At 36.3% G+C, this 55,790-nt stretch carries 70 protein-coding genes and 6 pseudogenes (2 of these 76 running past the window's edge); 41 read left to right on the top strand and 35 right to left on the bottom strand.

Annotated features, from left to right (window positions below; translation table 11 throughout):
* The 5 genes from FGL31_RS07970 to FGL31_RS07990 form a co-directional block, all read left to right on the top strand.
* A protein-coding gene (locus FGL31_RS07970; protein ID WP_138090395.1) for a hypothetical protein crosses the window boundary here: on the top strand, window positions 1–79 show its final stretch. It extends 1,448 nt beyond the left edge of the window; the window shows 79 of its 1,527 coding nt (coding positions 1,449–1,527); its start codon lies beyond the left edge, outside the window; it ends in the stop codon at window positions 77–79.
* Between the two features lies 1 nt (window position 80).
* Window positions 81–497: a DUF1320 family protein gene (locus FGL31_RS07975; RefSeq protein ID WP_138090397.1), complete on the top strand. Its 417-nt coding sequence runs from the start codon at window positions 81–83 to the stop codon at window positions 495–497.
* Between the two features lie 2 nt (window positions 498–499).
* Window positions 500–3,175 carry a phage portal protein family protein gene (locus FGL31_RS07980; protein WP_138090400.1) on the top strand — a complete coding sequence of 892 codons (2,676 nt, stop codon included), beginning with the start codon at window positions 500–502 and terminating at the stop codon, window positions 3,173–3,175.
* A gap of 142 nt (window positions 3,176–3,317) precedes the next feature.
* Complete coding sequence (locus tag FGL31_RS07985) at window positions 3,318–3,857, top strand: phage virion morphogenesis family protein (RefSeq protein WP_138090403.1); 540 nt, start codon at window positions 3,318–3,320, stop codon at window positions 3,855–3,857.
* 3 nt (window positions 3,858–3,860) lie between these two features.
* The gene (locus FGL31_RS07990; RefSeq protein ID WP_138090406.1) at window positions 3,861–4,289 is read left to right on the top strand and encodes a hypothetical protein; all 429 of its coding nucleotides are present in this window, start codon (window positions 3,861–3,863) and stop codon (window positions 4,287–4,289) included.
* Here FGL31_RS07990 and FGL31_RS07995 read toward each other — a convergent pair.
* The 15 genes from FGL31_RS07995 to FGL31_RS08075 all read right to left on the bottom strand — a co-directional run bounded on the left by FGL31_RS07995 (window position 4,286) and on the right by FGL31_RS08075 (window position 13,677).
* Window positions 4,286–4,600, bottom strand: a complete 315-nt coding sequence (locus FGL31_RS07995; protein WP_138090408.1) for a hypothetical protein — start codon at window positions 4,598–4,600, stop codon at window positions 4,286–4,288. The two genes, FGL31_RS07990 and FGL31_RS07995, sit on opposite strands and share 4 nt — an antisense overlap.
* 273 nt (window positions 4,601–4,873) lie before the next feature.
* Window positions 4,874–5,674 carry an SGNH/GDSL hydrolase family protein gene (locus FGL31_RS08000; protein ID WP_138090411.1) on the bottom strand — a complete coding sequence of 267 codons (801 nt, stop codon included), beginning with the start codon at window positions 5,672–5,674 and terminating at the stop codon, window positions 4,874–4,876.
* Window positions 5,675–5,694: 20 nt separating this feature from the next.
* Window positions 5,695–6,111, bottom strand: coding sequence for a hypothetical protein (locus FGL31_RS08005; protein ID WP_138090414.1), 417 nt, complete (start codon window positions 6,109–6,111; stop codon window positions 5,695–5,697).
* Entirely contained in the window at window positions 6,111–6,545 is a 435-nt protein-coding gene (locus tag FGL31_RS08010; RefSeq protein WP_138090416.1) for an LvrA C-terminal domain-related protein, read from the bottom strand. The genes FGL31_RS08005 and FGL31_RS08010 overlap by 1 nt, the downstream gene beginning before the upstream one ends.
* Before the next feature lie 5 nt (window positions 6,546–6,550).
* On the bottom strand, window positions 6,551–7,348 hold the full coding sequence (locus FGL31_RS08015) for a hypothetical protein (protein ID WP_138090418.1): 798 nt from the start codon (window positions 7,346–7,348) through the stop codon (window positions 6,551–6,553).
* 1 nt (window position 7,349) lies between these two features.
* Complete coding sequence (locus tag FGL31_RS08020) at window positions 7,350–7,748, bottom strand: ASCH domain-containing protein (RefSeq protein WP_138090420.1); 399 nt, start codon at window positions 7,746–7,748, stop codon at window positions 7,350–7,352.
* Window positions 7,745–8,131 (bottom strand): hypothetical protein, encoded by a 387-nt coding sequence (locus FGL31_RS08025; RefSeq protein ID WP_232046396.1) that lies wholly within the window; start codon window positions 8,129–8,131, stop codon window positions 7,745–7,747. The genes FGL31_RS08020 and FGL31_RS08025 overlap by 4 nt, the downstream gene beginning before the upstream one ends.
* A 90-nt stretch (window positions 8,132–8,221) precedes the next feature.
* A complete protein-coding gene (locus FGL31_RS08035; RefSeq protein ID WP_138090426.1) occupies window positions 8,222–8,533 on the bottom strand; it encodes a hypothetical protein in 312 nt (103 codons plus the stop codon).
* A 52-nt stretch (window positions 8,534–8,585) separates the two neighbouring features.
* Entirely contained in the window at window positions 8,586–9,236 is a 651-nt protein-coding gene (locus tag FGL31_RS08040) for a DUF3164 family protein (RefSeq protein WP_138090428.1), read from the bottom strand.
* 150 nt (window positions 9,237–9,386) lie between these two features.
* The gene (locus FGL31_RS08050) at window positions 9,387–9,731 is read right to left on the bottom strand and encodes a hypothetical protein (RefSeq protein WP_138090432.1); all 345 of its coding nucleotides are present in this window, start codon (window positions 9,729–9,731) and stop codon (window positions 9,387–9,389) included.
* Window positions 9,712–10,032, bottom strand: a complete 321-nt coding sequence (locus tag FGL31_RS08055) for a helix-turn-helix domain-containing protein (RefSeq protein ID WP_138090434.1) — start codon at window positions 10,030–10,032, stop codon at window positions 9,712–9,714. The genes FGL31_RS08050 and FGL31_RS08055 overlap by 20 nt, the downstream gene beginning before the upstream one ends.
* Window positions 10,019–10,429, bottom strand: coding sequence for a hypothetical protein (locus tag FGL31_RS08060; protein WP_138090436.1), 411 nt, complete (start codon window positions 10,427–10,429; stop codon window positions 10,019–10,021). The genes FGL31_RS08055 and FGL31_RS08060 overlap by 14 nt, the downstream gene beginning before the upstream one ends.
* Complete coding sequence (locus tag FGL31_RS08065) at window positions 10,429–11,283, bottom strand: AAA family ATPase (RefSeq protein ID WP_138090438.1); 855 nt, start codon at window positions 11,281–11,283, stop codon at window positions 10,429–10,431. Before FGL31_RS08065 ends, FGL31_RS08060 begins: the two co-directional genes overlap by 1 nt.
* A gap of 60 nt (window positions 11,284–11,343) precedes the next feature.
* Entirely contained in the window at window positions 11,344–13,425 is a 2,082-nt protein-coding gene (locus tag FGL31_RS08070; protein ID WP_138090440.1) for a hypothetical protein, read from the bottom strand.
* Window positions 13,426–13,431: 6 nt separating this feature from the next.
* On the bottom strand, window positions 13,432–13,677 hold the full coding sequence (locus FGL31_RS08075; RefSeq protein WP_138090442.1) for a hypothetical protein: 246 nt from the start codon (window positions 13,675–13,677) through the stop codon (window positions 13,432–13,434).
* Between the two features lie 84 nt (window positions 13,678–13,761).
* Between FGL31_RS08075 and FGL31_RS08080 the strand changes: the two genes are divergently transcribed.
* Window positions 13,762–14,337, top strand: coding sequence for a hypothetical protein (locus tag FGL31_RS08080; RefSeq protein ID WP_138090444.1), 576 nt, complete (start codon window positions 13,762–13,764; stop codon window positions 14,335–14,337).
* Window positions 14,294–14,668, top strand: a complete 375-nt coding sequence (locus tag FGL31_RS08085; protein WP_138090446.1) for a S24/S26 family peptidase — start codon at window positions 14,294–14,296, stop codon at window positions 14,666–14,668. The genes FGL31_RS08080 and FGL31_RS08085 overlap by 44 nt, the downstream gene beginning before the upstream one ends.
* Window positions 14,669–14,836: 168 nt before the next feature.
* Here FGL31_RS08085 and FGL31_RS08090 read toward each other — a convergent pair whose 3' ends face one another.
* The 10 genes from FGL31_RS08090 to FGL31_RS08110 all read right to left on the bottom strand — a co-directional run bounded on the left by FGL31_RS08090 (window position 14,837) and on the right by FGL31_RS08110 (window position 22,785).
* Window positions 14,837–15,199, bottom strand: a complete 363-nt coding sequence (locus FGL31_RS08090; protein WP_138090448.1) for an RNA polymerase sigma factor — start codon at window positions 15,197–15,199, stop codon at window positions 14,837–14,839.
* Between the two features lie 175 nt (window positions 15,200–15,374).
* Window positions 15,375–16,208 (bottom strand): hypothetical protein, encoded by an 834-nt coding sequence (locus FGL31_RS08095; RefSeq protein WP_138090450.1) that lies wholly within the window; start codon window positions 16,206–16,208, stop codon window positions 15,375–15,377.
* 17 nt (window positions 16,209–16,225) lie between these two features.
* The gene (locus FGL31_RS23235) at window positions 16,226–16,771 is read right to left on the bottom strand and encodes a RagB/SusD family nutrient uptake outer membrane protein (protein WP_197734132.1); all 546 of its coding nucleotides are present in this window, start codon (window positions 16,769–16,771) and stop codon (window positions 16,226–16,228) included.
* Entirely contained in the window at window positions 16,719–17,924 is a 1,206-nt protein-coding gene (locus FGL31_RS08100; protein WP_197734133.1) for a RagB/SusD family nutrient uptake outer membrane protein, read from the bottom strand. The genes FGL31_RS23235 and FGL31_RS08100 overlap by 53 nt, the downstream gene beginning before the upstream one ends.
* Window positions 17,925–17,931: 7 nt before the next feature.
* On the bottom strand, window positions 17,932–18,522 hold the full coding sequence (locus FGL31_RS23240; protein WP_197734134.1) for a hypothetical protein: 591 nt from the start codon (window positions 18,520–18,522) through the stop codon (window positions 17,932–17,934).
* Window positions 18,482–19,276: a SusC/RagA family TonB-linked outer membrane protein gene (locus FGL31_RS23245; protein ID WP_197734135.1), complete on the bottom strand. Its 795-nt coding sequence runs from the start codon at window positions 19,274–19,276 to the stop codon at window positions 18,482–18,484. Before FGL31_RS23245 ends, FGL31_RS23240 begins: the two co-directional genes overlap by 41 nt.
* Window positions 19,179–20,132 carry a SusC/RagA family TonB-linked outer membrane protein gene (locus FGL31_RS23250; RefSeq protein ID WP_197734136.1) on the bottom strand — a complete coding sequence of 318 codons (954 nt, stop codon included), beginning with the start codon at window positions 20,130–20,132 and terminating at the stop codon, window positions 19,179–19,181. The genes FGL31_RS23245 and FGL31_RS23250 overlap by 98 nt, the downstream gene beginning before the upstream one ends.
* A complete protein-coding gene (locus FGL31_RS23255; RefSeq protein WP_197734137.1) occupies window positions 20,119–20,994 on the bottom strand; it encodes a TonB-dependent receptor plug domain-containing protein in 876 nt (291 codons plus the stop codon). The genes FGL31_RS23250 and FGL31_RS23255 overlap by 14 nt, the downstream gene beginning before the upstream one ends.
* Window positions 20,940–21,422 (bottom strand): STN domain-containing protein, encoded by a 483-nt coding sequence (locus tag FGL31_RS23260; RefSeq protein ID WP_197734138.1) that lies wholly within the window; start codon window positions 21,420–21,422, stop codon window positions 20,940–20,942. Before FGL31_RS23260 ends, FGL31_RS23255 begins: the two co-directional genes overlap by 55 nt.
* A gap of 190 nt (window positions 21,423–21,612) precedes the next feature.
* Window positions 21,613–22,785, bottom strand: coding sequence for a FecR family protein (locus FGL31_RS08110; RefSeq protein WP_138090452.1), 1,173 nt, complete (start codon window positions 22,783–22,785; stop codon window positions 21,613–21,615).
* 107 nt (window positions 22,786–22,892) lie between these two features.
* Between FGL31_RS08110 and FGL31_RS08115 the strand changes: the two genes are divergently transcribed.
* The 11 genes from FGL31_RS08115 to FGL31_RS08150 all read left to right on the top strand — a co-directional run bounded on the left by FGL31_RS08115 (window position 22,893) and on the right by FGL31_RS08150 (window position 31,805).
* A complete protein-coding gene (locus tag FGL31_RS08115) occupies window positions 22,893–23,294 on the top strand; it encodes a hypothetical protein (RefSeq protein WP_138090454.1) in 402 nt (133 codons plus the stop codon).
* A gap of 119 nt (window positions 23,295–23,413) precedes the next feature.
* On the top strand, window positions 23,414–23,866 hold the full coding sequence (locus FGL31_RS08120) for a hypothetical protein (RefSeq protein WP_138090456.1): 453 nt from the start codon (window positions 23,414–23,416) through the stop codon (window positions 23,864–23,866).
* A complete protein-coding gene (locus FGL31_RS08125; RefSeq protein WP_138090458.1) occupies window positions 23,863–24,762 on the top strand; it encodes a TolC family protein in 900 nt (299 codons plus the stop codon). The genes FGL31_RS08120 and FGL31_RS08125 overlap by 4 nt, the downstream gene beginning before the upstream one ends.
* A 10-nt stretch (window positions 24,763–24,772) precedes the next feature.
* Window positions 24,773–24,994: an efflux RND transporter permease subunit gene (locus FGL31_RS24995; RefSeq protein WP_232046398.1), complete on the top strand. Its 222-nt coding sequence runs from the start codon at window positions 24,773–24,775 to the stop codon at window positions 24,992–24,994.
* A gap of 47 nt (window positions 24,995–25,041) precedes the next feature.
* Complete coding sequence (locus FGL31_RS08130; protein WP_232046399.1) at window positions 25,042–27,927, top strand: efflux RND transporter permease subunit; 2,886 nt, start codon at window positions 25,042–25,044, stop codon at window positions 27,925–27,927.
* 3 nt (window positions 27,928–27,930) lie between these two features.
* Window positions 27,931–29,019, top strand: a complete 1,089-nt coding sequence (locus tag FGL31_RS08135) for an efflux RND transporter periplasmic adaptor subunit (protein ID WP_138090460.1) — start codon at window positions 27,931–27,933, stop codon at window positions 29,017–29,019.
* Between the two features lie 16 nt (window positions 29,020–29,035).
* On the top strand, window positions 29,036–29,206 hold the full coding sequence (locus tag FGL31_RS22590; RefSeq protein ID WP_171017583.1) for a hypothetical protein: 171 nt from the start codon (window positions 29,036–29,038) through the stop codon (window positions 29,204–29,206).
* The gene (locus FGL31_RS08140) at window positions 29,203–29,598 is read left to right on the top strand and encodes a TlpA family protein disulfide reductase (protein ID WP_138090462.1); all 396 of its coding nucleotides are present in this window, start codon (window positions 29,203–29,205) and stop codon (window positions 29,596–29,598) included. The genes FGL31_RS22590 and FGL31_RS08140 overlap by 4 nt, the downstream gene beginning before the upstream one ends.
* Window positions 29,599–29,618: 20 nt before the next feature.
* Window positions 29,619–29,786 carry a hypothetical protein gene (locus tag FGL31_RS25000; RefSeq protein ID WP_232046402.1) on the top strand — a complete coding sequence of 56 codons (168 nt, stop codon included), beginning with the start codon at window positions 29,619–29,621 and terminating at the stop codon, window positions 29,784–29,786.
* A 16-nt stretch (window positions 29,787–29,802) separates the two neighbouring features.
* The gene (locus tag FGL31_RS25005; protein ID WP_232046404.1) at window positions 29,803–30,069 is read left to right on the top strand and encodes a DsrE family protein; all 267 of its coding nucleotides are present in this window, start codon (window positions 29,803–29,805) and stop codon (window positions 30,067–30,069) included.
* A 554-nt stretch (window positions 30,070–30,623) separates the two neighbouring features.
* Window positions 30,624–31,805 (top strand): Sb-PDE family phosphodiesterase, encoded by a 1,182-nt coding sequence (locus FGL31_RS08150; protein ID WP_138090464.1) that lies wholly within the window; start codon window positions 30,624–30,626, stop codon window positions 31,803–31,805.
* A gap of 102 nt (window positions 31,806–31,907) precedes the next feature.
* On the opposite strand, the gene FGL31_RS25010 is transcribed toward FGL31_RS08150, so the two are convergent.
* From FGL31_RS25010 to FGL31_RS29765, 3 genes and pseudogenes are all read right to left on the bottom strand, one after another.
* A complete protein-coding gene (locus tag FGL31_RS25010; RefSeq protein WP_232046406.1) occupies window positions 31,908–32,306 on the bottom strand; it encodes a hypothetical protein in 399 nt (132 codons plus the stop codon).
* A gap of 43 nt (window positions 32,307–32,349) precedes the next feature.
* Complete coding sequence (locus tag FGL31_RS08155; RefSeq protein ID WP_232046408.1) at window positions 32,350–32,640, bottom strand: hypothetical protein; 291 nt, start codon at window positions 32,638–32,640, stop codon at window positions 32,350–32,352.
* 72 nt (window positions 32,641–32,712) lie between these two features.
* Window positions 32,713–32,778: pseudogene (locus FGL31_RS29765) on the bottom strand (DUF3667 domain-containing protein); the annotation flags it as partial.
* A 497-nt stretch (window positions 32,779–33,275) separates the two neighbouring features.
* Between FGL31_RS29765 and FGL31_RS08160 the strand changes: the two are divergent.
* From FGL31_RS08160 to FGL31_RS08180, 5 genes and pseudogenes are all read left to right on the top strand, one after another.
* Complete coding sequence (locus tag FGL31_RS08160; protein ID WP_232046409.1) at window positions 33,276–33,992, top strand: substrate-binding domain-containing protein; 717 nt, start codon at window positions 33,276–33,278, stop codon at window positions 33,990–33,992.
* A gap of 174 nt (window positions 33,993–34,166) precedes the next feature.
* Window positions 34,167–35,033, top strand: coding sequence for a phosphate ABC transporter permease subunit PstC (gene pstC / locus FGL31_RS08165; protein ID WP_232046411.1), 867 nt, complete (start codon window positions 34,167–34,169; stop codon window positions 35,031–35,033).
* A complete protein-coding gene (pstA, locus tag FGL31_RS08170) occupies window positions 35,023–35,880 on the top strand; it encodes a phosphate ABC transporter permease PstA (RefSeq protein ID WP_099372599.1) in 858 nt (285 codons plus the stop codon). The genes pstC and pstA overlap by 11 nt, the downstream gene beginning before the upstream one ends.
* Window positions 35,870–36,618, top strand: a pseudogene (gene pstB, locus FGL31_RS08175) (phosphate ABC transporter ATP-binding protein PstB). The gene pstA and the pseudogene pstB overlap by 11 nt, the downstream one beginning before the upstream one ends.
* Before the next feature lie 321 nt (window positions 36,619–36,939).
* Window positions 36,940–37,353, top strand: coding sequence for a hypothetical protein (locus FGL31_RS08180; protein WP_138090468.1), 414 nt, complete (start codon window positions 36,940–36,942; stop codon window positions 37,351–37,353).
* A gap of 70 nt (window positions 37,354–37,423) precedes the next feature.
* Here the strand turns inward: FGL31_RS08180 and FGL31_RS08185 are convergent, their stop codons facing one another.
* The gene (locus tag FGL31_RS08185; protein ID WP_197734140.1) at window positions 37,424–38,077 is read right to left on the bottom strand and encodes an arylesterase; all 654 of its coding nucleotides are present in this window, start codon (window positions 38,075–38,077) and stop codon (window positions 37,424–37,426) included.
* A gap of 76 nt (window positions 38,078–38,153) precedes the next feature.
* Here FGL31_RS08185 and FGL31_RS30330 point away from each other — a divergent pair, with 76 nt between their 5' ends.
* From FGL31_RS30330 to FGL31_RS25020, 12 genes and pseudogenes are all read left to right on the top strand, one after another.
* Entirely contained in the window at window positions 38,154–38,417 is a 264-nt protein-coding gene (locus FGL31_RS30330) for an ATP-binding cassette domain-containing protein (protein ID WP_262709064.1), read from the top strand.
* Window positions 38,418–38,451: 34 nt separating this feature from the next.
* Window positions 38,452–38,826 carry an ABC transporter ATP-binding protein gene (locus FGL31_RS30335; protein ID WP_262709065.1) on the top strand — a complete coding sequence of 125 codons (375 nt, stop codon included), beginning with the start codon at window positions 38,452–38,454 and terminating at the stop codon, window positions 38,824–38,826.
* A 122-nt stretch (window positions 38,827–38,948) separates the two neighbouring features.
* Window positions 38,949–39,143, top strand: a complete 195-nt coding sequence (locus FGL31_RS23270) for a hypothetical protein (RefSeq protein WP_197734141.1) — start codon at window positions 38,949–38,951, stop codon at window positions 39,141–39,143.
* Window positions 39,144–39,318: 175 nt separating this feature from the next.
* Window positions 39,319–40,254 carry an ABC transporter permease gene (locus FGL31_RS23275; protein WP_197734142.1) on the top strand — a complete coding sequence of 312 codons (936 nt, stop codon included), beginning with the start codon at window positions 39,319–39,321 and terminating at the stop codon, window positions 40,252–40,254.
* A complete protein-coding gene (locus tag FGL31_RS23280) occupies window positions 40,206–41,408 on the top strand; it encodes an ABC transporter permease (RefSeq protein ID WP_197734143.1) in 1,203 nt (400 codons plus the stop codon). The genes FGL31_RS23275 and FGL31_RS23280 overlap by 49 nt, the downstream gene beginning before the upstream one ends.
* 65 nt (window positions 41,409–41,473) lie before the next feature.
* Window positions 41,474–41,656 (top strand): hypothetical protein, encoded by a 183-nt coding sequence (locus FGL31_RS08200; protein WP_138090470.1) that lies wholly within the window; start codon window positions 41,474–41,476, stop codon window positions 41,654–41,656.
* Window positions 41,622–41,912, top strand: coding sequence for an NAD(P)H-hydrate epimerase (locus FGL31_RS27660; protein ID WP_138090472.1), 291 nt, complete (start codon window positions 41,622–41,624; stop codon window positions 41,910–41,912). The genes FGL31_RS08200 and FGL31_RS27660 overlap by 35 nt, the downstream gene beginning before the upstream one ends.
* Window positions 41,905–42,255: an NAD(P)H-hydrate epimerase gene (locus FGL31_RS27665; protein WP_138090474.1), complete on the top strand. Its 351-nt coding sequence runs from the start codon at window positions 41,905–41,907 to the stop codon at window positions 42,253–42,255. The genes FGL31_RS27660 and FGL31_RS27665 overlap by 8 nt, the downstream gene beginning before the upstream one ends.
* Window positions 42,240–42,983 carry an NAD(P)H-hydrate dehydratase gene (locus FGL31_RS08215; RefSeq protein ID WP_138090476.1) on the top strand — a complete coding sequence of 248 codons (744 nt, stop codon included), beginning with the start codon at window positions 42,240–42,242 and terminating at the stop codon, window positions 42,981–42,983. Before FGL31_RS27665 ends, FGL31_RS08215 begins: the two co-directional genes overlap by 16 nt.
* Window positions 42,984–43,340: 357 nt before the next feature.
* Window positions 43,341–43,574: pseudogene (locus FGL31_RS08220) on the top strand (helix-turn-helix domain-containing protein); the annotation flags it as partial.
* Window positions 43,575–43,677: 103 nt separating this feature from the next.
* On the top strand, window positions 43,678–44,046 hold the full coding sequence (locus FGL31_RS08225; protein WP_232046412.1) for an NAD(P)H-dependent oxidoreductase: 369 nt from the start codon (window positions 43,678–43,680) through the stop codon (window positions 44,044–44,046).
* Window positions 44,024–44,209 (top strand): NADPH-dependent FMN reductase family protein, encoded by a 186-nt coding sequence (locus tag FGL31_RS25020; RefSeq protein WP_232046413.1) that lies wholly within the window; start codon window positions 44,024–44,026, stop codon window positions 44,207–44,209. Before FGL31_RS08225 ends, FGL31_RS25020 begins: the two co-directional genes overlap by 23 nt.
* Window positions 44,210–44,291: 82 nt before the next feature.
* On the opposite strand, the gene FGL31_RS25025 is transcribed toward FGL31_RS25020, so the two are convergent.
* A complete protein-coding gene (locus FGL31_RS25025; protein WP_232046414.1) occupies window positions 44,292–44,609 on the bottom strand; it encodes a hypothetical protein in 318 nt (105 codons plus the stop codon).
* A gap of 44 nt (window positions 44,610–44,653) precedes the next feature.
* Window positions 44,654–45,052 (bottom strand): hypothetical protein, encoded by a 399-nt coding sequence (locus FGL31_RS25030; RefSeq protein WP_232046415.1) that lies wholly within the window; start codon window positions 45,050–45,052, stop codon window positions 44,654–44,656.
* Between the two features lie 235 nt (window positions 45,053–45,287).
* Here FGL31_RS25030 and lon point away from each other — a divergent pair.
* The 3 genes and pseudogenes from lon to FGL31_RS08245 all read left to right on the top strand — a co-directional run bounded on the left by lon (window position 45,288) and on the right by FGL31_RS08245 (window position 48,964).
* Window positions 45,288–47,749: pseudogene (gene lon / locus FGL31_RS08235) on the top strand (endopeptidase La).
* Between the two features lie 123 nt (window positions 47,750–47,872).
* Window positions 47,873–48,406 (top strand): FUSC family protein, encoded by a 534-nt coding sequence (locus tag FGL31_RS29775; RefSeq protein WP_138090480.1) that lies wholly within the window; start codon window positions 47,873–47,875, stop codon window positions 48,404–48,406.
* A 51-nt stretch (window positions 48,407–48,457) separates the two neighbouring features.
* Window positions 48,458–48,964, top strand: a complete 507-nt coding sequence (locus FGL31_RS08245; protein ID WP_138090482.1) for a ribonuclease H family protein — start codon at window positions 48,458–48,460, stop codon at window positions 48,962–48,964.
* Window positions 48,965–48,995: 31 nt separating this feature from the next.
* On the opposite strand, the gene FGL31_RS08250 is transcribed toward FGL31_RS08245, so the two are convergent.
* Window positions 48,996–51,023 (bottom strand): M3 family metallopeptidase, encoded by a 2,028-nt coding sequence (locus FGL31_RS08250; RefSeq protein ID WP_138090484.1) that lies wholly within the window; start codon window positions 51,021–51,023, stop codon window positions 48,996–48,998.
* 118 nt (window positions 51,024–51,141) lie between these two features.
* Between FGL31_RS08250 and FGL31_RS08255 the strand changes: the two genes are divergently transcribed.
* Window positions 51,142–51,609, top strand: a complete 468-nt coding sequence (locus FGL31_RS08255) for a hypothetical protein (protein ID WP_138090486.1) — start codon at window positions 51,142–51,144, stop codon at window positions 51,607–51,609.
* On the opposite strand, the gene FGL31_RS25035 is transcribed toward FGL31_RS08255, so the two are convergent.
* Together FGL31_RS25035 and FGL31_RS25040 are read right to left on the bottom strand one after the other, a co-directional pair.
* A complete protein-coding gene (locus FGL31_RS25035; RefSeq protein WP_232046417.1) occupies window positions 51,610–52,287 on the bottom strand; it encodes an MBL fold metallo-hydrolase in 678 nt (225 codons plus the stop codon).
* A gap of 43 nt (window positions 52,288–52,330) precedes the next feature.
* Window positions 52,331–52,726 carry a hypothetical protein gene (locus tag FGL31_RS25040; RefSeq protein WP_232046418.1) on the bottom strand — a complete coding sequence of 132 codons (396 nt, stop codon included), beginning with the start codon at window positions 52,724–52,726 and terminating at the stop codon, window positions 52,331–52,333.
* A 185-nt stretch (window positions 52,727–52,911) separates the two neighbouring features.
* Here FGL31_RS25040 and FGL31_RS08265 point away from each other — a divergent pair, with 185 nt between their 5' ends.
* A complete protein-coding gene (locus FGL31_RS08265; protein WP_138090488.1) occupies window positions 52,912–53,139 on the top strand; it encodes a hypothetical protein in 228 nt (75 codons plus the stop codon).
* Between the two features lie 78 nt (window positions 53,140–53,217).
* On the opposite strand, the pseudogene FGL31_RS08270 reads toward FGL31_RS08265, so the two are convergent.
* Window positions 53,218–54,613: pseudogene (locus tag FGL31_RS08270) on the bottom strand (arginine decarboxylase).
* 110 nt (window positions 54,614–54,723) lie between these two features.
* On the opposite strand from FGL31_RS08270, the pseudogene argS reads away from it, so the two are divergent.
* Window positions 54,724–55,790: pseudogene (gene argS / locus FGL31_RS08275) on the top strand (arginine--tRNA ligase) (it continues 717 nt past the right edge of the window).

Raw genomic sequence — 55,790 nt, forward strand, 5'->3', positions numbered from 1 at the left:
CAATAACAAAAGCATTCACAACGCAGATAACATTCAAACTATATCAACCAGCCAAAACGGCTCTAAACGTATCGCATAATATGGGACTAATAACACCTGAAGATTTTTACACGCACATGTACAGCGGAACTATCGAAGCTATTTCCGATGGTAACGAAGAAAGCTTAGCTGAAGCGATTGACACGGCAATAAGTGAAGCATTTGGCTATCTATCAAGATTTGACCTTGATTCAATCATGACCAGTGATGACCGAAAGACATACGCCAACCTTAGGACATGGCTAAAAGATATTGCCAAATGGCATTTTATAAACATCTGTAATGTTGCTACTGATTTGGAATTAGCAAAAGAGCGTTACGATGATGCCATTGCAAGACTGAAGGACATTCAAAAAGGAATAGTAACGCCTAAAGGCTGGCCATTGCCTCAGGATGAGAATGACCAGTCAGGAGCTTTCACCGTATCCAGTAGACCTAAACGAGAAAACTATTATTAACAATGGCAAAGAACAACAGACAAAGACCTAAACAGAAAATTGTTGCTGGAAAGAATATTTCAGCACCGATTATCCAAAATATTTCCGTTCAGCCTTTTGCAAGGCAAAATCAGGATATATCCAGCTGGAGAAATGCAACCCGATCAGCGGAATCACATATTCCAAGACGTGTTTACCTGTACGATCTGTATCACGACATCTCCACAACGGACGGACAGATCATAGCGGTATGGGGCAAACGTCAAGATGCAATTACTACAGCAAATTGGGAATTCACCGATAAAGACGGCAATCCAGTCGATGAAATAAACGAGCTTATTGACTGTATTGGCTTTGAAGATTTATTAAAGGAAATAATTGATTCCAAAGCATGGGGTTATTCGATGTGTGAACCTACCTTTTTCATTAATGAAAACGGTCAGAATGAATTTGAACTTTATTCAGTTCCAAAGAAACACATGAGACCCGAAAAGGGGATCATTGTAAAGCACCAAACAGATGATGAAGGAATAAATATCAACGATGGTATTTATAACAAAACCATCATGAAATTTGGTAAGGCAAATGATTTAGGGCTATTGCTTTCTGCTGCTATGTACTCAATCTATAAAAGAGGCAGTACATCCGATTGGGCTGAATTCATTGAAATTTTTGGACGTGGTATCATTGATGCTGAATGGGACGGATTTGATGAAGGACAACGCCAGCAACTTGCAAAAGCAATCCGTGAAATGGGATCAGGAGGAATCATGATCCGACCTTCAGGAACTAAGGTTGACATTAAGAATAATACAGGAAATGCGAACGGTCAGCTTCAGGATACTTTTGTAAGTAAAATGGATGCGTATATTTCAAAGGTTCTTTTGGGATCAACTGAAACAACAGATTCCAGCACAAGAAGCGGTTACGCACAAGCCGAAATACACCAAAAAGAGGATCAGAAAAAAAATGAATCCGATCTTCAATTTGTAAGACGGTCATTGAACTCGCAGTTCATCAAAATTTTGAAGTCTGCTGGATTTGATACCAAAGGAGGAACGTTTGTCATTAAAAAAGATAAGAACCTTGATAAGACCTCCTATGATATACACAAGTCCATGCGTAAAGATTTGGGAATACCCATTGACGATGATTTCTATTACGAAGAATATGGAGTAAGAAAGCCTGATAACTACGATGAACTAAAAAACGAGCTTGGAGATAGCAAACACAAAGAATTTGAAGCTAAATCCGAAAACAAAAACGCAGATACCCCCCAACTTTCAGAGGAAGAAAACACCGACACCCCTACAGAAAACAAGGAGGATAAACGCAAGAAGCTATCTTGGTTCAGAAGGTTGTTACAGCTTTTTCACCCAGCCCCGATAGCACAAAACAGACAGCTAGTCGGGGCGTTTGGAGATCACCACACGAGTAATATACAGTTAGCAAAATTCACCGCTTCCAAAGCTTTTGACACCATTAAAGATGATGTTATCCAAAGAGCTTGGATTGCAAAAGGGACATTGAATTTTGACACTCAGCTGTATGAATTCACGGCTACGACTTTAATGATGGGTTTTGTTCAGGGATGGAAAACAAAGCCAACGAAGTTAATGGATTTGGGCTTTTCGTATGGTGTAGACGATCCAGCAACATTAACAGCCTACGAGATGAATCTCTTTAGGTTCGCTGGTGCTAAGACACTATATGAAGCCCAACAGTTAAATGAGTTGTTCCGTAAAGCAAAATCATTCCGTGAGTTCTATGATACGGCTAGCTCAATGCTGGACGTTCACAATAAAGCTTGGTTGGAAACCGAATATAACACGGCTATTGCAGCTGGTGAAATGGCTTCGACTTACAATAGGCTGATGAAGCAAACGGATAATTTCCCTTACTGGCAGTATAAGACTGTTGCGGATGAGAGGGTACGTCATTCACATGCTTTATTGCACGATATTATATTACCGTGGAATCACCCAGCGTGGAAGTATATATTACCTCCTAACGATTGGAATTGTCGTTGTTGGATTGTGCCAAGAACTGCAGCTGAGGTTACGGATGAAGAATTGAAAGCTTCAGAAGAAAAGGTTAAAATGTATTTGGATAGTTCAGAGTTTAAGAAAGCAGCTAAAGGGGGATGGGGTATAAACAGAGCTGACAAAGGTCAGGTATTTACGGAAAACCAACATTACACAACGGATTATCTTGATGTAACCAAACGGATGAATAATCTAGGCTACAAGGATTGGGGGCTAAAACCACTGGATCAAAATTTCAATTCAAAACAGTTCAGTTCCAAATTTGGTGAAGATCAGATTGAAGATGCAATTGAAGATTTTACAGGCAAACTCAAAAAGGTTACATCCAAGAAGTTTGGCATTACCGACTACAACAATAGGATCATTACCATTGATAAAGCTACTTTAAAATCTCATACAAATACACAGTATCAAAAGTACAGGACTAGGCATCTGTATTTGTCAGAAGTAGAAAACATTTTAACTGCTCCTGATGAAGTATGGCTACAGAATTACCGAAACCAAAAGTATCAATCGTTTATATACCTGAAGTATTATAACGATCAAGCTGTTGTAGTGGTTTGTACGCTAACGGATAGCTTAGAGCTGAAAATCGAAACATGGCACAAGCTGGATGATACAAGGCTTAGAAGGGGATTGCTTATTAAGAATTAAAGCCATTAGCGTTAACTAATGGCTTTAATTAAGGTTGTGTAAAGTACCACGTTGGAAAACCAGTCATGAGCCACTGCTCAACCTATTTTAACAGTCTCTCATTTACACGAGGTAGTATTACAATACAAATATAGCAAATAGTATGGATAAGTTTGATAAACAGCTTGAAGCATTATTTAAAAAGATTAACACAAAGATAGAATTAGCACCTCAGCTGGTTGCTGAAACCGCTTTGCAACATTTTCAAAATGCCTTGCTAAAGAAAGAATGGGACGGAAAGCCTTACCAGCCATATAAGGACAAAAAAAGAGAGCCGTCAAGAGGATCACTGATGTACCGTACTGGAAATTTATTTAGGACACTTAGGATCAATTACGTTTATCATGATAGGGCTGGTCTATCTGCTGGCTCATCAAGAGTGCCATACGCTAAAGCTCACAACGAAGGTGAAACCATCCAGCACAAAGGAGCAGTAAAACACATTACATTCAAGAAGCACACAAGAGGGAAATTTAAAGGAAAAACCCTGTTCTCCAAAAACAATAAACGTGCATCCTTCAGCCAAAAAGCTTCAGTCGGTGCATATTCCGTTACACTTCCTAAACGTCAATTTATGGGCAAAAGTCAAAGCCTAATAACGGATATTAAAACAAGATTTAAAACTAATTTTAAAACCATTTAAAAGATGAAAGAAATATTTAAAAACACATTGTTAAAATTGGACACACTGGATAGTATAGCGTTTATTGACAGAGATCGGGGGCAACTCGAAGGCTACAATCAAAGACCTGAAGTAAAATTCCCATGTGCATTGATTAAGGTAAATATTCCAAGACGTGAAAATTTGAATGCTATGATCCAACGAGCAACCTGTCAAATTCAAATCCGTGTAGCATTTGAAAAGCTTATCGACCAAAACAATTTAAACGCCTCACAACGGCTCGAAAAAGCTTTAGAGTATTACGACACCATTGAGGAGATTGAAAGCTTGTTTCAGGGCTTAAAATTAGGTAAAACGGAAAAATGGGAATGCACCAGCATAATTGATGAAGATAGAGCGGATTTTGATGTAGTGCGAATTACTTTTGCGACTGGTTTTGTCAAGGAATACTAATTCCAAACAAATTGAGGGTATTTTTCTCTAAGCTCTTTTTTTGAAGGCTTGTTGTAGACTATATCTTTTAATAAATCGGCATAATCAACAAGTCTGGTCATGATGGTAGAAGCGGAAACAAAAAATTCTTTTTCCATAGTAGCAACGGCATCATCCATGCGTACACGAAGAATTTCATAATGGTAGTAGTAGCGGTAACACATACAAATGTCACGATCCTGCGTATAAACTCCTTTGATGCTTTTACGGCTAGATTCGGATTTTATAGCAGTCGGAAAAATTTGCGTAATGGTTTGGCTTCCTCTTATCATTAATACAAAAATATATCAAATTCCAACACCAAGTTAACCGAGTTTTAAAGCATAAAAAAAGAGCCAGTCTCATAATTAAAACTCAATTAGCGAAAACAGAATTTAATTTTGAAGAGTAGATATTGTCTCTCCATTATAATAAAAAAACAGCCAAATTTCATTAAAAATTTGGCTGTTTTGTGTTTTAAAAACTGAAAGGACAAAATATTACTTGGCATCATTTAGCCAAAACTGCTTTATGAGACAGAGCCTTTAATAATTATTTGATTTCTGTTACATATCACCCATTATATTACATAAATACATCCCCATTTTATTATATAATAAGTTTGTTGGATGAAGTTGATAAGGAATATTAATTTTATCCCCAAATAAATAATCTTTATCATTTTGTACTTCAATATTATTATACCAGTCACAAACTTTTAAATTATATTTATGCCCAAGATCAATAATTGCTTTTGAATAATCTTCAGAAATATAATTTAAATTTTTATATGGCCCAGGCACATCTTTTGTCCCTGTTTCTTTAAAAAATCCGTTAATGGGTGTAATTAAATATAGATCTACACTTTTGTTTTGATTAAGAATATGTTCAATCGCTATTTGCATAGCTCCAATAAAAGTAGACCGATCAAAATCACCTCCAATATCTTTAATTTTACCTAAATTTATTCCTTTCCTTGCGTCATTTGCGCCACTTGTAAGTGTTACAAAGCTAACATTATTGTAATATTTGTATCTGATGACTTCGTTCAGTATTTGTGTCATATCCAGGGAACTAATTCCTTTATTATCAATTTGACAGTCAAAATATTGCCTTACGTACTCTTGGTAACCAACTGCCTTATAGGGGTATTCTTTATGAGTTTTAAAAAATGATTTTCCATCATACCAAGTTATTGAATCGCCAAATGTGACTCCTTTTTTTCCTTTGTATCGACCGGACTGAGCATTTTCAAAAATTGTTGGTATGTAGAACTTATAATAATAAATGTAAGTTGACACTCCGACAAATAATAAGGCGCTAATAATTAAAATTAAAATGCGATATTTTTTCAACAATTGTTTCATAATGAACAAATATATAACTTTTAAATCCCTTTTAAATGCTTTAAATACATGTTTTCAAATGCAGACACCAAAGCTGGAAGCTCGTTTTCCGTATATTGGTCTAAACGCTTGCTCAGGTATCCATAATTGATGCACCAATTGTTAACCCTATTCATATCTATTTTACCACTTATTAGCTCCCAGCTCATTTCATGAGCCATAGATAATATTTTACGTCTCATCTTATTTGCTGGTGACTGAAATTGCACATGACCACTAGTTAAAGCTTTAATTACCTCTTTGGCTTCTTCAAATTGTAATTCCCGAATACTGGTAGTTCTACCATCGGTATAGCTGTAAATGATTTCTTCTTTGGTATCATCATCCAGCTTTAATCGGCTAACTAAGTAGCCGATCATTGCATTCTGTTTTTTAGTACTTGATATTTGTTTCATCATTAAACCCTTTCCGCTTTCCAGTCAACATTCCAATAACCCTTTTTAAAATAGTTTTCAGGGTCACACTTACCTCTATAGCCAGTACGCTCTAAATATTCCTCATACGGCTTTATATTGCGAATAGCCAATAGCTTTTCAGCATCCTTTAATTTCTTGAAAATAGGTTCACACCTGATCTTATTTATTTTTTTTCCATACCTATTCCAAAATGCATCAAAGCTGATATCTTCAGGTAGTTCCTCCAAGTATCCTTTAACCTTTCTTTTGTATTCTGACAATTGGCTTTCATGGATTGGAAGGAAGTCCCAAAACCAAGAAAATTGTTTTTCGGTCATTATAGCATCATTCTCCACAAGTGACAATAAACCATCTTCGTTATAGCCTAAAACCACTTGACCTTTAAAACTGTCTGATGTTAACACGAATCTTTTCATTGCATTTACCCCACTACTTTTAATTTATTGTTTGCATCTACCCCCTTACTTTTAACAGGAACTTTTTTCGATACCCCTTGCTTTTCGTTCTCCGATTCTTCAAACAGCTCCGTCTGTTGATTTTTGCCTTTTACCTTACTCTTTGGATCAAAGAAAAGTGGGTTTAGCTCCCTCGCTTTTTTCTCCCAAATTACAAATGGATCAAAGCCCCCAAAGCGATTTTTTAAGGGAGTAGCTATATACTTTGAAACGAAAATGAACATACCACCATCAAAGATGATATCACGTGCAATGGACTTTCTTGGATTGCCTGAAGGATCAGTATGGCAAATGAAAATAAACGTCTTTTTCCCTTCGTATTTCTCTTTTAAGTATAGATAATCTTCCTTCTTCCAGTTGGTGTAATCAATACTATCAATGAACACATATTCAGAGCTTCCACGCTTTTCAAGATATGCGTCTAAATCTTCCAAAAAGCTAACCCCCTGAGGTAAATTAGCTATAGGATCAATTGGGATAAACAAGCCTGAAACTTCTTCCATGTTATTGCGCATGGTCGCTGTTTGCAAGTCAAACCCATGTCGTTGCTCGTATGACCACCAAGAAGCCTTTACCCCAAAACGCTCACAAAACATCTTAGCCAATCGGATGCAAAACTCTGTCTTACCGTTACCGCTAAAACCGCCTATGACACAAGTAAAGAACTTTGGTATATTACCCAGTGTAGGTTTAAATTGAGAACCTTCTAAATCCAGTAATTTGAATGTTTTCTGATGAAACTGTTTTATTCCTAATGCTTTCATATTAATATTTAAAGTCTGTCCAATGGATTATTTTACCTGAAAAGCAATGTTCAGGACTGCTTTCAATTAGCGGTATAAACCACTTTTGGAAATCTTCAAGAGATTTAAAGCCATCATTTATGGCTATTTTTTCAATATCATTAGGATATAAGTACTTATCGCAATAATGTGTATCTCCGATTGAAACCTCAAATGTCCAGCGATGATTAGTCATAAAAATGTACTGCACACCTTTGACATCTACTTCATTAAAACAACTGTAAGATTTCGTCCGTACACCAGTAGCCATATGTATATGGCTGCCTGTCTTCCATCTATCCTTACTATCCTCTCGAATAGTATGAATCTTATTCCCTTTTAATATGGGTTCAACAAACTGTTGCTTAAATCCTAATATCATACGGCTACCTCCTTTGATCTTAAATAAACAACCTTAGTTTCTTTACGAATAGGCTTTACATAAGCAGCCTTAAAAGTTTCAGAACCTCTACCATCAGACACGCTTGCAGGAATGCACCAATTAGAATAGGTTTGGTAGTTTGTGACTTTTTTTTCATGTTCTACCATTTCCCAAACCACCTTGTTTTTGTCATTCAGGAAATAGAAACGGTCGCCAATTTGCAGATTGTCAGCCGTTGTTACTTCATTCTTTTTCATATTTATTCGCTTTAGTTTACTTGTCAATATCACGTCTACAGGCTGGACATGTTTTCTGATGCCATCTAGCGTCATACACCTCACCGCAATGGGGACATGTCCACCATATTTCGTGATTAAATTCAATCCCAATGTTTTCAAATCCCCAATGCTCTAGTAGAATTGGAGGTAACTGCCAAATCGTATTTGGGCTATCGATTTTATTTAAGTACATAGTTATTCCTCCAACCAATCTTTAGCGTTTATTGCGAATTTTGACGTTACAGGGGTTATCTTACTTGCTATTGCAAAAACATCGGAACCACTTTTGATAAATTCCTTTTGCATGAAGTTTACCGCTGCTTTTCCAGCTTGCTCTATGCTACTGGCAGTAACAATACCTGTCATCGATGCAGGAGATAATTTTACATTTGGGCGTTTCGATTTGAAATTTACCCTAACTGAATAGATTCGATTTTTGACACTCATATTATTTCGCTTTATTAATGTTTGAACCCAACAGCGGTAACGATCCGCTGTACGTTCCATACTTGGGTTTATCATTCGTTTTAATGATATTCAGGATTATCACTTGTTTTGATTATAATTTTGCGAACTCCAATACAATAGGTAGCCATTCCATATCGTCTGATCTGTAAAAGAACTGAGCGTAATACTTGGTATGATCGGGAACAATTGATTCCTGAAGTAAGTCAATACCTTTACGCCAGTTCTCGTTATCAAAGTCATCTTTCATTTTGAAAAGCTTTAGGACATTATTCTTGTCCAATTGCCCTGTTTTACGTTCTAGGAGAATGCGAATGGCTTTGTTTGTTGGACTGCCTTCAGGATATTCAGCGGTTAAAAAATCCAAGATATGAGCTTCAGCCTGTGTGCTTCGTTCATCGAATCGGGTTGCATCGTGTCTCCTGAACATGATACGATAGTTACCACATGAGCTGTCTAACGTAACATTACCCTTACCGTTCGCATGCCTATCCGAATGTTCCTGAAGCATTTCATATAAAGCGCCTATAGATGCATAGGATTTACTTTTGAACTTGGAAAGCATATCGTTTAACGCTTTTGCCCCTTCAACCAATTCCTTTACCGTTTCATCTCGAAGTGTTTCATAGGCTTTTCTTTTTTCATTCTTTTCAGCGACTTCATTAGCCTGTCTTTGGGCTAAAAGTGCTGACAATTCATCTGTTGTTAATTCGCTCGCTGGCTTGCTTAAAACTGTAGTTTCCATATTTATAATCTGTGTTTTAGTGGGCTTAGCCCTTTGTTTAATAAATTCAATCCGTTTTCTATTTTTTGTTTGTTGATAGCATTCAGCTCATCATTGTATTCTCTAAGACGGCTAACCATTTCCCATCTAGCTTCTTTGTCTGCATGTGGGTTATTGCGCAACCAATCTTCTACATCCTTTATCTTGGTGTGTATGTCCTCCATATTCCTTGTCTATTTGGTTAAAAATTGAGTTGATTTGTATCCTTTCATAGTCGTATCCTTCAGGAATAACCATGTTTTGAATAAATACATAAAGTGCTAAAGCTTCCTGCTCTGAAAGGCTTAATCCCCAACCGTTCTTTGTGGAATCAATTCGTTCACACCTAGTCCTGATGCGAGCAAAAAGCTTGTAAACAAAGCCGTAAACCAAACGTTCAGCAGGGTTCATAGGAGGGTTGTTTTCCAACATCACACGAAGGATTAACCCGACAGCTTCAAGCTGATTTCTGGTCATTTTCATCTTCATAATCGCTATCCTCCACGGCTTTCACCGCCTTTAAATACATGTCCTTAAATTTTCTATTGTAGGAAAGAAGATCATTGAATACTTCCACACAATGGTTGGCAATGTTATTACGTGACCATTCGGTAAATAGAGATGCTATTTCATTGGTGCTATAGCCTTCCTCCCTTAGAATGGCAATCGTTATATAGCGAGCATACAACACGTCCGTTTTCTTTCCTTTGGTTAAAATGTCCTCGACACTATAGCCCAGCTCCTGAGCTATTAGCTTTAAAATGTTACGCCTTTTCATATTGTCCTTTAGTCATTGGGATCACAACTTCTTTATGGAAGATATCTTCCAGCACAACAGCATGAGGTTTAAAGTCTGCGTGTAATGGATCATGAACATCATCATAGAGCTTAGCCCACTGGTCTTTTGGAACTTCTTTAGTGTATTCCAAGAAACGAGCATCCCATCGTTGCCAATGGTTCAACCACCACTTCCAAAAGATGCGAGCATTCATGAATTCGGGCTTCCATTCTCCAACTTCAATGACATCCGTTAAATAATGGATTCCAGCATCTAACCACATGTCGTGATAATCTTCCTCTGAAATACCCAGCTTACGCATTACCAGCTCACGGTTCACTTGCTGGATGGTTTTAACTTTATTGATCCAGCTTGTTTTAGTGTTTGTCATTTCCATTATGCAGCTCCTTTCTTACGTTTATAAGCCAATACAAGACGTTTAACCCTTCTGATATCCCTTTCGCTATCATTTACTATTCTAATGGCTTCAAGCTCATCATTTACACCGTTCATCATGGCTATTCGCTTTAGTTCCTCATCAGTATTGTGAGGCAACTCAATGAACTTCCTGCCTATACGGCTTAATATCTCCTTAAATCCCTTCTTATTGATTGCAACACCCTTTTGTATTCTCTTTTTAAGGTGATCCGTTGCCTGAAGAACCAATCCACATTTACCCTCAGTTTCATTGTAGATTGTAATGAAGAAGTAAAGAACCTGATCACTGATCTTATCCGCTTCATCCAATATGATTAGAGGTGATTCAGCCCTCAATATGGCTTCTAGTACCACGGTCATCATTTCATAGACCGTATATCCTCCGCTATCTTTACCCATAGCCTGTAGCAATTCGCTCAAAAAGGTTTTGCGATTCAAATGCTCTTTACATTTTAGGATATACACGTTTTCATTGTTGGAAAAAATCTTTGCTGGCTCTGTCTTTCCGCTTCCTTCAGGAGCGACAATACAGAAAACCTCACTGAAACGCTTAGCGTCCATATACAGCTGGTGCATCATGCTCATACGTCTTGTATCGGTCAATACTTTCCACTCGTTGCCGTTCGTGGAAACTTGTTTCTGAATGCTTATCCACATACTATCACCTATGTTATCCCACTTTCCAGCAAGAATATTGGAGATAGTAGCATTACTTACATTCGTCAATTGCTTAGATGCAGCGTTTTGACTTCCGACTTTCTGTACAAATTGGTACAAGTCGTTTTTAATTTGTTCTTTTGTGGTTGTATTCATTTTTATTCGCTTTATTAATGTGTACACTTTGCACTCTCACGGTTGCAGCCGTGGGAGTTTTTACATTAGATTATAAATGTCAAATCCTTCATCGTTATCCTCATCTTTCTGAGGTTCAACAGATACTTTAAATTCTTCTTTTGGCATTGGTAACGCTTCTTTTTTACCGTACAGCTGTTGCAGATATCCAGCTTCAGCACCATTTTTCAAATCCTTTAAAAGGACACCAGCCTGAAGCAAGCTTTCAGGATTGATGTTTGAACCGTCTAAAGCTTTTAGCTTATCCTGAAGCACGGAGGTAAGGCGTGTTGATATTTCTTCCTTATTATCCCAATCCTGTTGTATCCGTTTTCTATCTCCTTCCTGATAATCAGCTATTGCAGATGGACGTTCGTCATATTGTCCAGCGACAAACCGCAAACCGCTACCATCCGTGATCAATACTTCATTTAGGTTAGAAGGATCATAGAATACATCTACCTTTGCACCGTTGTATTTCCATATCACTTCATTTGGAAGATCGAAACGTAATTTTTGCCCTGAAACAGTCCATTCAATACCTTTGGAAGATATCTTTAAAGGCTCACCAGCACGTTTTTTACCAACAATGGAAAGCTTTGTAGCTGTATCAATATGATTTTTACGGCTCTTATCGCTATTTCTGAATGCTTCCAGCCATTCAGATTGACGGCTGATTCCTGTTTTTGGATTAGCCTTTGTTCGCATCAAATTGATAAAGCCCTCGATGATAGTTGGCATTTCAGTTATTGAAGGATGGTTTTTGGCATTTTGTGCAACAAATTCGGGGTTTAAGCTCTCTTTAGCCTTTACGTTATAACCAGCATAATTGTTGAATGGAAGTGCTTTTAATACCTGATGCCATTCTTTACCAAATGACCGCTCTATGTATTTACCCTGAGGTACTTTGTGGGCTTGTGGCGTGAATTTGCCCCCAACTTTGCGATAAAATTCACCAAGTTCATTTTTCATTTTCACATCCAGCCCCCAGCGGTCAGTTTGCAATTGGTGTGATAGGTAGTAACCGCCAGTTAACTCGTAAATATGATTTATGGCATTTCGGAATGCTTCATAAATCAGCTCATGCGTTGAGTTATCCCCATACGCATAGCCTAATATATAATCATTGAAGGTATCAATGACAACATATAATACAGGACGGTAATAGTGGTTTTTCTTTGTAGCACCAGCGTTGTCCTTATACTCTACAGTAAAGAAAAGGTCAAGGTTGTTATCATCACTGTTTAGCAATAGCAATGGAGCTGAAGCCCGTTTACGTTTGATTTCTTTGGTATATTGGTTATACGCTGCTTTAGCACCGTCACGTGTGGCTTTTATAATATGCTCATTTTGCCTACGTATATAGCCAACAGCCCCAGCCGTAATGGTTTCTTTTCCATTGTCAACAGCATATTTATTATATGCAGCAGCTATAACAGTATCATCGTGCTTTCTTGGATCGCTTAGGAGTTTTAATAACAAAGCTTCACCTTCCTCATCCGTTTTCTTTGCGTTTGAGTTGCCGAAACGATGCTTTTCAATAAGCATTTCATATTTGTCACTTGCATCAACATAAGAGTTGAACTCCTTAAGCTTCTCCTTTAACCTTTTTGGATTGGCAGGAAGCGCAATCTTTTCTTTTACTACCAATTCACCTACAACATCCCAAAACTCCATTACAGATATATTTAAAGCTTGTTTTAAAGCCCTTTTATCTGTTGTGAATTTACCCAGCATATTAAGCCAGTTAACAGCTTTAGTATATCGGTCAACATAGTTTATTTGTGCTTTACCCATAGCATCTAAATCACTTGCAGGTAACTTAGTGCCATTAGGAAGAACATAATCAGTGTAGAATTTTTGCGCTTGGTAATCCCAATCTATTAAGTCTAATATTGGCTGTTTGGCTAAATAATCATAGGGATTGCCATAATGTTTTACTATGGCTTCTTTTCGGTTTGGTTTCAGGGATTCAAATTCAATAAACACTTTGCGACCATTACCACCAATACCGTGAACAACGATATTATTACGTTTCTTGTCGGATTTATATATTTCTATACCGAACAAGCTAACGTATTCGTCATATGTCAAACACAGGATATTATTGTTAATGTATTGCATAATTGATTACTTGGTAGATTGGACTACCTTTTGAACTTCTTTCACTCCCATATCAACAGCTTGTATTAAAAGCTGATCTACTAAAACCACCTGCTGGCAGGTCTTACCCCTGCCACTTTTCCCTATTACTCCAGTGCGAACCTTTTTAACTGTCGATTCCGAACACCCCACTATACGTGCAGTGACAACCGCTGGAATAATGATTCCATCCGAAATCGCAGAAAATTGGCACAACTCGTTTTTGTTTTTCATATATTCGCTTTATTAATGTTCCTTTGCGTTCACAATTATACAGACAATATTCTGTATAAACAAAAATAATTGAGACTTTTTTCTGTGGAAAATAAAACTGTAAATAGAATCAAACATTACCTTGATAGTAAGTCAATCAGCTTAAATGCATTTGATAAGGCTATTGGTGTGGGTAATGGCTATTTCGGTAAACAAATAAAGAGACAGGCTTCTGTAGGAAGCGATATATTAGAGAAAATTGTCTGTGTTTACCCTGATATTAATCCTGTATGGTTGCTAACAGGAGAGGGGCAAATGTTACTCAGCCCTGAAGCTGATGGAACAAAAATTGTAAATACCCCTAATGCTCGCAATCAAAATACTATACTTTCAAATGAAAATATTACAAGTATTGCCCCCCCAACTAACGATAAAAACGCCCCCCCAAATGCCCCTGCAACTACTACTTTAGGACTACCAAAGGTTATAACAGTAGCCGAAAATGATAGAGAGGTTATAAGCTTAGTTAGTGCCAAATCTGCTGCTGGTTATCTAAATGGTTATGCTGATCCTGAATACATAGAACAGCTACCAACGCTTAGGATTCCAAACATTGGACATGGTACATTTAGGGCTTTTGAGATTAAAGGACAATCAATGTCACCCCACACTTCACAATAGCAGTCTTGGTATAGGTCAATGGATAGAAAGCTTTGAAGATATCCGTGACAGGCGTATTTACACGATTGTAACGAGGTCTGAAGGAATTGTGACCAAACGTGTTTTAAATAGGATTGACGATACAGGAAGGCTTATTTTGATAAGTGACAACCAAAATAAACGTGAATATCCTAACATCCTTCTTGATCCTGAAGAAGTATTGGAAATGTGGTATCTGAGAGCTAACCTAGCGTTTGAGTTCCCTGAACCTGATGCCATTTATAATAGGGTGAATGACCTAGAAGCAAAGGTCACTGTAATAATGGATCAGCTTCAACACCGTTTAAAATAGAAGCGGATTTGAACGGTTATCGAACTTATTTTAATAACCATTTAAAAACGCTTTAAAAAAATTATAGTAAAATTGCACTAAATTATAGAGGATTGCACAAGTGGTTTTTTATCCTCTTTGACTAAAAACCGCCCTAACACTATCAAAAAACACATTTTTTGCACTTTTTTATATTATTGAATTGGTACAAGTGGTTTTACCCCCCTTAATATTTTCATCATTTGACTCTAAATCAGATAATAATTCCTCATTATGTTGAAAACGCACTCTACTAGATTTCAAATGGTCCAAACATAAATTTCTTACAACAAGATAAAGAAATGATTTAATGCTTTCTGAGGCTTGGAAATTTTCTTTTTTCTCCCAAAGTTTAACAAATGCGTCCGAAACCATTTCTCGTGCAATATCCTGGTTTTTAATGATTTTATAGGCATAGAAGTGCAGAGCATGGCTGTATTGATCCATGAAGAAACATAAAGCTGATTCTTTACCTTCTTGTAAACTGATGACTTCCCTGTCAAAATCCATCATGTGAGTGCCTAATAGGTTATAAAAATGGTTAACATAAATTTAATGTTAATTAGACAAATAAAGAAAGATTTTATGCATTTTTTGACCATAAAATTGATTAAACGTAAAAAGTCAGAGATTACTCCCTGACTTTCTGTTTTTAATATTAATCCGTATTCTCCTTATGGAAATAGAATTATTTTGCTTTAAAATTCCAAAACCATGCAGTACCCCAAGCGCCAACACCAGGTTCAGGATAACTTAATACAATTTCATTATCATTTATAATTAAAATATCGTATTCATAGACCGGAGCCCCACCTTCATTTGGAGACTTTCCACAGAGTACGGTAACTCCTTTTGTTGTAAGTTTACCTTTTGCCCAAACGGTTCCATTTTCCAAAGTGATCTTTTTGGTCATATCAAACGAGAAGCTGCCAGTTTCAGTCTTTCCATCAGACATGACTTTGCTGAGTTTTGCTCCTCGAAGTGAAAATATCATTTTTGCTCCTGTTCCTTCTCCTGGAGCTTGACCATTAATATCAGACTCTTTTAATGTCCACCATGCTGGACCATCGTTTCCCATATAACCGCCATTTCCCCACACTGCTGGTTTGGTAGTGTCCCAAACCCACTCTTTATCTTTACCGCCTGTTAGCATTCCCCATTCCAATGGAACAGGAAAGGTCAATTCATCAACATTCACCATTAAGGATTTATTGATTTTTGTGCCATCGGCATTTAAACCAGTGAAAATAATCTCATTTTCCCCTTTGGCAACTAATAGGACTGTATCTGTCTTCTTTTGTGTCAATCCAGTACCATAATCCCATGTTGAAAGAACTGGACTATTGTTGTTTACTATCACTTTATTGCTATTTTTCCCATTGACTACAAGTAGGGTAGCAGAGATATCCAATTGATCAGCAGTAATCGCTGACCCTAATTCCATCCGGTCTTCAATCGGTTCACAAGATTGTAGAATAAGAATGGATATGGAAAATATGATGATATAAATTAAATTTCTCATAAATGTTATTTTTAAAATTACCAACCTGGAAATTCATTGCTAGGGTCACCCCAACCTTTATTTTGGATCAAAACCCCTTCAGACAAAGCTATTTGAGAACTCGGAATTGGCCAAAAACCTCCTGTAGCATCAAATCTAGCTTTGTAACCACCACCAAAACCTCTCATTTTGGTGTCAATTCCTTTGTTTTTAATGTCTACACCTTCTTGATTAGCTAAGGCTGCCCCAGCATCTTGCCATCTCATTAAGTCAAAATAGCGCAATCCTTCAAACGCCAATTCCCAACGACGCTCCTTTTTTAAAGCTGCCAAAGAATAACTGATAGCAGGTAGCTTTGCCCTTGCTCGAACTCTATTAAGATTGGTTGCGGTTTCACTTAATTCTGAATGCATCAATAAAACATCAGCAAAACGAATTAATACTAAATCTTGAGTATGTCCGAGTTGCATATCAGCTTGTGCTGCATTTGCTAGGATGGCATAGGATGGTAATAATGCTTTTGTTTCTGGATCATAAGCTGTAATGGAAATGTACTTCTTCTGCCAAAAACCCGTTTCTTCCATTTGGTTGTCTGCACCAAAAAATATAAGATTCTACATCCGTAGCAACGTTTATAATAGAGCCAGTCCTTCGTATATCATTCGGCTCGGCCTGTCTCCATTCATTCCATAAATTAGTATTAACTGGACCAGCACCCCAGCCTTGGCCAAATGGAAATGTTCCAGCTAAACCATTGTTTGACCTTAATCCAAAATGTAAATTATACTGATTGGTGTAACCCAACATATAGGTATCACCCCAATCGGCAAGCGTACCAAATTTCACAGCAAACACTGCTTCTTTATTTCCCTCACCTTCGTAATTCAGGTTGTTGTCCTTAGCATATTTATAGTCAGCCTTGGTGAATTCATTCGAATATGGCCAAAGGTTTCGAAAGTCACTAGCTAAATCGTGACCGCTGTTTTTTATGCAATCGTCCAACCATTGAACTACTTGTGCTTTCGACACTGTTCCTCCAGAAGCTAAAGGGAGATCTGCTTTTTTATAATACCCGGTATAGAATAAAAACACCCTAGCCATCAATGCTTCAGCAGCCCATTTAGTTGCGTGACCAGATGCGACTGTACTATATGGGGTGGATGGCATTAAAGAAATAGCATTTTTTAAATCTTCTGCTATTTGGGCGTAGGTTTCATCTGCAGGGTTTTTTGGGATATTTGTGACCTCAGTACTTAAAACCAACGGTACTTCACCAAACATTTGAGATAATTCAAAATAGTATAATGCTCTTAAGAAATACACTTCACCCAAAACTTGGTTCTTTTGAGCTTCATTTGTCCAACCTTGAACTTGGTCTAATGTTTCAATTGCAGTATTTGCTCTGAAAATCCCTTGATAGCGGGCAGTCCAAAATGTTAAAAACCTATCCGGTTGAGTGTTCATTAAATGATCTAATCCTTGCATATCCTTATCATTTTCACCACCACCTCCAAAACGATCATCAGAAGCTAATTCAGCCATATAAAAATGGGTGTTCTGCACGTTGGATATGGCTGCGCTCAAACTGGAATAAATGCCTGTAAGCATAGAATTTGCATCCGCAACATTTACCGGGAAATTCCCCGTATTCTTCTTGTCGAAACTTTCGGTGTCTAGAAACTTTTCACATGAACTAAACAATCCTACAGTTATTAATAATATTATCGCCTTTTTCATGAGTCAATTAAAATTTAAGATTTAAACCAAACATTACAGTTCTAGGTTGTGGGTAAAACCCTAGGTCAATTCCTGTAACCCAACTTTTGTCATATCCATATCCAATCTCAGGATCCATACCGCTATAGTTCGTTATAGTGAAAAGATTCTGAACAGTACCATACACACGGATTTGACTGAAAGGAGATTTTGCCCATAATCTTGAAAAATCATAACCTAAAGTTATATTCTGGATTTTCACGAAATCAGCATCTTCAATATAGATGTCAGAAATATATTGGTTGTTTGTATGACTACCACTTGTTATTCTTGGGATCTTATTGGAAGTCCCTTCACCATGCCAACGCTCAAAAATATCTGTGGTATAATTTTGAAGTGGACTATCCGCAAAGGAACGATAAGATTTGGCAATTTGGTGTCCAAAAGAACCATGTGCTGTTATACCAAGATCCACGCCTTTATAGCCAAAGGTAAGATTAAATCCACCGCTAAAGTCAGGGTGAGGATTACCGATCATTACTTTGTCGGCATCCGTAATTGCGCCATCCTCATTGGTGTCAACAAAGGCAACATCTCCAGGCTGAGCATTGGCCAACACCCCTTTGCCGTCTGCTCGCCAAGCATTGATTTGTTCCTGGTTTTGAAAAAATGCCATCTGTCTTGAATCCGTAAAAATAACCAATCGGGAAACCTACCTGTGCTCTATACATTTCCTTAGTTCCTTGACTCAATACATTCTCCTCACCATGGATAATGCCTTCTGCATTTGCAATTCTTACAACTTCATTTTTGTTATAAGCACCATTTATCCCTATTCCATAACTGAATTCGCCACGGGTATCATTCCAGTTCAACCCTAATTCATAACCCTTGTTCTCAATATCACCGCCATTAATAAAAGGTGCTGACGTTCCATAAATTGCCAATACTGGAGCCTGAACCAACCAATTAAACGTTGATTTCTTGTACCAATCGAAAACTACTGATAATTTATTGTTAATGAATCTTGAGTCAAATCCAATATTTAATTGTTCAGATGTTTCCCACGTTACATCAGGGTTTGCCAAAATATCAGGATATGCACCTCTAAGAAGTGTATTCATGTTGTTTCCAAAATAATATCCATTTTTATTATTGATGGCAATAGTTGCTAAATATTGAAATGGATTTATAGAAGCATTACCATTTTGTCCCCAACTTGCTCTCAATTTCAAGAAATTCAAATTGTCATTTCCTTTAAGAAATTCTTCGTTGCTAACAACCCATCCTACTGATGCAGAAGGGAAATATCCCCAACGATTTCCTCGAGCAAAGTTTGAAGATCCATCCGCTCTCAACGTAAATGTTGCCATGTAAGTCTCTTTTGTAATTGTAATTTACACGACCAAATACTGACGAAATGGCAAATACTGGCCAATGAACTCCATTCACCGTAGGTATAAATCCATCATATCCTTGACCATTGCTAACCCAAGCTTTATCCCATTGCCCAGGGAAAGATGAATTAGAAGTAACAACACTCAAGTCTTCACCTAATCCGCTTTTTTCCATAGATTGCCCAACTACTACATCAAACTGATGGTCCGTTGCAGGTTCGAAACCATAACTTAATGTGTTCTCCAATACCCAATTATATCCAACAGATTGATTCTGGTTAATATCATCTATTGGATTTGCTGTCGTGGTAGATAAGTTATAAACTCCAGTATATTGTCTGTAAGTAGAAGCACTCATCCTATATCCAAAGCTTGATTTGAAGATCAATCCCATTATTGGCTGCACTTCTAAATAAGCATTGGCAAATAAGTTGTGACTTTTAGCCATATTTTGACCACGGCGGAATACCATTTCTGCCATTGGATTAGAAGTTGCTCCATCAAAAGCCCATTGATCTGCAACTTTGCTAGGTTGATCATAGTATTCACCAAATTCATTATATGCAGGTAGGAGAGGATTCCCAACCATCATATTATGAACATCATTCCAATAAATATTTCCAATACCAATCCCAGATCGATTGTTATAACCATAACTAATGTTTTCACCAAATTTGATGATATTGAATTCATCATTCTTTAGCAGAACATGATCTGAGTTTAATCGAACAGTATGTCTTTGGAAATCAGGCTGAACAGGTTTTCCAATAATACCTTCGCGATTGGTAATACTGTAACCCATAGAAAATTTTGACTGTTCATTTCCTCCCATAAGGTTTTAGAGAAGTATTCTGTAGGATAGCATTGTCATTATGAATCTCTTTAATCCAATTAGTACCGTTCCAAGTTCCATCTTGTATTTGCTGATATTGTTTTGGAATTAATGTCGCCCAATCATAAGGGTCAGATCCTTCATTGAATCTTCGTTCATCTTGTATGGTCATATATTCCTTAGCGTTCAACAAAGAAGGGAGTTTGTATGCGTTTTGAAAACCTAGGTAATTATCAATATGTAGAGATAATTTTCCATCTTTTCCTTGTTTTGTTGTTACTAATACAACCCCATTGGCAGCTCTAGAACCATAAATGGCTGCAGATGCAGCGTCTTTTAAGACGTCAACACGCTCAATGTCCGATGGATTCAACATATTGATGTCACCACCTGGAACTCCGTCGATTACATAAAGAGGACTAGAATTCCCAATGGTTCCAAGTCCACGAATGGTAACTTTAAAGCTCTCCCCAGGCATCCCTGAGCTTTGCGTGATTTGGACTCCGGGAGATTGACTTTGCAATGCCTCCAAAATATTTGGAGTACTCAATTTTTCTAAATCTTCACCCTTTACCTCGATGGTTGCACCAGTGGTAAGTTTCTTCTTTTGAGTACCATATCCCACAACAACAATCTCATCTAGGTCGCCTAAACTTTCTTGAAGTACAATATTTAGGTTTTGTTGATTACCTACGGTTACTTCGGATTTTAAATAACCTATATAAGTCACAGAAACCACAGGATTACTGCCGCTAACCTCCAAGGAGAAGTTTCCGTTTGCATCAGTAGTAGTACCGTTATTTGTTCCTACAATAAAAAACTGATGCCCCTTGGATAGGAACTCCGTTTGAATCTTTGACATTTCCTGTCACTGTCCGTTGTTGATTTGAAGAATTTCTCAACCCCTGTAGGTCGTGTGTTTTTTTCTGTTGATTTCCGTAAGATTATTGTGCCATCCACAATTTCCCAGGAGATAGGCTTGTCCTCAAAAATATTTGATAGAGCTTCACTGAGTTCTTCATTTTTGATGTCTGCATTGATCTTGGTATTTGCAATGTCTTTCCCGTTCAGTAGAAATGGGATTCCACTTTGTTTCTGAATGGATTGCATTACCTGAATTAATGGAGAGTTATTGGCCTTAATGCTTACATGCTGTGCATAACTGCTTGCATAAACATTCACAATACTCAGAACAGTTAATAAAAAGGTTAATTTCATGGTCAATACCCAGTATTTTAATTTAGGTATGGCAGACCTGCTGCCATAATCAATTTGTTGTATAAAAATCATATTTTTGTACAATTAGGATTATTAATGATTAAGGGTTTATTATCAGTTTACTTTTTTTCAATAGGATCCTCATATTTGCCGAACTTGGTGGTGAGAGACCTCGTTCGGTTTTTTTTATGTCAATCCTTAAGCTGGTAGAATTTTTGTTTTTCGAGTCATAATTTAGTTTTATTATTGGATTACTATTAGTTTATTTGTTTTTCCTGTTTATATTAATTTGAATTTTTACGCCACTTTTTTCTATCATCCTCAAAACCTCTGAAAGATTCTTCTCTCTACCGATTTCCCCATAAAAATAAGTGGGCTCTATATGGCCTTGATAACTAACTTCGATGTCATACCAACGGCTCAATCCTTTCATGACATCTCTTAATTCCGTTTCATAGAATAAAAACTTATTTTCCTTCCATGCTATATAGCTAGAGACATCCACATCTTTTTTAACAAGCTTTCCAGCATGGTTAATAGATTGCTGATTAGGCTTCAAACTTATTTTAGATGATCCAACATGCACATTAATCGAGCCTTCTACCAATGTTGATACTTCATGATCATCTTCCGGGTATGCAGAAATATTGAATTGTGTTCCTGTCACCTCGATAGTTTGCATGGAACTCTCTACTTCAAAAGGTAATCTTTTATTATCCATTGAGATTTTTGATACCTGAAAATATCCCTCACCTTCCAGTTTCACCTTCCTACTTTCTTTTTTAAAGGCTAATGGATATTCCAGTTTTGACAAGGAGTTTAGCCATACTCTACTTCCGTCAGGTAAAGTAACCTGGTATTTGCCTCCTTTGGGAACTTGAATAGTAGCAGTCATATTAGTCAAATCTTCGTTCTCTAAACTCAAGACATGAGTGCCATCGGAATATTCAAGATTATTGTCGATTACTATTCCATCCTTATCGCTTCTTAAGGTCAGTTTTTTTCCATTCGATAAAATGAGTTCTGCTTTGTTCGTCCCAGGATTTATGTCAGAAAGTTCGATGTCAATTTCTTCAACATTAGTTTGTTGAAATCTTTTTATTCCTAAAAATAACCCAAACAAAAGCATGGCAGCAGCAGCATAGTAAATCCATTTAAATGACTTTGGCTTTTCGTCTGAATCATTCTTTTTGTGAATTCTAACTAGTGTGTCTTTTTTCAAATCATCCAACCACTGGTTTTCATTTTTCTGCTTAAGATCAATCCATAGAAATGCATCTTCAAAGACTTCATCTTCTGAAAGAACGCTCTTAAAAAATTCCGCATGTTCAGGTTTCTCTTTGATCCAGTTATTCAATTGAATACTTTCTTCGGAACTGATGTTACCTTCAATATATTTTTTTATTAATTCAGCTACTTCTTTTGAAGATTTCATTTTTGTTTATAATGGTTGTTGATACCTAAAACGAATGATTGGATAAAACCTTAGTAACTTTTTTAAAAAAATTTTTATTTCTTAACAATAGCTATAACTTTGTTAATATGTTTAACAAAACAATCAGGTTCAATCAACAATTTCCTCAATTCTTGAGGATTATGGGGATTTTATTGCTGTTTGTTTTGACCTCATGTCCCATTAAGGCTTCAATTAAACATAATCTGTATGAAATTAGTAATACTGAAAATCGAAGCAATAAAGTTGCTAAAGGTGATTTTCAGTATGCTCGCGAAACAATTGATTGTAATGCTGTCGATCAGCAAATTACTAGTCAGGATTTCGTGGTTAAGGAATTTCAATTTCAGCCAGCTATATTATCATTAATTAGCCTAACACTAATTCTATTTAATTTCCTGCAAAGGAAAGATGAAAAACAGGTTGATCGGATCCCACCCGGTTATTCTTGCAACAACTTATTCCTTCAATTTAGTAGATTGAATTTATAGTAGTTTCTACCAATAGGATTGCATCAATTATGATGTGTCATTTTAAGGATATTCGTACCGATATCCTATCGGTTTTTACCTTTTCAGGTATTTAACATTTCAAAATTTAAATTTTTAATATGGTTTTTAGATTGAAAATCCTATTGATTGTAGTTGGTATGTGCATTTCCATAAATAGCTATGCCCAACACCTTCAGGATCTATGGGAAAAAACTAAAGAATATTATAGCGGATTTGATGTTCAAAAGCAACAGATCCTTTTGGCAAAACAAGATAGTATTGCCCAACAAATTAAATATAAACCACAGGTTCAAGCTCAGTTCCAACAAAGCTTGAGCTCGCTAAATGGTGCTTCAGGTTCTTTTATGCCACTGCCTGGCATTTTAAATATGTCAGGTCCCAATGATCCTATAGGTGGTTCTTCAACTTTTAACCATTTTATTTCCGGAACCTTAAATTGGGATCTAGTGAATTTTGGTAGAAAAGGATTGGATAAGGATATCTCAAGTTCAAAATTGAATATTCAAAACTTCAAGAACAAAACTTTATATACCATATCCAGCAAAGATTGACCCAGCGATATATTGAGTTTATATACTTAAATGTACTCAATGAATGGTTTGAAAAACATGCTGAAAGATACACGTCTATTTTAGAGATAACTAAAGGATTGGCAGAAGCAGGAATTGTACCAGGTGCTGATACCTTATTAGCAAGTTCTTCTTTGAAAAATGTAGAAAGCAATTTGTTGCAAATCAAAGGAAAAGTCGCGGGCTCAAGGGAACTCTTAAAAGAATTTACCAAGGATTTCAATCCAGCTGACACGAAGATCACTCCATTTTTGGAGGTTATTGATACCAAGACTGTAGTTCAACAAGAGCATCCATTATTCTTGATGAAAAGGAATGAAGCAGAATCATTGCAGCTAATGGAGAAGAAGAATCAAAGAGACCATTTCCCAAGAGTAATGCTTTTAGGAGGATTAACAAATCGAAGTTCGGGAATAACATCCGATGGTTATGTAAATCCTAATTATTCGGCACTTTACAATGATTTTGCTAACAATTATTTTGTAGGGGTTGGGGTTACTTGGAATTTACAGGACTTGTTCAACTCTAGGTCTCAAAGGAGTTCGTTAGGTCTGTTGAGACAGAATAACGAATATGAGCAAGAGGTTATTCAAAACGAAATCCATAGTCATATTGCACAACTTGAAGCAGAAATAATTGCAGCAGATGCTGGAATCAAGGAATCTAACCTGAGTAGGACTAAAGCTGAAGAAGCATATCTATTATATAAAGCTAGGTATGAGGGTGGATTGATCAATCTGTCAGATTTATTGCAGGTACAGGAGATTCTTCTTCAAACGGAAAGACAAAATTTAATGGCCTATTTAAATTATTGGAATCTGATGATCAGCAAAAGCTATCAACAAGCAGATTTCAGCCAATTATTCGCTCATTTTTAAGAAAAAAACTATGAATTTAATACGTTTTGCTTTAAGGAGACCGATAGCCATTATTATGGTCATTTTTGCGATTGCTTACTTCTCATGGCCGGTCATCAAAAAGATTAAAGTAGATATATTTCCCGAAATAGAATCCCCGGCCATGTATATAGCTATGCCCTATGGAGGTTTGTCACCTGCGTATATGGATGGTTTTATGGCTAATGAATTTCAAAAGTATTGGTATTTGTAAATGGTGTTAAGGAGATTGATTTTAAGAGTGTCCAGGGACTCACATTAATGAAATTATCTTTCTATCCAGGTACAGATATGGCTCAAGCATCGGCAGAAATCAGTATGCAGGTTTCTAGAGCGATGGGATTCTTGCCAACTGGTGCTGTTCCACCGATGGTTGTGAGATTTGATGGTAGTAGTCTTCCTGTAGGTCAGTTGGTTTTCGATTCAGACCAATATACTGTTGTAGAATTACAGACCATGGCAACTACGAAAGTAAGGCCTATGTTCGTCAATATTCCAGGAATTACAGCTCCAGCACCTTTTGGAGGGAACATGAGAAGTCTGGTTGTCAATATTGACCCCCGGAAAATGAAAGCCCATGGACTTAGCCCGGAAGAAGTAACCATAGCAGTAACAAAAAATTCAGTCCCTTCTCCAGCAGGAAATGTTAGGATCGGAGACCAAAACCTGATGGCCCCAGTCAATTCGATATCCTCAGGAGTAGATGAATTCCTCCAAACGCCCATTAAATCAATCAATGGAAGAACTGTATTGATAGGAGATGTAGCCTCTGTAACGGATGCTGCAGATCAAACGGTAGGTTATGCTATTATTAATGGAAAAAGATCGGTTTATTTACCCATTATCAAAAAGCCTGATGCATCAACAATAGATGCAGTAGAAAATTTAACCAATGCTTTACCGATGCTGGAAAGTCTACTGCCAGAAGGTGTCAAAATCGGCTATGTGTTTGACCAATCGGTCTATATTAGCAGGTCACTTCATAACTTGATTTTCGAAGGTGCTCTCGGTGCAATTTTAACGGGTTTAATGGTATTTCTTTTTCTACGGGACCCACGTGGTGCATTGATCGTAATTCTCACCATTCCAATTGCAATTATTACAGCAGTGATCACTTTAAGCATGTTTGGACAAACGATAAACATTATGACCTTGTCTGGATTAGCATTATCAATAGGTATTCTGGTTGATGAAGCCACAGTTACGATTGAGAACATCCATCAACATATGGAGTTTGGGAAAAAGAAATCGCGCGCTATCCTCGATGCTTTATTGGAAATATCAGCTCCAAAACTGTTGATTCTCCTCAGTATTCTAGCTGTTTTGACCCCTGCCCTGATGATGGAAGGTATCCCAAGAGATATGTTTATGCCACTTTCGATGGCTGTTGCCTTCGCCATGATAGCATCATTTATTGCCTCTCAAACATTCGTTCCGATTATGGCGAATTGGATTATGAAAATCAAAAAACATCCAAAGAAGAAAAAGAAGAAATCATTTATTGATAAAGTATCTGTTAAATATGCTTATACTTTAAAATCATCTTTTAAAAGATCTAAAATAATTACCATACTTTATGTTGTTGCAGCATTTACTGTTGGATTTATTGCTGTCAGTTTTTTAGGAACTGATATTATGCCAAAATCGGAAGGTTCTGATTTTCAGATTAGGGTCCGGATGCCTGATGGCACACGATTGGAAAGAACCGAAGAAACTATTAAATCATTAACCAATTCTTTAATAGCTGATCTTCCGGATAATAGTTTAAAAATATCCTCGGCATTTGTTGGAATGCATCCTTCTGCAAATCCTATCAATTCCATTTTTTTATTTAACAAGACAACTGCTGAAGCAACGTTGCAATTGTCCTTGGACAAATCTAAATTAGGGATGCAAAGGGATGAGTTTAAAGAATTTGTTCGGAATCATATCAAAGAAAAATACCCAAATGTTTCCATCAACTTTGAACCGATGGAGTTGATGGAAAAAATTCTCGGACAAGGCTCAATGACCCCGGTTGAAGTAAAGGTGAGTGCTCCACAAGTGAAGCAAGCTGAAGGATTTGCAGAAAAGATCAAAAAAGAATTGGCTACTTATCCATTTTTGAAGGATGTTCAAATATCAGAACCTCTTCATTATCCTACAATCGATATCAAGATTGATCGCAGAAGATTAGCGGAATTTGGACTTACGGTGCAGGAAGTTTCTCGGAACATATCTGCTACGACTTCTTCAACGCGGTTTACGGATAAAAATTTATGGGTAGATCCAAAATCAGGTTTAGTTTTCCAGGTCCAGGTCCAGGTTCCTGAAAATATGGTCCAAACCCTTCAGGATTTACGTTCAATTCCAGTTAAACAAGGCGCCTCAACCCCCATTTTAGAAGATATAGCTACTATTACAGCTAATGAAGTACCCGCTCAAGTAAATAGAAGAGGGCCTAACCGTTATGTCAGTGTAATTGCGGATATCCATCAAAAAGATTTAGGTTCTGCTAATGCTGCGGTGGATCAAGCACTCAAAAATGTAGGTGAGCCACCAAAAGGAATAAGGATATGGAAAGAAGGTACACTGACCCTGCTCGAAGAAACCTTAGTCGGTTTGTTGTCAGGGTTGTCTATTGCCATTGTTGTCATATTTTTTATGATGTCGGCCTATTATCAATCGATTCGGGTAAGTGTAGTGATTCTATCTGTAGTTCCGGCTGTCATTGCTGGATCTGCCATAATGATTTGGATTTGTGGAAGTAGCCTCAATTTGCAGTCTTATATGGGAATTATTATGTCTATAGGTGTATCGGTTTCCAATGCTGTATTATTGGTTAATCAGGCAGAATGGAATCGTAAAAGGCTTAATCTCCCGGCATCAAGTGCTGCTATGGTAGCTGCAAAATCACGATTTAGACCGATCTTAATGACTGCATTAGCAATGTTAGCAGGTATGACTCCGATGGCTTTGGGAATTGGAGATGGAGGTGAACAAATTGCTCCATTAGGACAAGCAGTGATTGGTGGATTGTTGAGCTCAACATTCACTATTCTATTGGTTGTACCTCTGATATTCGGCTTAATTATGAAAAAAGCGTCCTATGGATCACCTTCAATGGACCCCGATGATAAAGAAAGTAAATTCTATTTAGAACAATAAAATATGAAAGCATTTAGCATATTGGGACTCGTTTTTTTGTTGGGTGCATGTCAGGCAACCAGCAAAGATTCCAATTCAAAAAAAGATATTCACTCAGAGAATAGAATATCGGTAAAAGTTGTTCATCCTATTGAGCAGCAACCAACCTATTCTTTAAAATTACCGGCAGAATTACATCCATATGAATCTGTAGATGTCTATGCAAAGATCAAGGGTTTTGTACGCAGAATTAATGTTGATGTTGGCGATCGAGTAAAAGAGGGTCAAATACTGGCTGTTTTGGAAGCACCAGAAATAGACATACAATCAACGGCTGATAGAGCCAAATCCCAACAATTAAAAGCTAATTTTGAAGTCAGCAAAAGTAGATATGACCGATTGGAAAGAGTGAGAAACCAAAATCGAGGCGCTGTTTCAGATTTAGAATTTGAACAGGCTTATGGGTCAATGCTACGGGATAGTGCAGCATTGGAAGAAAGTAATTTCTCCTACAAAAAATCCAATCAAATGAGGGAGTATTTGGTGGTCAGAGCTCCTTTTTCAGGTGTGATTACACAAAGGAATTTCTCCAAAGGCGCACTAATAGGGGATTTAGGTCTTCCATTTTTTAGATTAGTGGATAACAATCGGTTGAAGCTAAAGGTCGTGGTGCCTGAATTACATGCACAATCCGTTTCTGAAGAGACAGTTGCCAAATTCAAAGTATTGAGCAAACCAGATACAACATTTACAGCGAAATTAAAACGTAATTCCTTAGTTATTGATCCTGTATCTAGAGCATTAGCACTTGAGTTTGATGTGCCAAATCATAATAGAGAACTGAATGGTGGGGACTATACGGATGTAGACCTTCAGTTGATGCGTAAAAGTCCAACTTTATATGTGCCAAAAAATAGTGTGGTTAATTCGCAGTCAGGCATATTTGTTCTTAAGGTAATTGATAACAATAAAATTGAAAAAATTCCAGTTACATTAGGTGGAAGTCAGGATAAAATGGTTGAGATCTTTGGTGATCTATCAACTTCAGACCGCATTGTTGAAAATGCCTCTGAAGAAATTAATTCTAATACTTTAATTCAAATTGAAAAATAATTCAAGAAAATCAGATATGAAAAATATAATATTAGCTGCAACAACATTGTTATTATTGGTCTCAGGCTGTCAAAGTAACAATAAATCGCATTCTCAAAATGATTCAACAACTCTTGAGGACAATGAAGTTCAAGAAGTAAGAAATGTTGAAGAACAAAATACCTTTAATGCTAGTTTTAAAATATAAATGGTGAAACCGTTTCTGTCAGTGACTTAAAAGGGAAAGTTGTAATCATGAACTTTTGGGCAACATGGTGCCCTCCATGTATTGCTGAAATGCCTTCGCTACAAAAATTACACGAAGATTTACAGTCTGAAAAAGATATCGTTTTCATGGCTATTGAAGTTGATCAGAATATTGAAAAAGCAGCAAAATTTATGGCTAAAAATAAATATTCACTTCCGCTCTATACTGTAGATTCAGATCTGCCTGAAGAACTGCACACAAATTCAATCCCGATGACGGTCATCCTCGCTAAAAATGGTGATATTGTAGGTAAACAAGTAGGAATGATGGACTTTAAATCTGAAAAACTAAAGCAAGGATTGATAGATTTAACTAAAGAAAACGAAAGATAGAAATGAAATATATAATAATTATGGTACTACTTGCTGGATTACACACAGATGATGCCTTGTCGCAAAGCAGAGATGAACTGCTAACGAAAAATCAACAATATACAGGGACCGAGCCTCAAAAAGATAATTATAAAGCAGTTTATCAATTGGACACAGATAATCCTGATATTGTTAAAAAGGCTTTTTAGGAACATAAACAATCTATTGAAAGATCCTCGACTAGCAGGTAAATTGGAGGTTGAGCTAGTTACCTTTTCGGGAGGAACTGAAGTAATGAGGAAAGATCATGATTATAAAGAACAACTTCTTGATCTGATAGAGAAAGGTGTTCGAGTTGTACAATGTCTCAATTCTTTAGAAGAAAGAGGGTATAACAAAGATCAGCTGTTTGATTTTATTGGCTATACTCCAAGTGGCAACGGTGAATTGGTGATTTTAGGCAATGAAGGTTGGACAATAGTAAAACCATAGATATTTACTCTATTGTATCAGAAATAAAAATTTAGAATTGAAGAAGGGCGTGTTTACACGCTCTTTTTTATGCCCATCCTTTTGTGATTAATCCATTTTGCCTACTTAAATAAAATTCCGCTTCAAACATACCTTTACAATTTCATAATCTTAAATTCACAATGGCTTAACAACATACGAGTTAAAGTGTGAATTGTTTCATTACTTTAAATATTTCTTAATGAGTTTTAATTTTTCTAATGTTTTAAAATTTGTATAGAGTTTTTTAATCGTTTTCTTTTTAGAATTGCTTTTAGAAAATAAAATTAAATGAATTTATTAACAGGCCAAAATATGGGAATCAATGTATTATATCAGTTAAAATGTTGATTATTAATGCTTTGTTTTTGGTTTTTATTCTAAAATTATTTGGTTTTCATATATGCAAGCGTTTATTTTTGTGAAAAATAAAAGTTTAAAAATCTTTATTTTTATTAATTAATTTAAAATAAAGGCTTAATATTATTTTAATAAACCTTAATTAATTTTGTTACCATAACTTAACCTGTTACTACATGAAAAATAAACTAACCCTATTAGGTTCATTGTTTTTAATGTCAATGTCCCTACAAGCACAGACCGATGATGGCATAATTCGCCTAACCGAATTTGCTTATCCTGTAAAGCGTCAAAATCTAAACATTCCCGATGTAAATGGATTTAAAGTATTGAAATGTGATTTTCACATGCATACAGTATTTACAGATGGACATGTATGGCCAAATGTTCGTGTTCAAGAAGCTTGGAGGGAGGGATTGGATGCCATATCTTATACTGAACATATGGAATATAATCCACATAGTGCAGATGTTAAAGTTGACCATAATCGTTCCCATGATTTAGCTGTAGAACTTGCAAAAGAGAATAATATAGTTTTAGTGAAAGGAACAGAAGTGACCCGTCAAACGCCTCCAGGTCATTTCAACGCTTTGTTTATTCAGGATGCCAATGTTTTGGTTGCAGACAATAATTCTAATTTGGACCAAGAAGCAATCGATAAAGCATATGCACAAAAAGCTTTTATCTTATGGAATCACCCCGGATGGAAAGCAACTGCTATCCCTGGCTCTTATGAATGGATCGATTTCGTAGAAAAAATGTACCAAGAGAAAAAACTTCACGGAATTGAAGTAGTAAACGGTCTAGGCTTCCATAAAAAAGCATTGGACTGGGCTTTAGACCGCAATTTGACAATCATAGGAAACACGGATATTCACAATCTTATAGCTCATGACTATAATATTGAGGCACCTGGTGTTCACAGAACAATGACCCTGGTGATGGCAAAAGACCGTTCCGCAAGCGGTATTCGCGAAGCATTAGAAGCAGGAAGAACAGTGGCTTGGTCAAGTAATTACTTGTTTGGAAAAGAAGAAAATGTCCGCAACCTTGTGAATGCTTCAATTTCTGTATCGCCATCTTACCATGAGAAAACCAACTCCAAAACTAAAGTCTCAACAAAATATTATGAAATAACGAACAATAGCGATCTCTATTTCGAATTGGAAATCAAAGAAGGAAAGGGTACCAAAAGAATTGTTCTTTATCCTGAATCTACCCAGATCTTAACAGCTGAAGCTGGTCAATCCAAATTGTCCTATGAATTGTTTCGACATATATCAGAAGCGATAAACATTTATTATTTGATATCAATCTCAAATAATAAACCTAGGAAAGCAATGGATTTAAAATTTTAAACACAACCCTTATTTAGGCCAAAACCCTGGATGGTAATAACATAAACCCTTTAATTTCTAATAGAAGCGTCCCAGATTTTTGGGACGCTTTTTTAATTTTATTTAATGAATCAGTAATAAACTGATAGAAGCTAATATCAATAATAAGAAAGTAAATGCGATTGAATTGAAGAAAAATATCAACATACCTAAGAGTATGCTGCTTCTTTTTTTGGTAGCATAGAAACGATGATGAGCTATGAAAAAATAAAGCACAACATAAATAAAACCTATACCATATATCCAGGTACTCAGCGTCTTAAACCAATCATAATGGATCAATGACGGTTCGATGAGGTTGAGAATCAGAAAAAATGCAGTTACAAAAAGTAAGAATGAAAAATAATGTAGGGTAAATACCCCGTGATCATAATACCACCATTTCTTTTTATTATGGAATATATATAGTATAAATGCAAATACCGGTAGATAGAAGAATAGTGCTTTGGGGAAAGTATGCATAAAAACCGTTACGAAACTCTGAACAATTTCTTCAACAGGAGTTTTATTTTCTTTCAGTTCGTAATATTTCTTTGCAAAGGGCCTTAATATTTTTCTGAGTGTGGAATTTTTTGGCTGTTGTTATCGAGTCATAATCAGCTAAGGATTCGACTTTCGAGATACTTGCTGTATTTTCCGACAAATATGAGTTATCGTCAGTAAGGGAATCTTGGATTTGCTTATCTCCAGGAATTAGTCTCATTGCCTCTCTTAATTCAATGGAGTCTTCTTCGCTTAGGTTAGGATTGTTAAATAGTTCTTGAATAGCTTTCTGCTCAGATATTTCATTTTGCAAAGAGTCAATTGAAACTTCATCCTGGTTGCTATGATTATTAATGGTGATAAAGGAGGCAATAAAAAATGTTACAAACGAAATAAATATATAAAGCTTTACTGGAGGTACATATTGCTGTCGTTTACCTGATAAATATATTTTTTGTCAGTTTCCCTGGGTAGAAGAGTAAGTATTTAATTGTCTTCCAGAATTGACCATCATAGTGCGTAAAATCCTCAAAGAAATGAGTAAATAAATAATGGAATGGTTGTCTATTTTCTGTGTTTTCTTGACCACAATGTGGGCAATAGCGTTCTTCTACAATGTGCCCGCAATTGAGGCAATTTTTCTCAGCTCGTAATTTTCCGTGACTCATGGATTGGTTAGTTTTAATGCAAATTAAAATTTTTCTAAATCATTTGAAATGCATCTTGTAAATAAAAAAATAGAAATTGGTTTTTATTCAACAAACCTTGGGATTGGGGCTAATTTTGTAGTAGATTTTTAACCATTTGAAAAATAATTGGCAGAAAAAATTAAAACATAACATTTGCTTAATTAATTTCTTACAATTTCTTTACACAAAAAGTTGGATATGCTAATTCGTTAATATTGACTTAACAATTTGTTAATTCTTAATCTTCAATTTTGTGGAGATGAGAAAAAGTATTAACCGCATTTTTCCGATTATACCTCTAATTGGAGCTGCACTTTTCTATTCATGTAGTAACAATGCCAACTCAATTAAGATGAAGGGCTCAGATACGGAAGTTAATCTTGCCGTTAATTTAGCTGAGAAATTTACTATGCTCGATCCTACATTTAGCATAGCCATTTCTGGAGGTGGTTCAGGTTTGGGAATTACATCCCTGATGAATGGACAAGCAGATATCGCAAATTCTTCCCGTCCACTATCGGCGGAGGAAGTCCAACAGTTCAAAGATAAAAACATTGAAATCAAGACCGTTGTGTTCGCCGAGGATGCTACTGCATTTATTGTCCACAAAGATCTTCCAATAGATTCAATTGATGTTGAATCTTTGGCAAAAATCATGGACGGCACCATTAAAAACTGGTCTGAGGTGTCGGGTCTTTCTTATCCAATTAATATATATGGTCGTCAGAGCAGTTCCGGGACTCATTCTTTTGTTAAGAAGAAACTCAAAATCGAGTTTACAAATACAGCTAAAGAGATGACTGGAAACGCGCAAATTATCGAAGGGGTGAAAGCAGATAAAACAGGGATTGGATATGTTGGGGCAGGATATGTAGGGCATGATCCTTCTGCTTCTCATGGAATCAAAATTTTAAAGATCAAGGACAGTAAAGAATCTATAGCTGTTTTCTCCTTTGGACCAAACGGCAATAAATAATGGCACTTACTTTTTTCAGAGACCATTGTATCAATTTATTCTTGCAGAATCTTGGGATAAAGTTCGTCCTTTTATAAATTTTGAAAGAAGTCCGTCAGGAAGGTTATTGATTGAAGACCACGGTTATTACATCTTAGAAAGTCAAAAAAATGAAATATAAAGCTAGACTATCTCTTGACGTTTTTTTTCAAATTCGTCTTTAAAGCAACAGGCTTTCTTGTTCTGGCATTGTTGGGAGGGATCCTTGCCATGCTGATCTATAATTCCTTTTCATTCTTTATGAATGTGAGGCCGTTGGATTTTATAACTGGAATGGAATGGAACCCTACGGCAAAAATTCCAAAATATGGGATGCTACCGTTGATCATCAGTACTACGATTGTCACTTTTGGGGCCATGATTATTGCGATTCCATTAGGAATTGGGACTGCAGCTTTTATTGCTGAATATGCTAGCCCCAGACTAAAGAATATATTAAAACCAACCATTGAGATGCTGGCTGCAATACCTTCTGTGGTGATTGGTTTCTTAGGGATTGTCGTAGTGAGTCCAGGGATTGCAAGTCTGGCAGACCTATCTAATGGATTAAATGCTTTAAACGGAGCGATCCTTTTGGCTGTTATGGCATTACCAACTATTATTACCGTTGCTGAAGATGCTATTCATGCTGTTCCTAAAACATACAAAGAAGCGAGCTATGGAGTCGGTGCAACAAAATGGCAAACCTTATGTAAGGTAGTTATCCCTGCTGCGGCACCCGGAATTATTGCTGCGGTGATGCTAGGAGTAGGGCGTGCTATTGGTGAAACCATGACTGTTCTGATGGCTACAGGAAATGCCTCAATATTGCCAACTAGCATGTTTGATTCCGTGAAGACCATGACGGCGACTATTGCTATAGAAATGGGTGAGGTGCCATACCAGACTACGCATTATTTTGCCTTGTATGCCATAGCAACCGTACTTTTCATAATGACCTTGGCGGCAAATATGTTGGGAGAATATTTTATTAACCGTTTCAGAAAATATCATGCAGCTTAGAAATAATAAATTATCGAGTGTCATCGAGTGGGGTACCCTTTTGATAAGTACCACTTTGGTATGTTTCTTCTTAGTTGTTGTTATTTGGGAAATTGTTTCTAAAGGAGCAAGTCAAATATCCTGGGAATTTGTAAGTCAAGTTCCAACAGATGGCATGACAAAGGGAGGGATTCTGACTCCAATAATCGGTACAGTTTTATTAACCTTGATAACTGCTTTGTTCTCCATTCCTTTTGGTGTGGCTTGTGCGATTTATTTACAAGAATATGCAGAAGATAATTGGTTGACCAGAACTATTCGTGCGTCTATTCGTAACCTCTCAGGTGTTCCTTCCATTATATATGGTCTTTTCGGATTAGCCCTGTTTGTTCAGGCTCTTCAATTTGGGACATCCTTGATTGCTGCTGGATTAACATTGGGGCTTTTGTCATTACCTTACATTATCACAACAACAGAAGAAGCGTTGATGCGAATTCCAAATAGTACAAGGGAAGCTGCCTTGGCAGTCGGTGCTACTAAGTTTGAAACCATTAAAGATGTGGTCATTCCATCGGCTATGTCAGGAATACTTACTGGGGTTGTATTGACTTTGTCACGCGCCGCAGGTGAAACTGCTCCGATATTATTCACAGGTGCTGCCTTTTATATTAACGGTACCAGTGGATTTGTGAATCAAGAATTTATGGCATTGCCATACCATTTATATATGCTTTCAACACAGCATCAGTCCATCGATGAGGTTCGACCGATCGCTTATGGAACAGCTTTAGTGTTGATTGTTGTTGTGTTCTTATTGAACTTGACAGCATTTTATATTCGTTATAAGTACAGAAAAAATGAAAACTAAGTTATCTGCAGAAAATTTAAATATCAGTTTTGGAACAAAGCATGTTCTTAAAAATGTTAATGTGGAGTTCGCTGAAAATGAAATCACGGCATTGATAGGTCCATCAGGATGCGGGAAGAGTACATTATTGAGATCTTTCAATAGAATGCATGATCTATCGCCAGATGCAAAAATTACAGGTTCTCTAAAATTAGAAGACTTAGACCTTTATTCTAGAACAGTTCCAGTAACTGAAATCAGAAAGCGTATTGGAATGGTATTTCAAAAAGCAAATCCATTTCCAAAAAGTATTTACGAAAATATTGCTTACGGTTTAAAGATCAACAACTTACCACATGACAAGGCAATCATAGAAAAAGCTCTTCGTGAGGCTTTTTTATGGGAAGAGGTAAAGAATGACCTTAAAAATGCCAGCAACGAGACTTTCTGGTGGACAACAACAACGTTTATGTATTGCAAGGGCAGTAGCTCTGCGTCCTGAAGTCATCTTGATGGATGAGCCTTGTTCAGCTCTCGACCCTGTTAGTACACTAAAAATCGAAGAGCTTATTTCTCATCTTAAAGAAAAATATACTATTGTCATCGTTACGCACAATATGCAACAAGCACAACGAATAGCCGATAAAACCGTGTTTTATGTATCTGGGAGAAGTAAAAGAAGAAGGCTATACAAGCCAAATATTCGGAAACCCTATTAACGAAGTAACAGCAAATTATATTACTGGTCAATTCGGCTAAAATTTCAGTGGCAGGTGGGGACACCTGCCACGGCATTTCGCCGTGGTCGGTGTCTCCACCGACCACCAATAAAGAGAGATTATCTCACATCCCACATCTCACATCTCACAACTCACATCTCACATCTCAAATCCCACCTCCATGTTTAATTTCTGTTAAACTTAAAATTCAGTTATTTATAATTACAATTTTGTATTATATTTAACTATAAAATAATTTAAGTTATGAAAAATTCATTATTGTTAATTGGCCTGTTGGCTATGACTATTTCAAAGCTGCGGTTTAAAAGGTTCTGGTGAGACTGTTGCAGGACCACAGCTGTTGACTGTAGAATTTACAGGAGCGATGGATTCTACCATTCAAAATAACAAAGGTAAAGCTAAATTATTGGCTGTTCCTGCAGATGTTGCAGATGTAGAAGCAACAGTTATAGATGAGGTAGAATTTGAAACCAATGAAATTCCTTTCAGTGTGGAGTTTGAAATTCCTGTTGACCATGTATCTAAAATCAAGCCTGAGATTGTTGAAGGAGCACCTGTAAAATATTATATCTCGATGGATTGGGATTCGAATGCCGATGGGATTCAGGATTCAACAGACGTGATGATTGATTTTGACAAGCAATTCCCACATGTTGATATAACTCAATTGCATCAACAAGTATTTGGTCAAATAATTTCTCTTTTGGGACAAGCTTATTTTTTATTTGGTAAGCAAAGAAATTATGCTAATTAAAATATAGCTATTTGCACAACGGATGACTTAGTAAATCAAATTTACTAAGTCATCCGTTTTTATTTCTGGATTATAGCACAGCTTTTAGGTGTGCCCATACATTTTCTGCCAATATATGCTGCCCTTCTTTGGTAGGGTGAACCCCATCTGCTTGATTTAGGTTTTGGATACCTGCCACTTTATCCAATAAGAATGGGACCAAAGTCATGTTTTGTTCTTTTGCTAGTTTGGGAAATATTGCAGAGAAATCTTTAAAATATTGATCTCCCATACTTGGTGGTACCATCATTCCTGCCAAAACAAGTTTGCAGTTTGGATAAGCTGCTTTTACTTTATTTACAATTTCATTTAGATTCTGAAAGGTTGATTCTGGTGAAATTCCTCGGAGCCCATCATTCGCGCCGAGTTCCAAAACAAAAACATCAATAGAATCTTTTAATAACCATTCGATTCGATCTTTTCCGCCTGCTGAAGTTTCTCCGCTAAGTCCGGCATTGATACAAGTATAAGGTAAGCCTAATGAATCGATTTTCTGTTGAATTAATGCGGGGAATGCTTCTGATTGATCTGCCAGTCCTAAACCAGCGGTTAAACTATTCCCAAAAAACAGGATCTTTTTTTCATTCGTTAGAGGAGTGTCTATTGTACTGGTAGAATCTGTTTTGGACTCTGAATTTTGGGTGGAATTCGAATTATTGCAAGATGCAAGTAAAAAAAACAGCAATTGCTGTCATTATTAGTGACTTCATGTGATTCATAAAGCTAATTTAATTAAAAATTAATATATAAATTTATTGGATATGTCATCTACTATGATTCTACAAGTACAACATGTTTTCAAAAACTATCAAATTGGAGACAATAATATTCCTGTATTAAATGATATTAATTTCGAGATTGAAACGGGTTCTACGGTTTCGATTGTAGGTCCATCTGGCAGTGGTAAGACCACCTTGTTGGGTTTATGTGCTGGCCTAGACCAAAGTTCTGAAGGCGACATTATTTTGAATGGAATCAAACTGAGTGGTTTGAGTGAGGATAAGTTAGCCGAAGTCCGAAAATGAACATGTTGGTTTTGTATTCCAAAACTTTCAGTTGTTGCCCACTTTAACGGCGATAGAAAATGTTTTAGTCCCAATGGAACTGAGAGGAGTGAAAAATGGACAAAAGGAAGCCATGGATTTGCTGGACCGAGTTGGATTGGCTGCAAGGGCAGACCACTATCCATCGCAATTGTCTGGAGGGGAGCAACAGCGAGTTTCATTGGCTAGAGCCTTCGCCAACAAGCCAAAGATCTTGTTTGCTGATGAACCCACTGGAAACCTCGATGCAGAAACCAGCTTGATCATTGAGGATATGCTCTTTCAATTAAATAAGGAGTCAGGTACAACATTGGTAATTGTCACTCATGATTTAGATTTGGCTGCCAAGACACAAAAGATAATTCCAATTAAAGGAGGGAAGATCCAATGAATTGGAAATGGTTATTCTTAATGGCCTGGCGAGATAGCCGAAAAAATAGGTCTAGGTTATTCCTTTTTATATCTTCCATTATTTTGGGAATTGCGGCTTTGGTCGCCATGAATTCCTTTAATATGAATTTAAAAAAGGATATAGATTCTCAAGCAGCTGAATTGATAGGGGCAGATCTTGAGCTCGAAAGCAGAAGGCTTCCTGATGCTGAAGCTATGAAATTCATAGACTCTTTGAAAACATTGAGTGATGATTTTGCCAAAGAGGAAAGGTTTATGTCAATGATCAGGTTTCCAAGGCTGACGGGTCGCGCTTAGTACAGGTAAGAGCAATTGAAGGCGGATATCCTTTTTATGGTAATGTAGAAACTAATCCCCAAAATAGTTTTTCTGCATTTGGAAAAGAAAAGGGTGTATATGTAGAAAAATTCTCTCCTTCTTCAATTTAATGCTAAGGTGCAAGATTCGGTACAGTTGGGGAAACAATAGTTATTTGATATTAGGGAATGTACTTTCACAGCCTGGTCAAGCTGCTATTGCAGGTGCGATGGCGCCCTCTGTTTTTGTGCCAATTAAACAACTTGAAAATTCAGGTCTGCAGCAAACAGGAAGTAGGATTGAATATCATTATTATTTTAAACTTCCAAAGAACTTTCAAGTAGACAAAAAAATAAAAGAACTTGAAGATAGAATTACTGAACTCCAATTAAGAGCATCAACAATTCAAACAACCAAGGAAAATACGGGTCGTTCCTTCGAAGATATGGCTAGTTTTATGGAGCTTGTTGGTTTTGTAGCCTTATTGCTGGGATGTATTGGTGTTTCAAGTGCGGTACAGATTTATGTTCGCGAAAAATTGATATCAGTTGCGGTATTGAGATGTTTGGGGACTACTGCTAAACAAGCATTTTACATCTTTTTGATTCAGTTTGCAGGAATCGGTTTGTTAGGTGGAATCATTGGGGCAATATTGGGTTCATTAATTCAATATATCATCCCAATTGTTATGCAAGATGTGCTGCCAGTGAGTCTTTCTACGGGAGTTTCATGGTTGGCAATTCTGGAAGGTATAGGTTTAGGGGTTGTCATTGCTGTTCTATTTGCTTTATTGCCTCTAATGGCTGTCAGGAATATCTCACCATTAAACTCAATTCGTGTATCTGACAAGGAAGAAAGCCTATTCAAGGATAAGGCCAGTTGGTGGATTTATTTGTTGATTATAGGATTTATTACCGGTTTTGCTAGGCTTCAAATGGATGATTGGGTACAGACCCTAATATTTGTTGTTGGTGTAGGTATTACTTTTTTATTGCTGTATGCTGTTGCCAAGGGATTTACTTTCTTGGTTAAAAAATATTTTCCAAAGAAATGGCCATATTTATGGAGACAGGGATTGTCAAATCTATACCGTCCAACAACCAAACTGTAATCTTGATGATTTCTATTGGCCTTGGAACTGCATTAATAGCAACCATGTTCCTAGTACAGGATTTATTAATCAATCGCGTTAGAATTTCATCGGAACAGAGCCAAGCAAACATGTTGATGTTTGATATTCAGCCATCACAAGCTGATGAATTGAAGAGTTTGGCAAATACAGAAGGATACCCAATTTTGGAAGCTGTCCCAATTGTGACGATGCAATTGCAAAGTGTAAATGGAACCACCCTCAAAGATGTAGTTGCTGATAGTACCAATGAAGTTAATTCCCGTGCATTTAGAGGTGAGATTAGAGCAACATACCGAGACTCATTGACCTCATCAGAAAGCCTTACCTCAGGAAAATTTGTAGGAAAAGTGGGGAAAAATGATACAGCATCGGTTTCATTGGATAAAGGTTATGCTGAAAACATAAAGGTAAAAGTGGGGGATCGGTTAGAATTCAATGTCCAAGGATTAATTGTTCCAGCAAAAGTCAGTAGTATCCGTCAAGTAGATTGGAATAGGTTTCAGTCGAACTTTAGGGTTGTATTTGCTTCAGGTACGATTGACCAAGCTCCACAATTTTATCTGATGATGACCAAGGTGCCCACTGAAATTGAATCAAGTAAATTTCAACAAAAAATTGTAAATAGTTTTCCAAATGTATCAGTTATAGATATGAATGCTGTTCTAAAAGTGCTTCAAGAAATATTGGATAAAATTGGTTTTATTATTCAATTTATGGGTGCATTCAGCATTCTAACAGGAATAATTGTGTTGATTTCTTCAGTTCGAATCAGCAAATTCCAAAGGATTCGGGAAAATGTATTATTGAGGACGTTAGGAGCTAGTAGAAAACAGATTTATTTAATTACAATCAGTGAATATCTTTTCCTTGGTTTGCTTTCTGCATTGACAGGCGTTATAATAGCTCTTGTTGCCAGTTATTTATTGGCGATTTTTGTCTTTGAAAGTGTGTTTGTGCCATCAATTCTTATGATTTTAATTCTGATATTTTTAATTGTGGGTCTAACTGTCATAGTAGGTTTAATCAACAGCTTAGCTGTAATAAATAAATCGCCCTCTAGAAGCCTTACGAAAGGAGTAATGATTAAGATATTATTCTATCAGAATTCTAAAAGGTTTTTAACAAACTTTTAAATATAACAGTTGTTAAATAAAACTAAGAGCTCCTAAATTTAGGAGCTTTTATATTTTATACTGTTATGAAGATCCTAAATGCAGAGCAGCTCAGAATAGTGGACCAGGAAACGATTCAAAAAGAAGGAATAAATTCTTGGGAATTAATGGAGCGAGCTTCAAGTATAGCAATCTATGCCATCCTTAATGATTTTGTAGATTTAATAAAAAGAATTGCCTATTGTAGTGGTATGTGGCAAAGGGAATAATGGTGGTGATGGATTGGCTATTGCGAGGCAATTGCGAGAATCTGGTTATGATGTAGAAGTAAGGTTATTGTATGCGGATCAATATTCCCCGGACAACCTTTTAAATCAAGAAAAGCTCGATGATATCAAATTCTTTGGGTTAAAGGATGATCTTGATTTTCCGATCGAAGGATTTTTAATTGATTGTCTATTCGGCTATGGATTGAATACAGCATTAGGAGAGGAATGGACATCTGTTTATCTCGCAAATGAATGATTTTCAAGGTGTAGTAGTGTCTATTGATATGCCTTCTGGTTTGATGTTGGAATCTACCGGTAAATTTGAAGATAACATCGTAAGAGCAACCAAGGTATATACCTTTCAATGTCCTAAACTGTCATTATTACTGCCTGATAACGCAGTTTTTGTTGGTGATTTCGAGATTCTGGATATTGGATTAAACGAGAATTCGATATTGGAGCAGCAAACTGAATATAAATACGTGGAGTCTGAGATGTTAGATATTCTTGTTCGTTCGCGTTCTAGGTTTTCACACAAAGGCACCTATGGTCATATTGCGTTAATTGGGGGTAGTTTGGCAAAATGGGTGCTGTATTGATGTCTTCAAAAGCTGCCCTTCGGTCTGGCTGTGGGTTGATAACGGCATACATTCCTAGGTGTGGATATAATATTCTTCAGATTGGATTCCCTGAAGCTATGGTCATGTTGGACAGTGGCGAAGAAGAAATCAAGGATTTCAACATAGGTTTTGATTATTCAGCTTATGGTGTTGGAATAGGCATGGGTAAGGATGAAGAAACCTCTCGTGGATTTGGCATTTGGCTGCAAAGTTTGGACGAAAACACCAAATTACTGCTCGATGCTGATGCATTAAATATTCTTTCAGAAAACGAACAATTATTAAAATTTCTACCTAAAAATTCAATTCTCACACCACACCCCAAGGAATTGAGTCGCTTGATTGGTGAGTGGGAAAATGATTTAGATAAATTGAATAAGGCAAAAGATTTTACCAGAGAATATCAGGTGGTTTTAGTGATCAAGGGAGCAAATACTGCTGTCATAAATCCTAATGGTGAAATATTTTTCAATTCTACAGGTAATGCGGGGATGGCAACAGGAGGGACCGGTGATGTGTTGACAGGTGTAATTACAAGTCTATTGGGACAAGGCTATGATGCTTTAGACGCTGCGGTGTTGGGCGTATTTATCCATGGAGCAGCAGGTGATTATGCTAAAGGGTGGGTTGGTGAAATAAGTTTAATCGCCGGTGACTTAATCGATTACTTACCATCTGCATTTATGGATCTGGAAAAATTGAACTAAGATGACTTTAACAGTTATCATAGGTCAATTTCTAACTCACAAATTATCCGTACCTTTAATTTATGCAGATTAACATCAAAAATATGGTATGTCCTCGCTGTGTTATGGCAGTTGAACAGATCTTGGATAGGATGGGTGTGCCATATAATGAGGTTAACATAGGGTCAGTAGATTTGAAGAGCTCGTTGTCAAAAGAAGAGACTATTACAATTTGGCCGTGAGCTCAAGGAATTGGATTTGAAATCTTAATTGAGAGAAAGCAAAAACTAGCCGAAGAAATTAAAATTGCATTGCAAGAATTGGTGAATTCAAAAGAGGAAAATTCTTTAAAAAACCTCATCATTTCTATCTGAAAGATTCAATTTGGAATATTCTTATTTAAGCAACGTGTTTTCTGAAACACAGGGCGAAAGTATCGAGAAATATTTGATTAGTTTGAAGATTGAAAAAATTAAAGAATTGCTAAGTTATGAAGCTACTTTGGCAGAAATTGCTTCACAGCTACAATATAGTAGTGTTGCTCATTTGAGCACTCAATTTAAAAAAAATACTGGTCTGAGTCCTTCAGAATATAAAAAACAGATGGTCTGAAAATGATTTAATGTTTATAAATTTATAGTTCAACATCTGTAAACATAAACCAAAGGCGTAAATGAAATAATTAGAGAACGGTAAATTTCAGATAAATCTTCCAATGAAAACATTAATAGTTGTAATTCACCCTGATTTTAATAATTCGGTAATAAATAAAAAATGGGTAGAATCATTGCAGAAATATCCTGATAAATTTTACATTCATTTGTTGCATCAAGTATATCCAAACGAAAATATAGATATCAAGGCGGAGCAAAAATTGATAGAACAATATGAAAAAATTGTTTTCCAATTTCCTTTTTATTGGTTTAATTGTCCCCCTTTGTTTAAAAAATGGTTGGATAATGTTTTGACTTATAACTGGGCTTACGGAAGCAAGAGTGGATACCAGTTAGAAGGCAAGAAAATTGCATTAGCAATTTCTGTAGGAATAGAAGAAAATGAGTTTGGGTCTACAGAAAGATATTAAATATACTTTAGAAGAACTGCTTCGCCCATTTGAGTTGACTTTTGAATATATAAAAGCAGATTATAGACCATTCTTTGCATATTACGGTATTGAATTAAACAGTTCTAAAGAGTGGGTTGAAAAAAGCATAGTTCCTTATTTGGAGTTTTTAAACAAACTATAATGATGCATTTTAAAACCTCTTAAAATAATTAAAAACAAAAAAGCTCGCAATTGCGAGCTTTTTTGTTTGATGATAATCAACCTTATTTAAGGTTATCACGGTATACTGTAGCTTTTTTAACTTCAGTTTGAATGTCTTTACGAGAAGCATCATAAGTTAACACTTTCTCATAATCAGTAATAGCTTTGTTGTAAGCATCCGTTGCAGTTGCTTTGTTGTAGTTAGCAGCGCCTTTCGTACCTGTCAAGATTCCCAAGTCACGGAAAGCGATTGCACGGTTTTGATATAATTTTGCATCATTTGCGTTGATTGTGATTGCTTTTGTATAGTCAGCAGTTGCTGATTTCAATAAAGCTTCACGCTCTTGGTTGCTCAATTTCAATTCCTTGTTTACAGCCATATTGTTATTAGCTTTTGCTTTATAATAATATGCAGAAACATTTTTTAGGATCCAAAGAGATTACTTTGGTAAAGTTTTCGATTGCTTTTTTGTATTGTCCATTTTTGGAATTGAGAGTAACCTAATAAATACACTACTTCAGGTTCATTTCCAGCATTAGGTAATGCTTTTTCGAATTGAGTAGCCGCAGTTTTGAAATCACCGTCTAAAAGTGCTTTTTCACCAGCGCGAACGTTAGGATCACTGTGTTGTTGTTTTTCTTGTGCTTGTGCACCCATTGTAGCTAGTGCTAAAGCAACAGTAGCTAACCCAATCTTAATCGTCTTCATCTGTGTATTCAAGTTATTTAATTTCATGTCTGAATTTTTATGTTGTTTTTCTGTTTTTATCACACTCCAACTAATAGAGTAAAAATCTGTTAAATAGTTTAACCAAGCAATCAATAGTTATAAACATTTCCACATTTCACAAAATGCTTCACTTCATACCAATTTTCTGTACACCTAGGTGACAAAGAATTGCCTGATTACTGACGATTTAACAGCAATTAATCAATATTAGCATAAAATGTACCAAAATTTATACTTGGCACTCCGCTTGCACTATAATGGAACACAAGATTTAAAACAAATTATTGTCGATAATCTGACAAGATGTCGGCAACCTGGATAACATTATATGAGCAAATTTGATTCATTCAACTTTAATCAAACATTACCTATCATAAACGAAGAAACGGAATTCTTTCCCTTGCTGACACAGCAAGACGAGGATGAGATGAGGAATGCAGAGATTCCGGATCAGTTACCGATCCTTCCATTAAGAAATACCGTATTATTTCCTGGTGTTGTAATACCGATTACTGTTGGACGTGATAAGTCTATAAAATTGGTTAAGGACGCATACAAAGGCGACCGCACTATTGCTGTGGTATCCCAAAAAGATATGACCGTTGAAGACCCGACCTTTGATCAATTAAATAAGGTTGGAACTGTAGCACACATTATTAAAATCCTTCAGATGCCTGACGGTAACACTACAGTTATCATTCAAGGAAAGCAAAGAGCAAAACTAAAGGAACTGGTACAGTCTGAACCTTATATTATTGCAAAAGTTGAGAAATTTCCTGAGGATAAACCAAAAACAAACAGCAAGGAATTTAAAGCATTGATCTCTTCTGTTAAAGAATTGGCATTGCAAATCATACAATTGTCGCCAAATTTGCCTAGCGAAGCGGGAATTGCAATTAAAAATATTGAAAGCCCCACATTCTTGGTGAACTTTATATCTTCAAATCTTTCTTTAGAATTAGAGCAAAAGCAAGATTTTATTGGAGATTAAAGATTTCGTCAAACGTGCTAAGCAATTATTGGAGCATCTGACTACAGAAATCCAAATGTTGGAGCTGAAGAACCAGATCCAAAATAAGGTGCGTGTTGATTTAGACAAACAACAACGTGATTATTTTCTGAGTCAACAATTGAAGACGATTCAAGAGGAATTGGGAGGTAGTACCCCAGACCTTGAAATTGAAGAGCTGAAGAAACGTGCTAAGGCAAAAAAATGGAATGATGAGGTAGGAAAACATTTCCAAAAAGAATTGGAAAAATTGGCGAGAATAAACCCTGCTGCTGCTGATTATTCTGTACAATTAAACTACTTAGAATTATTGCTGGATTTACCGTGGGGTGAATATACCAAAGATAACTTTGACCTGAAAAGAGCAGATAAGGTTCTTGACAAAGACCATTATGGTCTAGAAAAAGTTAAGAAACGTATTGTTGAATACCTTGCTGTTTTAAAGTTGAAGAATGACATGAAGGCACCAATCCTTTGTTTGGTTGGCCCTCCAGGAGTTGGTAAAACATCGTTGGGAAAATCAATTGCCAAAGCTTTAGGTAGAAAATATACAAGAATGGCATTGGGTGGTATTCGTGATGAAGCAGAAATAAGAGGTCACCGTAAAACATATATCGGTGCAATGCCTGGCCGTATCATTCAGTCCTTGAAAAAAGCTGGAGCATCCAATCCTGTTTTTGTATTGGATGAAATCGATAAAATCGGTTCTGACTTCAAAGGTGATCCATCTTCTGCTTTGTTGGAAGTACTAGATCCTGAGCAAAATACTCATTTCTATGATCATTATGTAGAGATGGAGTATGATCTTTCTAAAGTCATGTTTATTGCGACAGCAAACTCTTTGAATGGGGTACAACCTGCATTGTTGGATCGTATGGAAATTATCGAAGTTAATGGTTATACCATTGAGGAGAAAATTGAAATCGCCAAAAGCATTTGCTACCTAAGCAAAGAGAGATGCACGGTATTCAAGCAAAAGATATCTCCTTAAAACCGAAGATGATTGAGAAAATCATCGATGAATATACTAGAGAATCTGGGGTTCGTGGTTTAGAGAAAAAAATTGGATCTGTAGTACGCGGAATAGCTACTCGAATTGTGATGGAAACAGATTATAATCCTAGTTTGGATGCCGCAGATATTGAAGAAATATTGGGGGCTCCAATCTTTGATAAGGATCTTTATGAAAACAATGACATCGCAGGTGTTGTGACTGGACTTGCGTGGACTTCGGTTGGTGGTGATATTTTATTTATCGAATCAAGTTTGAGTCCAGGTAAAGGGAAATTAAGTCTTACGGGTAATCTCGGTGATGTGATGAAAGAATCAGCATCTATTGCTATGGCTTACCTTCGTTCACATTCTGATGAGTTTGGTATTGATTTCAAAGTTTTTGATCAGTGGGATGTAAATATCCATGTGCCAGCTGGTGCAACTCCTAAAGATGGTCCTTCTGCAGGTATAACCATGTTGACTGCTTTGGCTTCATTATTCACACAAAGAAAGGTGAAAAATAAGCTTGCAATGACTGGAGAGATTACTCTGAGAGGAAAGGTACTTCCTGTTGGTGGTATAAAAGAGAAAATCTTGGCCGCAAAAAGAGCAAACATAAAGGACATCATTTTAAGTAAGTCTAACCAAAAGGATATTTTGGAGATAAAGAAGATTATATAAAAGATCTAAATTTCCATTATGTCACAGAAATGCGTGAAGTTGTGAAGTTGGCGTTGTTGGATGAGAAGGTAAAGAATGCAAAAGAACTTTCACGAGAAGGTTACTAAAAATACAATTCATAATAAAAGCACAGCTGATCAGCTGTGCTTTTTTTGTGCTTTTTCGTCATATAATTTTAAGGAAAGGAACATAATTTCAATTATAAAATTATAAGCTGTACTTTTGCAGAAATGGACCCCAGCAGTAAATCAACGAGGTTTATAAAACGTGTCGTTGCCTCGCCTTTATTAATATATATTATTCGATGCCTTATTGGTTTTGTAATTGGGTATTTATTGTATCGCAGTTATAAAGAGTTCGAATTGTTTTGGGCATTGTTATCTATAATCCTAGTGATATCACCGGAGGAGCAGGACTCTAAAAGGCTTTCCATTGAACGGTTTAAATCCAATTTTGTAGGTTCCGTTGTCGCGATGGGATGTGTTTGGTTATTGCCAAAATCAATTTATTCCGTCATGGTAGGGATCGTGGTCACCATTTTTTTATGTTGGGGTTTTAAGATTTTGAATATGGCTAGGGTAGCCATTGTCGCACTTTTGATCATTATGATTGAGCCGCATCATTCCCAATTGAATTATACGCCAATCTATAGGGCTTTATCGACAGGACTGGGTTGTATAATAGGACTTACGATAGTGATAGTCAGTTCTGGACTTATTAATTTTCTGAGAGATAAATATAAAATATTCTCTGATCCTACTTAAAAACTGCTCTCATACATATTGAAAGACATATAAATCCTTATTTTTACGGGAATGATTGAATTATATACAGACGGAGCATCGAGCGGAAATCCAGGGCCAGGTGGATATGGTACCATATTAAGAGCCATTTATCAAGGAGCTAATCCTGAATTTCAAGGAAAATTAATTGAAAAAGAATTCTCAGGTGGATTTAGAAAAACTACCAATAATAGGATGGAACTTTTGGCAGTTATCATAGGCCTTGAAGCCCTAAAGAATATCAATCAACAAGTAACGATATTTTCTGATTCTAAATATGTAATCGATGCTATTGACAAAAAATGGGTTTATGGCTGGATGCAAAAAGGATTTCAAGGAAAAAAGAATAAAGATCTTTGGCTACGACTCATGAATGCCTACAAATTGCATAAAGTAAAATTAGTATGGGTAAAAGGACATGCCGGACATCCCTTAAATGAAAGATGTGATCAGTTGGCGGTAAATGCCTCAAAAGATAAAGCAAATTGGAAAATTGATTCCGTATTTGAAGCAGAGATGCAAAAAGGCTTAGATATTTAATCTAAGCCTTTTTTTTATTATTTATAATGAATTAAATCAATCCAGCACGTTTTAATAGTGGATCAACTGAAGGTTCATGACCTCTGAACTGTTTGTACAATTTCATTGGATGTTCAGTACCACCTTTGGATAAAATATTGTCTTTGAACTTCTTTGCAACTTCCTTGCTGAAGATTCCTTCTTGTTTGAAATAATCAAATGCATCGGCATCCAAAACTTCAGCCCATTTGTATGAATAATAACCCGATGAATATCCGCCATCAAAAATATGAGAAAAGGATGTAGACATCACATTTTCCTTAACATCAGGATATATCTGAGTGCTTTTGAACTGTTCATTTTCAAATTCTTTCACATTATTGATGGCGCTGGGGTCCTGACCATGCCAACCCATGTCCAACAACCCGAAGCTGAGTTGCCTTACGGTTGCCAATCCTTCTAAGAATGAAGCACTTTCTTTAATTTTGGCAATGTATTCCATAGGAATAGTTTCCCCAGTTTCATAATGCTTTGCAAATAGTTTCAAGGCATCTTCTTCATAACACCAGTTTTCCATCACCTGACTTGGAAGTTCCACAAAATCCCAGTAAACTGATGTTCCGGATAGGGTAGGATATACGGTGTCAGCCAACATCCCATGCAGAGCGTGACCAAACTCATGGAATAATGTAGTCACCTCGTTGAATGTAAGTAGGGATGGCTTTGTAGCTGTTGGTCTCGTGAAGTTACAGACTATTGAAATGTGTGGTCTTTCATTATGACCATCTTTCTCATACTGCGATTTATATGAAGTCATCCAAGCACCGTTTCTTTTACCTTTCCTAGGAAAGAAATCTGCATAAAAGATCGCAACAAGTTCACCAGATTCATTGCTGACTTCAAATGTCTGAACTTCAGGGTGATATTTGTCGATGTTATGAATTTCCTTGAAATTTAGACCGTAAAGCCTATGAGCAATTTCAAATACTCCATTTAAAACATTTTCCAGTTTAAAATAGGATCTTAATTTTTCATCATCAAGGTTAAACTTTTCTTGCTTTAGTTTTTCAGAATAGTAACTAGCGTCCCATTTTTCTAAATGATCAATACCATCTTTTTCTTTCGCATACTTTGATAGTTCATCAAATTCTCTTATTGCCGCTGGTTTTCCTTTTGATAAAAGGTCATTCAAAAACGAATTTACTGTCTTTGGATCTTGAGCCATTCGTTCTTCCAATTTAAAATGAGCATGTGAATCATATCCTAGTAATTTTGCACGCTTGTGTCGAAGATTAGCCATTTTGAGAACGACTTCTTCATTGTTGTTTTCATTATCTTGGAAAGCTTTTTTACCGGCGGCAATAGCCAGTTCCTTTCTTAATTCACGATTGCTGGCATAAGTCATAAAAGGGATATAGCTTGGATAATCCAAAGTGAAGATCCAGCCTTCCTTTCCTTCTTCTTTTGCTAGTTCGTGTGCAGCCTCCACCACATTTTCAGGAAGACCATCTAAATTTGCTTTTTCTGTAATGTGCAGACGATAAGCATTCGTCTCTGCTAATACGTGTTCTGCAAAATTCAATTTCAAGACTGACATTTCCTGATCAATTTCACGGAGTTCTTTCTTTTTGTCGTCTGCAAGTAAAGCTCCATTACGAACAAAATCCCTGTAGTATTTGGTAAGCAGCGTATCTTGTTCTGGAGATAGGGTCAAGTTATCCTTCTGATCATAGATTTCTTTGATCCTTAGGAACAGATTATAATTAAGGGTGATATCTGAACTTAACTCTGCCAGCATAGGAGCAATCTGGACCGCCATTTTTTCTATTTCGTCATTTGTTTCAGCAGAATGAAGATTGAAAAATATATTTGAAATACGGTCTAATTGTAGGCCGGAAAAAGATAGGGCTTCAATTGTATTTTCAAAAGAAGCTGCTTGATCGTTACCGACAATATCCTCAATTTCTTTTTTGGTATCAGCAATTGCTTCTTGAAAGGCTGGGATATAATCCTCGTTACTGATTTTAGAAAATGGAGCAGTATTATAATTTGTTTCGAAAGCTTTATTTAAGATATTCATAGTACACTAAAGTTACAATATTATATCTACAGGGATTAGATCACCTGTGAAGATTTATTAAGTTTTACGGAAACTTTACGTAATATTATAATGTTATAACACAAAACAAGATTAAATCATGAAGAACAACGTATCATCCATATTAGCAGTTTCCCTTTTCGTATTAGGTTTCAGCTCTTGTCAATCCAATTCAAGCCAAAATACATCTGAAAATACGACCTCAAATAGCAATGACTGGACAACATCTGAACTGGCAGGTAAATACAGTTATGTAGGAAATGGCGACACCATAACGTTGGATATCACTAGTCGAAATGATTCTTTAGTTGGTCCATTAAATTATAGTTTTAAGGAGAAAGATCGCAATACAGGCACTTTTCGTGGAGTTATAAAAGACTCTTTATTAGTTGGAGAATATAGTTTTATGTCTGAAGGAATGAACTCTACACGCGAAACAGTTTTTGGCATTGTGCCTGAAGGTTTGATTGAAGGCTTTGGTGAAATTGAAGATACTGGCGAAAAGGTGATATTCAGAAATATCGATAGCCTTCGCTTTGATCATGGAATGATTTTAAAGAAGAATTAATTATTCAATTCCTTCCCACCAGTATTTAGTTTCATTATCGGAATCTAGTTTGATGATCTGACCCATTTTTGGAGTCCAGATAGGGAAGTTTTTGCTTTTGGCTTCTTTTGTGATCCTGATCATCGGTTCATCCCAGGCATGATTTGCTAATGGGAACTTTGAGTTATGAACAGGTATTAGCATTTTGGTTTGTAGGTCTGTAGCAGCGGTTATTGCTTCTTCAGGCATCAAATGGATGTATTGCCAATTCTCATTGTATTGGCCATTCTCGAGGATGGCTAAATCGAAAGGTCCATATTTTTCACCTATTTCCTTAAAATGGGTACCATAACCGGAGTCTCCACCAACAAACAGTTTTAATGAATCTGCCTGCACGACGAATGATGACCACAAGCTCGTGTTTCTCTTCAACCATCTCCCTGAAAAATGTCTTGCTGGAGTTGCCGTAAATTTCAAACTATCCAAGTCCAGGCTTTCGCCCCAATATAATTCATGCACATGTTCAGGTGAATATCCCCATTTCTCTAAATGCGCTCCAACACCTATTCCGGTAACAACGTCTTTGACACGATCTTTCAATTTTTTGATCGTCGGATAATCAAGGTGATCCCAATGGTCATGGGTAAGAACCAAGATATCGATGTCAGGCATTTGATCTACCGTGTAATTATGGCTCATTTTAAAAGCTTTTACACTTCCAGGGATTGGCGATGCATGTCCATTAAAAAACTGGATCCACCAAAATCCTTTTTCCGTCCAATTGCATATAGTATGAGGAATGACCAAACCATACATATACATTTTCATTAATTGGAATATTTTTGAGATCTGTAATTTCTACGGGTAGTGGAGACGAAGGAACATTTCTTTTATCTTTTCCGAAGAAGAATTGGAATAAAACTGAAGTAAAGCTAACTCCTTCTTTCATTGCAGGAGTAGGAACAAGGTTGTCAAATGCCCCATTCTTATAGGTTGCTGTTTGTTCCATTTTCTGCAATCGATTTCCAGAGGCGAGTGCTCCCATTTGGTCTGATCGATAAAGTAAATATACTGCCAGGCCGACTACGATAATCAAGGCAAGAATTATATACATAAATATCTTTATAAATTTTTTCATGTTAGTGAGGTGCAATTTACACTATTCTCTGTAATCTCATTGTAAGAAAATTGAAAATAATAGTTATTAAAAAGATATTAATAGTTAAATAAATATAGTAAATATATCATTATAGGTAAAAATTAATAATTAGTTAATATTTGTTGGTTTATATTTGCCCTATAAACAGTGCCAATAAATAGTGTATGAATAACATCGATAATGAATTACTTAAATCCATAGTTTCGCGACTTAACAATCGCTATCCAGATTATTTATTGAAAGATGGAAAATGGTTAATTGGAGGGTATGAAAGTTTGTTCAAAATAGATTATCAGGAGAAAGATGATCCTTATTTACCAAAAATCAAAATGGAAGTATTTATGATGCTGCCCAAAGAAATGCGGGAAGAGATTATTTCCATGGTAACATAGTATAATTTGTAAGAGTAGTATCCAATAAAAAAGCAGGTTAGAATTTTCTAGCCTGCTTTAATTTTTTTTAAGGAGATATTATTGATATCCTAAAAGTTTCATTACTTGTTTTGAGTTTTGTTCTTCACCAAAAAACTTCATAGTTAAAAGTTTCGTCTCTATTCCTACGAATCAATACATGTTTTGGAGAAGGAAGCAAACAGTGGTGAATACCGCCGTACCCGCTCAATACCTCTTGATAAGCCCCTGTATGGAAAAAACCTAAGTACTGAACCTTACGCGTTTTTGGCATGAAAACCGAGTTCATGTGGGCCTCTTGATTGTAGTAATCTTGACCATCGCAAGTTATTCCACCTAAGTTTACACGTTCATATTCAGAATCCCAATTGTTGATTGGAAGTAAGATATATTTTTGGTTCAATGCCCATACATCTGGAAGGTTTGTAATAAATGAACCGTCCAACATCAACCATTTTTCACGGTCATTCTGTTGTTTTCTGCCTAATACTTTGTACAAAATGCCTGAAGCTTCTGCTACGGTATATTTACCAAATTCAGTTATAATGTCTGGTTCAACCACTTCATGGTGTGCACAGATTTGTTTGATACGGTTTACGATTTCATTAACCATGTATTCGTAATCAAAATCATGTACCAGTGAATCCTTGAATGGCATACCGCCACCAATATCCAAAGTGTCCAAATCAGGATTTATTTTCTTGAACTTACAATATAAGGTCACATATTTTTCCAATTCATTCCAATAATAAGGAGTGTCAGAAATACCTGAATTAATAAAGAAGTGTAAAAGTTTAACTTTGAAGTGAGGGTTGTCAACGATTTTGCTGTTATAAAAATCGATTACATCTTCCATTCTGATTCCAAGTCTAGAAGTGTAGAATTGGGAGTCAGGTTGTTTCCTCAGCAGCAATACGGATACCTAAGTTACATGGTTCCGATAGCTCCACCTCATCATCATACATGTTAAATTCCTCTTTATTATCCAATACTGGGATAATATTGTGGAACCCATCATGCAACATATCGACGATATATTGTTTGTATTGATAAGTTTTGAATCCATTACAGATCACTGTAATGTCTTTCGTTACCTTACCTTGTCTCTCTAAAGCGTCAATCCATAGGCATATCAAAAGCTGAAGATGTTTCCAAGTGGATATCATTCTTCAATGCTTCTTCTACGATATGTTTGAAATGCGAGGATTTAGTACAATAACAGTATTTATAAGACCCACGATAATTATATTTCAACATGGCTGTTTGAAATAAAATCTTCGCCTGTTGGATTTTTTTTACTGATTATTGGTAGATACGTAAAACGTAGGGGTGTACCATACGTTTCTATCATTTCCATCAAATTCAAATCGTGGAAGTACAATTCGTCATCGATGATATCGAATCCGTCTTGTGGAAAACCAACACTTAAGTCAAGAAATTCCTGATAGCTCTGCATTTTTTATTATTTTTGGCAAAGATAATGCTTTCGTAATGAATACATGAATAACTTAAGCGTTATTTTTTAAATTCATTATCAGAAAGTTAAGAATATTACGAAATATTTACATGGCAAAATCAATTCAAGAACTGCTTATTGAGAAAACAGTTGAAGCAGTTAGTACTTTATATAGTGCTGATATCCCGGCTTCACAACTTGCATTACAAGAAACAAGAAAAGAGTTTGAAGGTCAAATCACTTTGGTTGTATTTCCAATAACTCGCTTTTCAAAAAAAATCACCAGAAGTTACCGGCCATGAAATTGGTGCCTTTCTTCAAGAACAGATTGCTGAAATCTCTGGCTTTAATGTAATCAAAGGTTTTCTTAACCTTAGTTTCTCGGATTCTTATTGGATTGAATTACTCAACCAAACAATCCTTGCTGATTCGTTCGGCAAATTTCCTCAGAATGGAAAAAAGTTAATGGTAGAATACTCTTCACCAAACACAAACAAACCTTTGCACCTTGGGCATATACGTAATAACCTGTTAGGCTATTCTGTTGCAGAAATATTGAAAGCCTATGGTTATGATGTCATCAAAGCAAACTTAGTGAACGATAGAGGTATTCATATCTGTAAGTCTATGCTAGCATGGGAGAAGTTTGGAAATGGTGAAACACCTGAATCATCTGGTTTAAAAGGAGATCACTTGGTTGGTAATTATTATGTAGTTTTCGACAAGGAGTACAAAAAGGAAATCGAAGCCTTGAAGTTAGAGGGACAATCAGAAGATGAGGCGAAGAAAAATGCTCCTTTGATTCAAGAAGCGCAAGTTATGCTTCAAAAATGGGAAGCTGGTGATAAAGAGGTCTTGAATCTATGGAAAACCATGAACGGATGGGTTTATGCAGGATTCGATAAAACCTATAAGCAATTAGGCGTCGATTTTGATAAGTTCTATTATGAATCAGAAACCTATTTATTAGGTAAAGGATATCATTCAAGAGGGTCTTGAAAAAGGAGTGTTTTTCAAAAAAGATGATAATTCTGTTTGGATAGACCTGACAGATGAAGGATTGGATGAAAAACTAGTGTTGAGAGGAGATGGTACCTCAGTGTATATCACTCAAGATTTAGGTACAGCACAGCTTAAATATGATGAATTCAAGATGAATGAGTCTATTTATGTTGTT

It is taken from the genome of Sphingobacterium daejeonense, from assembly GCF_901472535.1.
In the GTDB taxonomy this organism is placed as follows: Bacteria; Bacteroidota; Bacteroidia; order Sphingobacteriales; family Sphingobacteriaceae; genus Sphingobacterium; species Sphingobacterium daejeonense.

Excerpts from the sequence above, each read along its gene's own strand:
- pstA (WP_099372599.1), top strand. The coding sequence starts at position 35,023 with ATGCAGCTTAGAAATAATAAATTATCGAGTGTCATCGAGTGGGGTACC.
- FGL31_RS08090 (WP_138090448.1), bottom strand. The coding sequence starts at position 15,199 with ATGATGGATTTTGACAGGGAAGTCATCAGTTTACAAGAAGGTAAAGAA.
- FGL31_RS29775 (WP_138090480.1), top strand. The coding sequence starts at position 47,873 with ATGGACCCCAGCAGTAAATCAACGAGGTTTATAAAACGTGTCGTTGCC.
- FGL31_RS07990 (WP_138090406.1), top strand. The coding sequence starts at position 3,861 with ATGAAAGAAATATTTAAAAACACATTGTTAAAATTGGACACACTGGAT.
- FGL31_RS08015 (WP_138090418.1), bottom strand. The coding sequence starts at position 7,348 with ATGAAAGCATTAGGAATAAAACAGTTTCATCAGAAAACATTCAAATTA.
- FGL31_RS24995 (WP_232046398.1), top strand. The coding sequence starts at position 24,773 with ATGAATTTAATACGTTTTGCTTTAAGGAGACCGATAGCCATTATTATG.
- FGL31_RS08265 (WP_138090488.1), top strand. The coding sequence starts at position 52,912 with ATGAATAACATCGATAATGAATTACTTAAATCCATAGTTTCGCGACTT.
- FGL31_RS08050 (WP_138090432.1), bottom strand. The coding sequence starts at position 9,731 with ATGACCAGAAATCAGCTTGAAGCTGTCGGGTTAATCCTTCGTGTGATG.
- FGL31_RS07995 (WP_138090408.1), bottom strand. The coding sequence starts at position 4,600 with ATGATAAGAGGAAGCCAAACCATTACGCAAATTTTTCCGACTGCTATA.
- FGL31_RS23280 (WP_197734143.1), top strand. The coding sequence starts at position 40,206 with ATGGAGACAGGGATTGTCAAATCTATACCGTCCAACAACCAAACTGTA.
- FGL31_RS08160 (WP_232046409.1), top strand. The coding sequence starts at position 33,276 with ATGAGAAAAAGTATTAACCGCATTTTTCCGATTATACCTCTAATTGGA.
- FGL31_RS08005 (WP_138090414.1), bottom strand. The coding sequence starts at position 6,111 with ATGATGAAACAAATATCAAGTACTAAAAAACAGAATGCAATGATCGGC.
- FGL31_RS08100 (WP_197734133.1), bottom strand. The coding sequence starts at position 17,924 with ATGAAAAAGGCGATAATATTATTAATAACTGTAGGATTGTTTAGTTCA.
- FGL31_RS08035 (WP_138090426.1), bottom strand. The coding sequence starts at position 8,533 with ATGGAACGTACAGCGGATCGTTACCGCTGTTGGGTTCAAACATTAATA.
- FGL31_RS08060 (WP_138090436.1), bottom strand. The coding sequence starts at position 10,429 with ATGGAAATGACAAACACTAAAACAAGCTGGATCAATAAAGTTAAAACC.
- FGL31_RS08115 (WP_138090454.1), top strand. The coding sequence starts at position 22,893 with ATGTTTAACAAAACAATCAGGTTCAATCAACAATTTCCTCAATTCTTG.
- FGL31_RS23255 (WP_197734137.1), bottom strand. The coding sequence starts at position 20,994 with ATGTCAAAGATTCAAACGGAGTTCCTATCCAAGGGGCATCAGTTTTTT.
- FGL31_RS27665 (WP_138090474.1), top strand. The coding sequence starts at position 41,905 with ATGAATGATTTTCAAGGTGTAGTAGTGTCTATTGATATGCCTTCTGGT.
- FGL31_RS08110 (WP_138090452.1), bottom strand. The coding sequence starts at position 22,785 with ATGAAATCTTCAAAAGAAGTAGCTGAATTAATAAAAAAATATATTGAA.
- FGL31_RS07985 (WP_138090403.1), top strand. The coding sequence starts at position 3,318 with ATGGATAAGTTTGATAAACAGCTTGAAGCATTATTTAAAAAGATTAAC.
- FGL31_RS25040 (WP_232046418.1), bottom strand. The coding sequence starts at position 52,726 with ATGAAAAAATTTATAAAGATATTTATGTATATAATTCTTGCCTTGATT.
- FGL31_RS30330 (WP_262709064.1), top strand. The coding sequence starts at position 38,154 with ATGTCATCTACTATGATTCTACAAGTACAACATGTTTTCAAAAACTAT.
- FGL31_RS23260 (WP_197734138.1), bottom strand. The coding sequence starts at position 21,422 with ATGATTTTTATACAACAAATTGATTATGGCAGCAGGTCTGCCATACCT.
- FGL31_RS25000 (WP_232046402.1), top strand. The coding sequence starts at position 29,619 with ATGGTACTACTTGCTGGATTACACACAGATGATGCCTTGTCGCAAAGC.
- FGL31_RS08120 (WP_138090456.1), top strand. The coding sequence starts at position 23,414 with ATGGTTTTTAGATTGAAAATCCTATTGATTGTAGTTGGTATGTGCATT.
- FGL31_RS08040 (WP_138090428.1), bottom strand. The coding sequence starts at position 9,236 with ATGGAAACTACAGTTTTAAGCAAGCCAGCGAGCGAATTAACAACAGAT.
- FGL31_RS25025 (WP_232046414.1), bottom strand. The coding sequence starts at position 44,609 with ATGGCTGTAAACAAGGAATTGAAATTGAGCAACCAAGAGCGTGAAGCT.
- FGL31_RS08065 (WP_138090438.1), bottom strand. The coding sequence starts at position 11,283 with ATGAATACAACCACAAAAGAACAAATTAAAAACGACTTGTACCAATTT.
- FGL31_RS07975 (WP_138090397.1), top strand. The coding sequence starts at position 81 with ATGGGACTAATAACACCTGAAGATTTTTACACGCACATGTACAGCGGA.
- FGL31_RS08020 (WP_138090420.1), bottom strand. The coding sequence starts at position 7,748 with ATGATATTAGGATTTAAGCAACAGTTTGTTGAACCCATATTAAAAGGG.
- FGL31_RS08150 (WP_138090464.1), top strand. The coding sequence starts at position 30,624 with ATGAAAAATAAACTAACCCTATTAGGTTCATTGTTTTTAATGTCAATG.
- FGL31_RS08215 (WP_138090476.1), top strand. The coding sequence starts at position 42,240 with ATGGGTGCTGTATTGATGTCTTCAAAAGCTGCCCTTCGGTCTGGCTGT.
- FGL31_RS08130 (WP_232046399.1), top strand. The coding sequence starts at position 25,042 with ATGAAATTATCTTTCTATCCAGGTACAGATATGGCTCAAGCATCGGCA.
- FGL31_RS08225 (WP_232046412.1), top strand. The coding sequence starts at position 43,678 with ATGAAAACATTAATAGTTGTAATTCACCCTGATTTTAATAATTCGGTA.
- FGL31_RS07980 (WP_138090400.1), top strand. The coding sequence starts at position 500 with ATGGCAAAGAACAACAGACAAAGACCTAAACAGAAAATTGTTGCTGGA.
- FGL31_RS22590 (WP_171017583.1), top strand. The coding sequence starts at position 29,036 with ATGAAAAATATAATATTAGCTGCAACAACATTGTTATTATTGGTCTCA.
- FGL31_RS08070 (WP_138090440.1), bottom strand. The coding sequence starts at position 13,425 with ATGCAATACATTAACAATAATATCCTGTGTTTGACATATGACGAATAC.
- FGL31_RS23270 (WP_197734141.1), top strand. The coding sequence starts at position 38,949 with ATGAATTTAAAAAAGGATATAGATTCTCAAGCAGCTGAATTGATAGGG.
- FGL31_RS08095 (WP_138090450.1), bottom strand. The coding sequence starts at position 16,208 with ATGAGAAATTTAATTTATATCATCATATTTTCCATATCCATTCTTATT.
- FGL31_RS25010 (WP_232046406.1), bottom strand. The coding sequence starts at position 32,306 with ATGCATACTTTCCCCAAAGCACTATTCTTCTATCTACCGGTATTTGCA.
- FGL31_RS08135 (WP_138090460.1), top strand. The coding sequence starts at position 27,931 with ATGAAAGCATTTAGCATATTGGGACTCGTTTTTTTGTTGGGTGCATGT.
- FGL31_RS08245 (WP_138090482.1), top strand. The coding sequence starts at position 48,458 with ATGATTGAATTATATACAGACGGAGCATCGAGCGGAAATCCAGGGCCA.
- FGL31_RS08200 (WP_138090470.1), top strand. The coding sequence starts at position 41,474 with ATGAAGATCCTAAATGCAGAGCAGCTCAGAATAGTGGACCAGGAAACG.
- FGL31_RS08255 (WP_138090486.1), top strand. The coding sequence starts at position 51,142 with ATGAAGAACAACGTATCATCCATATTAGCAGTTTCCCTTTTCGTATTA.
- FGL31_RS08055 (WP_138090434.1), bottom strand. The coding sequence starts at position 10,032 with ATGAAAAGGCGTAACATTTTAAAGCTAATAGCTCAGGAGCTGGGCTAT.
- FGL31_RS23235 (WP_197734132.1), bottom strand. The coding sequence starts at position 16,771 with ATGGAAGAAACGGGTTTTTGGCAGAAGAAGTACATTTCCATTACAGCT.
- FGL31_RS25035 (WP_232046417.1), bottom strand. The coding sequence starts at position 52,287 with ATGAGCCATAATTACACGGTAGATCAAATGCCTGACATCGATATCTTG.
- FGL31_RS23250 (WP_197734136.1), bottom strand. The coding sequence starts at position 20,132 with ATGGGAGGAAATGAACAGTCAAAATTTTCTATGGGTTACAGTATTACC.
- FGL31_RS08075 (WP_138090442.1), bottom strand. The coding sequence starts at position 13,677 with ATGAAAAACAAAAACGAGTTGTGCCAATTTTCTGCGATTTCGGATGGA.
- FGL31_RS23245 (WP_197734135.1), bottom strand. The coding sequence starts at position 19,276 with ATGGCAACATTTACGTTGAGAGCGGATGGATCTTCAAACTTTGCTCGA.
- FGL31_RS08250 (WP_138090484.1), bottom strand. The coding sequence starts at position 51,023 with ATGAATATCTTAAATAAAGCTTTCGAAACAAATTATAATACTGCTCCA.
- FGL31_RS08000 (WP_138090411.1), bottom strand. The coding sequence starts at position 5,674 with ATGAAACAATTGTTGAAAAAATATCGCATTTTAATTTTAATTATTAGC.
- FGL31_RS08010 (WP_138090416.1), bottom strand. The coding sequence starts at position 6,545 with ATGAAAAGATTCGTGTTAACATCAGACAGTTTTAAAGGTCAAGTGGTT.